General features: G+C 62.2%; 62 protein-coding genes and 1 pseudogene (1 of these 63 cut by a window edge). 22 read left to right on the top strand and 41 right to left on the bottom strand.

Features of this window, described 5'->3' with window-relative positions:
* The first annotated feature begins 224 nt into the window (after positions 1–224).
* Positions 225–518 carry a hypothetical protein gene (locus tag BRA42_RS05295; RefSeq protein ID WP_292409934.1) on the top strand — a complete coding sequence of 98 codons (294 nt, stop codon included), beginning with the start codon at positions 225–227 and terminating at the stop codon, positions 516–518.
* 206 nt (positions 519–724) lie between these two features.
* Here BRA42_RS05295 and radC read toward each other — a convergent pair whose 3' ends face one another.
* The gene (gene radC / locus BRA42_RS05290; RefSeq protein WP_342686000.1) at positions 725–1,393 is read right to left on the bottom strand and encodes a RadC family protein; all 669 of its coding nucleotides are present in this window, start codon (positions 1,391–1,393) and stop codon (positions 725–727) included.
* A gap of 184 nt (positions 1,394–1,577) precedes the next feature.
* Between radC and BRA42_RS05285 the strand changes: the two genes are divergently transcribed.
* Complete coding sequence (locus BRA42_RS05285) at positions 1,578–3,227, top strand: tetratricopeptide repeat protein (RefSeq protein ID WP_342686001.1); 1,650 nt, start codon at positions 1,578–1,580, stop codon at positions 3,225–3,227.
* 565 nt (positions 3,228–3,792) lie between these two features.
* On the opposite strand, the gene BRA42_RS05280 is transcribed toward BRA42_RS05285, so the two are convergent.
* A complete protein-coding gene (locus BRA42_RS05280; RefSeq protein WP_342770553.1) occupies positions 3,793–4,821 on the bottom strand; it encodes a hypothetical protein in 1,029 nt (342 codons plus the stop codon).
* Positions 4,822–5,074: 253 nt separating this feature from the next.
* Between BRA42_RS05280 and BRA42_RS05275 the strand changes: the two genes are divergently transcribed.
* On the top strand, positions 5,075–6,613 hold the full coding sequence (locus BRA42_RS05275) for an N-6 DNA methylase (RefSeq protein ID WP_422655883.1): 1,539 nt from the start codon (positions 5,075–5,077) through the stop codon (positions 6,611–6,613).
* A pseudogene (locus BRA42_RS05270) lies at positions 6,603–7,097 on the top strand (restriction endonuclease subunit S); the annotation flags it as partial. The gene BRA42_RS05275 and the pseudogene BRA42_RS05270, both read left to right, overlap by 11 nt.
* Positions 7,098–7,153: 56 nt before the next feature.
* On the opposite strand, the gene BRA42_RS05265 reads toward BRA42_RS05270, so the two are convergent.
* Entirely contained in the window at positions 7,154–7,783 is a 630-nt protein-coding gene (locus BRA42_RS05265) for a restriction endonuclease subunit S (RefSeq protein ID WP_342771296.1), read from the bottom strand.
* A 144-nt stretch (positions 7,784–7,927) separates the two neighbouring features.
* On the opposite strand from BRA42_RS05265, the gene BRA42_RS05260 reads away from it, so the two are divergent.
* The gene (locus BRA42_RS05260) at positions 7,928–11,020 is read left to right on the top strand and encodes a type I restriction endonuclease subunit R (protein ID WP_342770557.1); all 3,093 of its coding nucleotides are present in this window, start codon (positions 7,928–7,930) and stop codon (positions 11,018–11,020) included.
* Between the two features lie 121 nt (positions 11,021–11,141).
* Here BRA42_RS05260 and BRA42_RS05255 read toward each other — a convergent pair whose 3' ends face one another.
* From BRA42_RS05255 to BRA42_RS05240, 4 genes are read right to left on the bottom strand one after another with little or no spacing between them, the layout of a single operon-like run.
* Positions 11,142–12,272 (bottom strand): pyridoxal phosphate-dependent aminotransferase, encoded by a 1,131-nt coding sequence (locus BRA42_RS05255; protein WP_342772101.1) that lies wholly within the window; start codon positions 12,270–12,272, stop codon positions 11,142–11,144.
* Positions 12,269–12,676 carry a 6,7-dimethyl-8-ribityllumazine synthase gene (gene ribH, locus BRA42_RS05250; RefSeq protein WP_342686119.1) on the bottom strand — a complete coding sequence of 136 codons (408 nt, stop codon included), beginning with the start codon at positions 12,674–12,676 and terminating at the stop codon, positions 12,269–12,271. The genes BRA42_RS05255 and ribH overlap by 4 nt, the downstream gene beginning before the upstream one ends.
* Positions 12,677–12,735: 59 nt before the next feature.
* Positions 12,736–13,197: a riboflavin synthase gene (gene ribC / locus BRA42_RS05245; protein WP_342772100.1), complete on the bottom strand. Its 462-nt coding sequence runs from the start codon at positions 13,195–13,197 to the stop codon at positions 12,736–12,738.
* Positions 13,194–14,324, bottom strand: coding sequence for a pyridoxal-phosphate-dependent aminotransferase family protein (locus tag BRA42_RS05240; protein WP_292410810.1), 1,131 nt, complete (start codon positions 14,322–14,324; stop codon positions 13,194–13,196). The genes ribC and BRA42_RS05240 overlap by 4 nt, the downstream gene beginning before the upstream one ends.
* A 136-nt stretch (positions 14,325–14,460) precedes the next feature.
* Between BRA42_RS05240 and purE the strand changes: the two genes are divergently transcribed.
* Positions 14,461–14,853: a 5-(carboxyamino)imidazole ribonucleotide mutase gene (gene purE / locus BRA42_RS05235; RefSeq protein WP_292410809.1), complete on the top strand. Its 393-nt coding sequence runs from the start codon at positions 14,461–14,463 to the stop codon at positions 14,851–14,853.
* Positions 14,854–14,888: 35 nt separating this feature from the next.
* Positions 14,889–15,296, top strand: a complete 408-nt coding sequence (locus BRA42_RS05230; RefSeq protein ID WP_292410808.1) for an arsenate reductase ArsC — start codon at positions 14,889–14,891, stop codon at positions 15,294–15,296.
* Positions 15,297–15,314: 18 nt separating this feature from the next.
* On the opposite strand, the gene thiC is transcribed toward BRA42_RS05230, so the two are convergent.
* Positions 15,315–16,607: a phosphomethylpyrimidine synthase ThiC gene (gene thiC / locus BRA42_RS05225; protein WP_394339217.1), complete on the bottom strand. Its 1,293-nt coding sequence runs from the start codon at positions 16,605–16,607 to the stop codon at positions 15,315–15,317.
* A gap of 25 nt (positions 16,608–16,632) precedes the next feature.
* On the opposite strand from thiC, the gene BRA42_RS05220 reads away from it, so the two are divergent.
* The 4 genes from BRA42_RS05220 to BRA42_RS05205 all read left to right on the top strand — a co-directional run bounded on the left by BRA42_RS05220 (position 16,633) and on the right by BRA42_RS05205 (position 18,645).
* The gene (locus BRA42_RS05220; protein WP_292410806.1) at positions 16,633–17,235 is read left to right on the top strand and encodes an MBL fold metallo-hydrolase; all 603 of its coding nucleotides are present in this window, start codon (positions 16,633–16,635) and stop codon (positions 17,233–17,235) included.
* Entirely contained in the window at positions 17,228–17,677 is a 450-nt protein-coding gene (locus tag BRA42_RS05215; RefSeq protein ID WP_292410805.1) for a GIY-YIG nuclease family protein, read from the top strand. Before BRA42_RS05220 ends, BRA42_RS05215 begins: the two co-directional genes overlap by 8 nt.
* A 3-nt stretch (positions 17,678–17,680) precedes the next feature.
* Positions 17,681–18,232 carry a flavodoxin family protein gene (locus BRA42_RS05210; protein WP_292410804.1) on the top strand — a complete coding sequence of 184 codons (552 nt, stop codon included), beginning with the start codon at positions 17,681–17,683 and terminating at the stop codon, positions 18,230–18,232.
* Positions 18,233–18,330: 98 nt separating this feature from the next.
* Entirely contained in the window at positions 18,331–18,645 is a 315-nt protein-coding gene (locus tag BRA42_RS05205; RefSeq protein ID WP_292410803.1) for a YunC family protein, read from the top strand.
* An 18-nt stretch (positions 18,646–18,663) separates the two neighbouring features.
* On the opposite strand, the gene cofH is transcribed toward BRA42_RS05205, so the two are convergent.
* Positions 18,664–19,752 (bottom strand): 5-amino-6-(D-ribitylamino)uracil--L-tyrosine 4-hydroxyphenyl transferase CofH, encoded by a 1,089-nt coding sequence (gene cofH, locus BRA42_RS05200; RefSeq protein ID WP_292410813.1) that lies wholly within the window; start codon positions 19,750–19,752, stop codon positions 18,664–18,666.
* 31 nt (positions 19,753–19,783) lie between these two features.
* Positions 19,784–20,449 carry a S26 family signal peptidase gene (locus BRA42_RS05195; protein WP_342770559.1) on the bottom strand — a complete coding sequence of 222 codons (666 nt, stop codon included), beginning with the start codon at positions 20,447–20,449 and terminating at the stop codon, positions 19,784–19,786.
* A 116-nt stretch (positions 20,450–20,565) separates the two neighbouring features.
* Between BRA42_RS05195 and BRA42_RS05190 the strand changes: the two genes are divergently transcribed.
* From BRA42_RS05190 to BRA42_RS05175, 4 genes are all read left to right on the top strand, one after another.
* Positions 20,566–21,975: a DNA-directed DNA polymerase II small subunit gene (locus BRA42_RS05190; protein WP_292410812.1), complete on the top strand. Its 1,410-nt coding sequence runs from the start codon at positions 20,566–20,568 to the stop codon at positions 21,973–21,975.
* Between the two features lie 97 nt (positions 21,976–22,072).
* Positions 22,073–23,014 (top strand): magnesium transporter CorA family protein, encoded by a 942-nt coding sequence (locus tag BRA42_RS05185; RefSeq protein ID WP_342772099.1) that lies wholly within the window; start codon positions 22,073–22,075, stop codon positions 23,012–23,014.
* A 577-nt stretch (positions 23,015–23,591) separates the two neighbouring features.
* Positions 23,592–25,484, top strand: a complete 1,893-nt coding sequence (acs, locus tag BRA42_RS05180; protein ID WP_342771274.1) for an acetate--CoA ligase — start codon at positions 23,592–23,594, stop codon at positions 25,482–25,484.
* A 4-nt stretch (positions 25,485–25,488) separates the two neighbouring features.
* Positions 25,489–26,784, top strand: coding sequence for an L-lactate MFS transporter (locus BRA42_RS05175; protein ID WP_342770285.1), 1,296 nt, complete (start codon positions 25,489–25,491; stop codon positions 26,782–26,784).
* On the opposite strand, the gene BRA42_RS05170 is transcribed toward BRA42_RS05175, so the two are convergent.
* The 3 genes from BRA42_RS05170 to BRA42_RS05160 form a co-directional block, all read right to left on the bottom strand.
* Positions 26,768–27,235 (bottom strand): ribonuclease III domain-containing protein, encoded by a 468-nt coding sequence (locus BRA42_RS05170; protein WP_342770286.1) that lies wholly within the window; start codon positions 27,233–27,235, stop codon positions 26,768–26,770. The genes BRA42_RS05175 and BRA42_RS05170 overlap by 17 nt on opposite strands.
* 13 nt (positions 27,236–27,248) lie before the next feature.
* Positions 27,249–27,746, bottom strand: a complete 498-nt coding sequence (locus tag BRA42_RS05165; protein ID WP_342686102.1) for a peptidylprolyl isomerase — start codon at positions 27,744–27,746, stop codon at positions 27,249–27,251.
* Positions 27,747–27,810: 64 nt separating this feature from the next.
* Positions 27,811–28,488 carry a DUF5714 domain-containing protein gene (locus tag BRA42_RS05160; RefSeq protein ID WP_342686103.1) on the bottom strand — a complete coding sequence of 226 codons (678 nt, stop codon included), beginning with the start codon at positions 28,486–28,488 and terminating at the stop codon, positions 27,811–27,813.
* 215 nt (positions 28,489–28,703) lie between these two features.
* Here BRA42_RS05160 and BRA42_RS05155 point away from each other — a divergent pair, with 215 nt between their 5' ends.
* Complete coding sequence (locus tag BRA42_RS05155) at positions 28,704–29,396, top strand: nucleoside-triphosphatase (protein WP_342770287.1); 693 nt, start codon at positions 28,704–28,706, stop codon at positions 29,394–29,396.
* A 5-nt stretch (positions 29,397–29,401) separates the two neighbouring features.
* On the opposite strand, the gene BRA42_RS05150 is transcribed toward BRA42_RS05155, so the two are convergent.
* Together BRA42_RS05150 and BRA42_RS05145 are read right to left on the bottom strand one after the other, a co-directional pair.
* Positions 29,402–29,767, bottom strand: coding sequence for a putative zinc-binding protein (locus BRA42_RS05150; protein ID WP_292409561.1), 366 nt, complete (start codon positions 29,765–29,767; stop codon positions 29,402–29,404).
* Between the two features lie 4 nt (positions 29,768–29,771).
* The gene (locus BRA42_RS05145) at positions 29,772–30,164 is read right to left on the bottom strand and encodes a DUF2703 domain-containing protein (RefSeq protein ID WP_292409559.1); all 393 of its coding nucleotides are present in this window, start codon (positions 30,162–30,164) and stop codon (positions 29,772–29,774) included.
* Between the two features lie 239 nt (positions 30,165–30,403).
* On the opposite strand from BRA42_RS05145, the gene BRA42_RS05140 reads away from it, so the two are divergent.
* The 3 genes from BRA42_RS05140 to arsB all read left to right on the top strand — a co-directional run bounded on the left by BRA42_RS05140 (position 30,404) and on the right by arsB (position 34,749).
* Positions 30,404–30,697 carry an ArsR/SmtB family transcription factor gene (locus tag BRA42_RS05140; RefSeq protein WP_292409572.1) on the top strand — a complete coding sequence of 98 codons (294 nt, stop codon included), beginning with the start codon at positions 30,404–30,406 and terminating at the stop codon, positions 30,695–30,697.
* A 73-nt stretch (positions 30,698–30,770) separates the two neighbouring features.
* Positions 30,771–33,527, top strand: a complete 2,757-nt coding sequence (locus BRA42_RS05135) for a heavy metal translocating P-type ATPase (RefSeq protein ID WP_292409557.1) — start codon at positions 30,771–30,773, stop codon at positions 33,525–33,527.
* 136 nt (positions 33,528–33,663) lie between these two features.
* The gene (arsB, locus tag BRA42_RS05130; protein ID WP_292383427.1) at positions 33,664–34,749 is read left to right on the top strand and encodes an ACR3 family arsenite efflux transporter; all 1,086 of its coding nucleotides are present in this window, start codon (positions 33,664–33,666) and stop codon (positions 34,747–34,749) included.
* Between the two features lie 254 nt (positions 34,750–35,003).
* Here the strand turns inward: arsB and BRA42_RS05125 are convergent, their stop codons facing one another.
* The 4 genes from BRA42_RS05125 to BRA42_RS05110 form a co-directional block, all read right to left on the bottom strand.
* Positions 35,004–35,192 carry a hypothetical protein gene (locus BRA42_RS05125; RefSeq protein ID WP_292409555.1) on the bottom strand — a complete coding sequence of 63 codons (189 nt, stop codon included), beginning with the start codon at positions 35,190–35,192 and terminating at the stop codon, positions 35,004–35,006.
* A gap of 265 nt (positions 35,193–35,457) precedes the next feature.
* Complete coding sequence (locus BRA42_RS05120; RefSeq protein ID WP_292409553.1) at positions 35,458–36,174, bottom strand: aromatic aminobenezylarsenical efflux permease ArsG family transporter; 717 nt, start codon at positions 36,172–36,174, stop codon at positions 35,458–35,460.
* A complete protein-coding gene (locus BRA42_RS05115; protein ID WP_292383431.1) occupies positions 36,171–36,710 on the bottom strand; it encodes a nitrophenyl compound nitroreductase subunit ArsF family protein in 540 nt (179 codons plus the stop codon). Before BRA42_RS05115 ends, BRA42_RS05120 begins: the two co-directional genes overlap by 4 nt.
* Positions 36,711–36,880: 170 nt before the next feature.
* Positions 36,881–37,174, bottom strand: a complete 294-nt coding sequence (locus BRA42_RS05110; RefSeq protein WP_292409551.1) for a V-type ATP synthase subunit D — start codon at positions 37,172–37,174, stop codon at positions 36,881–36,883.
* A 636-nt stretch (positions 37,175–37,810) separates the two neighbouring features.
* Between BRA42_RS05110 and BRA42_RS05105 the strand changes: the two genes are divergently transcribed.
* Complete coding sequence (locus BRA42_RS05105; RefSeq protein ID WP_292383434.1) at positions 37,811–38,440, top strand: peptidase C39 family protein; 630 nt, start codon at positions 37,811–37,813, stop codon at positions 38,438–38,440.
* A gap of 91 nt (positions 38,441–38,531) precedes the next feature.
* Here BRA42_RS05105 and BRA42_RS05100 read toward each other — a convergent pair whose 3' ends face one another.
* From BRA42_RS05100 to BRA42_RS14500, 11 genes are all read right to left on the bottom strand, one after another.
* A complete protein-coding gene (locus BRA42_RS05100) occupies positions 38,532–38,879 on the bottom strand; it encodes a putative zinc-binding protein (protein WP_292383745.1) in 348 nt (115 codons plus the stop codon).
* 2 nt (positions 38,880–38,881) lie between these two features.
* Entirely contained in the window at positions 38,882–39,289 is a 408-nt protein-coding gene (locus BRA42_RS05095) for an arsenate reductase ArsC (RefSeq protein WP_292383436.1), read from the bottom strand.
* A gap of 4 nt (positions 39,290–39,293) precedes the next feature.
* On the bottom strand, positions 39,294–40,166 hold the full coding sequence (locus tag BRA42_RS05090) for a putative zinc-binding protein (RefSeq protein WP_292383438.1): 873 nt from the start codon (positions 40,164–40,166) through the stop codon (positions 39,294–39,296).
* 1 nt (position 40,167) lies between these two features.
* Entirely contained in the window at positions 40,168–40,410 is a 243-nt protein-coding gene (locus BRA42_RS05085; protein WP_292383440.1) for a thioredoxin family protein, read from the bottom strand.
* 32 nt (positions 40,411–40,442) lie between these two features.
* Positions 40,443–40,676, bottom strand: coding sequence for a thioredoxin family protein (locus BRA42_RS05080; RefSeq protein ID WP_292383441.1), 234 nt, complete (start codon positions 40,674–40,676; stop codon positions 40,443–40,445).
* Positions 40,673–40,942: a hypothetical protein gene (locus tag BRA42_RS05075; protein WP_292383443.1), complete on the bottom strand. Its 270-nt coding sequence runs from the start codon at positions 40,940–40,942 to the stop codon at positions 40,673–40,675. Before BRA42_RS05075 ends, BRA42_RS05080 begins: the two co-directional genes overlap by 4 nt.
* Positions 40,943–40,952: 10 nt before the next feature.
* Positions 40,953–42,032: a permease gene (locus tag BRA42_RS05070; RefSeq protein ID WP_292409549.1), complete on the bottom strand. Its 1,080-nt coding sequence runs from the start codon at positions 42,030–42,032 to the stop codon at positions 40,953–40,955.
* A gap of 87 nt (positions 42,033–42,119) precedes the next feature.
* Positions 42,120–42,272, bottom strand: coding sequence for a hypothetical protein (locus tag BRA42_RS05065; RefSeq protein ID WP_292409547.1), 153 nt, complete (start codon positions 42,270–42,272; stop codon positions 42,120–42,122).
* Between the two features lie 50 nt (positions 42,273–42,322).
* On the bottom strand, positions 42,323–42,640 hold the full coding sequence (locus tag BRA42_RS05060) for a ferredoxin-thioredoxin reductase catalytic domain-containing protein (protein ID WP_292409545.1): 318 nt from the start codon (positions 42,638–42,640) through the stop codon (positions 42,323–42,325).
* 13 nt (positions 42,641–42,653) lie between these two features.
* The gene (locus BRA42_RS05055) at positions 42,654–42,800 is read right to left on the bottom strand and encodes a hypothetical protein (RefSeq protein ID WP_292409544.1); all 147 of its coding nucleotides are present in this window, start codon (positions 42,798–42,800) and stop codon (positions 42,654–42,656) included.
* 222 nt (positions 42,801–43,022) lie between these two features.
* Positions 43,023–43,307, bottom strand: coding sequence for a carbamoyltransferase C-terminal domain-containing protein (locus tag BRA42_RS14500; RefSeq protein ID WP_366143504.1), 285 nt, complete (start codon positions 43,305–43,307; stop codon positions 43,023–43,025).
* A 441-nt stretch (positions 43,308–43,748) separates the two neighbouring features.
* Here BRA42_RS14500 and BRA42_RS05045 point away from each other — a divergent pair, with 441 nt between their 5' ends.
* Positions 43,749–44,144, top strand: coding sequence for an ArsR/SmtB family transcription factor (locus BRA42_RS05045; RefSeq protein WP_292383446.1), 396 nt, complete (start codon positions 43,749–43,751; stop codon positions 44,142–44,144).
* A 10-nt stretch (positions 44,145–44,154) separates the two neighbouring features.
* Here the strand turns inward: BRA42_RS05045 and pdxT are convergent, their stop codons facing one another.
* From pdxT to BRA42_RS05000, 9 genes are all read right to left on the bottom strand, one after another.
* Complete coding sequence (gene pdxT, locus BRA42_RS05040) at positions 44,155–44,733, bottom strand: pyridoxal 5'-phosphate synthase glutaminase subunit PdxT (RefSeq protein WP_342771281.1); 579 nt, start codon at positions 44,731–44,733, stop codon at positions 44,155–44,157.
* Positions 44,723–45,619 (bottom strand): pyridoxal 5'-phosphate synthase lyase subunit PdxS, encoded by an 897-nt coding sequence (gene pdxS / locus BRA42_RS05035; RefSeq protein ID WP_292409539.1) that lies wholly within the window; start codon positions 45,617–45,619, stop codon positions 44,723–44,725. Before pdxS ends, pdxT begins: the two co-directional genes overlap by 11 nt.
* 3 nt (positions 45,620–45,622) lie before the next feature.
* Entirely contained in the window at positions 45,623–46,543 is a 921-nt protein-coding gene (gene cbiB / locus BRA42_RS05030; RefSeq protein WP_292409537.1) for an adenosylcobinamide-phosphate synthase CbiB, read from the bottom strand.
* A complete protein-coding gene (locus BRA42_RS05025) occupies positions 46,522–47,046 on the bottom strand; it encodes a DUF7524 family protein (RefSeq protein ID WP_292409535.1) in 525 nt (174 codons plus the stop codon). Before BRA42_RS05025 ends, cbiB begins: the two co-directional genes overlap by 22 nt.
* A gap of 7 nt (positions 47,047–47,053) precedes the next feature.
* The gene (locus BRA42_RS05020; protein WP_292409533.1) at positions 47,054–47,239 is read right to left on the bottom strand and encodes a methytransferase partner Trm112; all 186 of its coding nucleotides are present in this window, start codon (positions 47,237–47,239) and stop codon (positions 47,054–47,056) included.
* On the bottom strand, positions 47,236–48,246 hold the full coding sequence (locus BRA42_RS05015; protein ID WP_292409531.1) for an adenylosuccinate synthetase: 1,011 nt from the start codon (positions 48,244–48,246) through the stop codon (positions 47,236–47,238). The genes BRA42_RS05020 and BRA42_RS05015 overlap by 4 nt, the downstream gene beginning before the upstream one ends.
* Positions 48,247–48,861: 615 nt before the next feature.
* Complete coding sequence (locus BRA42_RS05010) at positions 48,862–50,022, bottom strand: aminotransferase class I/II-fold pyridoxal phosphate-dependent enzyme (protein ID WP_292409528.1); 1,161 nt, start codon at positions 50,020–50,022, stop codon at positions 48,862–48,864.
* Between the two features lie 12 nt (positions 50,023–50,034).
* Positions 50,035–50,526, bottom strand: coding sequence for an Lrp/AsnC family transcriptional regulator (locus tag BRA42_RS05005; protein ID WP_292409527.1), 492 nt, complete (start codon positions 50,524–50,526; stop codon positions 50,035–50,037).
* Positions 50,527–50,530: 4 nt separating this feature from the next.
* Positions 50,531–51,814, bottom strand: coding sequence for an ORC1-type DNA replication protein (locus BRA42_RS05000; protein ID WP_292409526.1), 1,284 nt, complete (start codon positions 51,812–51,814; stop codon positions 50,531–50,533).
* A gap of 674 nt (positions 51,815–52,488) precedes the next feature.
* Here BRA42_RS05000 and BRA42_RS04995 point away from each other — a divergent pair.
* Complete coding sequence (locus tag BRA42_RS04995) at positions 52,489–52,980, top strand: MogA/MoaB family molybdenum cofactor biosynthesis protein (RefSeq protein ID WP_292409525.1); 492 nt, start codon at positions 52,489–52,491, stop codon at positions 52,978–52,980.
* Here BRA42_RS04995 and cgi121 read toward each other — a convergent pair.
* Both cgi121 and BRA42_RS04985 read right to left on the bottom strand, forming a co-directional pair.
* Positions 52,977–53,492: a KEOPS complex subunit Cgi121 gene (gene cgi121, locus BRA42_RS04990; protein ID WP_292409524.1), complete on the bottom strand. Its 516-nt coding sequence runs from the start codon at positions 53,490–53,492 to the stop codon at positions 52,977–52,979. The two genes, BRA42_RS04995 and cgi121, sit on opposite strands and share 4 nt — an antisense overlap.
* 7 nt (positions 53,493–53,499) lie before the next feature.
* A protein-coding gene (locus BRA42_RS04985) for an ATP-dependent DNA helicase (protein WP_292409523.1) crosses the window boundary here: on the bottom strand, positions 53,500–53,813 show its end. Its footprint extends 1,825 nt past the window's final position; the window shows 314 of its 2,139 coding nt (coding positions 1,826–2,139); the start codon falls outside the window, past its right edge; the stop codon is at positions 53,500–53,502.

The following is a 53,813-nucleotide window of genomic DNA, read 5'->3' as shown; positions in this document are numbered from 1 at the left end:
AGAGGAAGCGGAGGGCGAGGTCGTCGATCTCCACAGAATGGACCGGTAGACCGTGATTGACGGTGTTGCTGTCGTTCCGCGCGCCGACCATCGAACCGGGAAGATCCTTCTGATCGCGCGTCGCGTCGATTCAACGGGCGCCCGTTTCAGTTTCATGATACTCTGTAAGTATGGCTCACATATAATTGTAACCCATATACATCCCATATAGTTTACTTTGCTATTTGAGATTTAACATCGCATATGGTAGCGCCGGGAGTATGCACGATCAAAATCGAAGAAAAAAACAGGTTAATGTGCGCCTTTCCCAGCGTATACTGGATCAGGCTCAGGAATTAGTTGACAGCGGTCAGCACCCGCACATATCCGACGTTGTTGAGACCGCCGTAATACGTTACGTTGACGAGGAGTATTTCAAACGCACCCTCCGTACGGAACTATTCGAGATGATGGACACTCCTGAGTATAAAGGAAAGATGCGGGAGCTCATCAGAGAGATCGATAGGGAACAGAACTGACGCAAATCATGCATCCCCGGCCCATGACCGTTCACGAAGCATTTTCGGGGGATGCCGATATATCCAGATCCTATTCTTTTCAAAAATCTTCTATAAAACGGTAAACCGGGCAACCCGAAGTGAGAAATGACCGGAATAAGAGGACACCGCAATCCTCGTCCGTTTTGTGCGTCGCGTCCTCCCGGTGCAGCGGGCGTGTGAGGGCGTCAGATCTCCCCGAGTTCCTTCAGGCTCACGTAGCCCTTCTTTGTAACGATGATGTGGTCGAGCACCCGGATGCCGAGGATCGACCCGGCTTCGACGAGTTGCCGGGTGACGTCGAGGTCCTGCGTGGAGGGCGAGAGCGTGCCCGAGGGGTGGTTGTGGATCAGGATTACCGAGGCGGCGCGGTCGGTGATCGCCTCGGCAAAGACCTCCCGGGGGTGGACGAGGCTCTGGTTCAGGGTCCCGACGGTGACGGTCCGGCGTTTTATCACCTCGCCGGCGCCGCTGAGGGTTATGCAAAGAAAATACTCCTGTTTCCTGTCCCGCCATTCCGCGACCAGCGGGAGGACGTCCTCGGGGCAAGCAATCCGGCACCCCGAAACGCCGTCGTCCCCGAGGTACCGCCGCCCGAGCTCGAAACAGGCCATGATCTCGCAGGCTTTCGCCGGGCCGATCCCCTCGATCGTAAGGAGGTCACCATATGACGGGCTGCCTCCGGCCTTCTCCAGGTAGCGTTCGACGCCGCCGGCGATCTCCCGGACATCCCGGCCTTTTGTTCCTCCCCCGAGGAGGAGAGCGATCAGTTCGGTATCGGTGAGCGCCTGCGGCCCCCGCGTCGCCAGCTTCTCACGCGGGCGATCGCGGTCCGGGATATCGCGCATCCTCTTCATCGTCAACCGGCCCCTTCTGGTTCCTCATTTTGATCCCGGAGCATGTATACGTTGCCAATTTACTCCGCGCACGGAAAAATTTTGTCCCGGGAAAAGATTCAGGAGAACGTTTCTCCTTCACCGTAGAAGGTTTTCGGGTGTTTTATCGAATCCTTTTTACCTATGGACGGCAATCACTCACGAAATGGAACTCCCCTGGAAGAGCGCCGAGGCCTGGTGCAGGAAGGGACGGGCATACGCCGAGCAGGGGCAGTACGACCGGGCCGTCGAATGCTACGACCGGGCGGTTGCCCGGAATGCCGACGACACCGCTGCCTGGTACCACAAAGGGCTCGCCCTCACCGCCGCCGGGCGCGACCGGGAAGCCGCAGGGTGTTTCGACCAGGCCGTCAGGATCGACCCGGCCTCCGCCCGCTTCTGGCTCGCCCGGGGACAGGCGCTCTACAATCTCCGGGAGTACCGTGAGGCGGCCGGCTCCTGCGGTCGGGCGGTGGAACTCGCCCCCGACTCGGCGGATGCCTGGTTCGTCAGGGGAAACGCCCTCAGAAAGCTCGGGCGAACCACCGACGCTATCGACTGCTACGACCGGGTCATCGCCCTCGAGCCGGGCCGGATCGAGGTCTGGAACGCCCGGGGCACGGCGCTTGCCACCGGGCGCCGATACGACGCAGCCATCGACTGTTACGACCGGGTCATCGCGCTCGATCCCGGGAACACAAACGCCTGGTACAGCAAGGGGACGGTCCATCTCCTCCTCGGCCGGTGCGGCGATGCGCTCGAGTGCTACGACCGGACCGTCGCCATCGACCCGGACCACGCCGACACCTGGCATACCCGGGGATGCACGCTTGCGGCGCTGCAGCGATACGAAGAAGCGGTCGGGTCGTTCGACCGGGCCCTCGCCCTCCACCCCGACGACGACGATGCCTGGTACAACCGCGGCCTGGCGTTGCACCACCTGGGGCGCTATGACGAGGCGATCTCCTGCTACGACCGGGCGTTCCAGATCAATCCCGACCATCCCGGGATCTGGTATCATAAAGCCGCGGCGCTGAAGACGTTGAAGCGCTACAGCCTCTCGCTCGCCTGCTTCGACCGGGCGCTCAGGGAGAACGCCGTCGATGCGGAGATCTGGCACCAGAAGGGTCATCTTCTCTTCACCCAAAAGCGTTACGTGGAAGCGATAGAGTGCTTCGACCAGGCGCTCAGGCTCCGGGCCGACCACACGGACGCATGCTACTATCGGGGAGAGGGTTACTACGCCCTCGGGGATTACGAGACGGCGATCGCCTGCTACCAGGCCGTGGTCCGGGCGGCCCCCGAGAACGCCGTTGCCTGGAACAACTACGGAAACGCACTCTACCGGCTCGAACGCTATGAAAAGGCGCTCGTCTGCTACGAGCGGGCGCTCGAGATCGACCCGGAGAACCGCCGGGTCTGGAGCAACAAAGCAAACGTCCTCTCCGTTCTTTCTCACTACGATCAGGCTCTCGTCTGCTACGACCGGGAGCTCCTGGCCCACCCGGAGAATGCGGACGCCTGGTACAACAAAGGCCTTGCGCTCTTCATCCTCGGGCGCTACGGCGAGGCCGTCGCCTGCTGCACCCGGGCGCTCGAAGCCGACCCCACAAAGGTTCAGGCCTGGAGCACAAAGGGAAACGCCCTCGTGATCCTGGAACGCTTTGAAGAAGCGCTCGAATGCTACGACCAGGCGCTTGCCGCGAACCCCGACGATGCCGAGACGCTCAAAGGAAAGGCGACGGCGCTCGTCTGCCTCGACCGCCCCGCCGAGGCAGACAGATGCCGCGAGCGGCTGCTGCGGCTGCAGCGGTGAGCGGAGGGCACCGGGCCCGGGAACATCTCCGCACCGCTGCCGCTTCTGTCATCAGGCCCCGGTGAGGAGGACCAGATTACCCCTTCTCATTGTTCCCATCCCACCGTCAAAAAAATTGTTTGTTGACTAGTGGACACCTTATTTTGCTGCTCCTGGTGTGTGGGGTTGCTCTCTCACGCGAAAGATTGGGGAGCAGTCAATAGTGGCCCGATTCCGAGTAACCACTATACTAACCTGGGGGAGTGTCATTCCTGGGTCCCGGGGCGAATAGCCACCACGGTCCACTGCGAACATACCTCCAGAAAGACGTACGGATACCCTCCTGCGGGGAGGGGGAGTTCCCCCTCCCCTGTCCCACCCCCAAAGGCGATACCTCCCACGGTCCACTGTCTGGAACGAACCGGGGAACATCCTGATCCCGCGCCCACCTCCAATGAGGGGGGATGAGCATCGAACAGAGTCCGATCATCGGGATCGATGCAATAATCTCCGCGGCTTCGCGGCTCTACACCGAACAGTGCTCACGTGAGGCGATGGTGTGTGAAATATTAGATGCAACGGTCCACTAGTAGATAATCCACGTATCCCAGTAAGTCGAAATGGAGTAGTACCGGTGGAACGGCCATGTGGTCGGTTCGATGAACGTACCCTCCGCATAGAGATACGCCAGGTCGTACTGACCGCTGGCGGTAGATGCATCCACGCTTACCGTGCTCCCCGGACTCCAGCTCTGGAGGGTGTTCTTAACATCCGGCCCATTGAATGTATAACCCCACTCGGCCCGCTCGATAGCCGGGTCGCTCTCATCACTCATGGTAACGGAGTTCAGGAACGACCCGGAGAACTTCGGCATCGGCGTGAACGATATGGAGACGGTCGTCGGCCCGGTGGTTGTCCCGCTGGGGTTCCAGTCATGCAGGGCAGGGTTGCCTAAACTGCTCACCGACCAGTCGATGTACGAGAGACCCCGTTCATTGAGCCACTTGCTCCCCTGCTCGCGATACCTATGAAAACCGGGGTCCATAGACCAGATCTGCTTGATTGCAAAGTAATCCCTGACCGGGTCCATTTCGTTGGAATTCCGGTACGTCTCAAAGTTATGTTCGATGAGTCCGTAGGGTTCGGCCGCGTAGTAATACCGACCGGACCCCATCAGGGCCCAATCCCCGCCGGATACGTTCACAGCACTCTCCGGGGTACTGACGGCGGTATCGTTGTACCACCGGTTCGCCTTCTCAAGGAGTTGCGCGATGTCCGTGCCCTCCTGCGAGACAGCGATCATCTCATGAGGAATCCCGGTCTTATCGAACGAAAACCCATACGCAACGATCGTCGCGTTGACGGGTATCACCGGATCGCCAGATCCGATCGGTGCCCCGGTGAAGTCTGCGCTTTTTTGGTAACTCTCAATCAGTTTATCTCGCTCATCCATCAGCGTATCCAGGTCAAGGGGATACGAATCATTGTCCGTCCGGAATAGAGACAGATCCGTCTCCTGCTGCTCCTCACCCGGCACGGGTGCAACGGCGATACCGGCGACGAGCAGCACGATGAGCGCCCGCATCAGGTATCCGGAAATTCGTGTAATCTCCATTTTTTTCAGATCCCGGGGTTCAAGGGGTGCAAGAAAGTCCCCGGCTTGAGCCGTGGGGATGAATTGCATCCCCTGGTTAGTTTCACGTTCACCTCGCGCGGGATATTTTTTGTCATAAGAGTTACACAGAATACATCGTGACTTAAATGTTTGGCAACTCAAAATCCTCGTGAGGATTTCTAAAGGACTAAGTGTGAACACCGATATATTTGTTAAAACCTGCAAGGCTCTGGAGTGCGACACTTCTGACAGCATGGAAATAGAGCCGAATGAAAAGGAGTGCGACAAAATGGCGACAATAAATAACACTGCATCAATCGGCTTTGAGCAACAAATATGGGCGGCAGCAGACATCCTTCGCGGCAATGTGGATGCGGCGGAGTACAAACACGTCGTTCTTGGACTTATTTTTCTGAAATACATATCGGACAGGTTCGAGGAACGGTATCAAGAACTGCTTGCCGAGGATGACGATGTGGAGGACAAGGATGCCTACGCCGAAAAGAACGTGTTTTTCGTGCCACAGTCGGCGCGGTGGAGCGTCATTTCCGAAGCGGCGCACAAAGAGGAGATCGGCACGGTGATTGACGACGCAATGCGGGCGATCGAGAAAGAGAACAAGCGGCTGAAGGACATCCTGCCGAAAAACTACGCCCGTGACGAACTGGACAAGCGCCGCCTCGGTAACGTGGTTGACCTATTCACCAACATTCAGATGATTGAACACGGCACAGACAAGGACATCCTCGGTCGCACCTACGAATACTGCCTTGCCAGGTTTGCCGAGCAGGAAGGCAAGCGCGCCGGAGAGTTCTACACGCCGTCCTGCGTGGTGCGGACGCTCGTTGAGGTCTTGCAGCCGTTCAAGGGGCGCGTGTACGACCCCTGCTGTGGGTCCGGTGGTATGTTCGTGCAGTCCACGGACTTCGTAAAGAACCATTCAGGCAACATCGACAATCTCTCAGTCTACGGACAGGACGCAAACCCCACCACCCGTAAGATGGCTTTGATGAACCTTGCCATTCGGGGCATCGAGGCCAACCTCGGCGGATACAACGCCGACACGTTCCATAACGACCTGCACCCAACGCTGAAAGCTGACTTCATCCTCGCCAATCCGCCGTTCAACCTCTCCGACTGGAACGACGGCAGTTTGAATGATGACCAGCGGTGGCGGTACGGTCTTCCGCCCGCAGGTAACGCCAATTTTGCGTGGCTTCAGCACATGATTTACCACCTTGCACCGAATGGAAAAATCGGCATGGTACTTGCCAACGGTTCGCTGTCCTCCCAAAGCGGCGGCGAGGGTGAAATCCGCAAGAAAATAGTGAAGGACGACCTTGTAGAGGGCATTATCGCCATGCCCACACAGTTGTTCTACACCACGCAGATACCCGTTTCCCTCTGGTTCATCAGCCGAAACAAGAAGCAAAAGGGCAAGACGCTCTTCATCGACGCCCGCAAAATGGGTACGATGGTCAACCGCCGCCTACGCGAGATGACCGTCGAGGACATCGCCAAAATTGCCGCCACGTTTCAGGCGTTCGACGACGGGAAGCTTGAGGACATGAAAGGCTTCTGCGCCGCCGTTACCACGGAGGGGATCGCCAAGCAGGACTACATACTAACGCCGGGACGCTATGTCGGCATTGAGGAGCAGGAGGATGACGGCGAACCCTTCGAGGAGAAAATGGCACGGCTAACTGACGAACTTTCCGAGATGTTCAAGCGTTCCCACGAACTGGAGGGCGAAATCCGTAAAAGACTGAGGGCGATTGGGTATGAGCTATAAGATGAAACGAGTCGGCGATGTGATTGAGGAAATCGCGATGGGACCGTTCGGCTCAAATATAAAGGTCGATTGCTTTGTTCCATCCGGCATCCCTGTGTTGAACGGGAGCAATCTCACGGGCTTCACTCTTAGCGAGGACAGCTTTAATTACGTTACACCAGAAAAAGCCGCTTCGTTAAAGAAAGCTGTGGCTTCACGTGGCGATGTGGTTATAACGCATCGAGGCACACTGGGGCAAATAGCATACATTCCTGTAGATAGCAAATATGATAAGTACGTTATTTCGCAGAGCCAATTTCGGGTGAGATGCAAAAAGGACGAAATGCTACCTGAGTATATGGTCTACTTCTTTCATTCACGGGAGGGGCGGCATCAGCTACTCTCTAACAGCTCCCAGGTCGGAGTACCCGCTTTAGCCCGACCGTCTTCGACTTTTCAGGAGCTTGAAATGCCCGTGCCGCCGATAGAGGTACAGCAGGCGATAGCCGACACACTCTCCGCTCTCGACGTGCGGATTGCCGTTAACACAGCGATAAATCATCATTTAGCGGAGCCGAGGTTGGCAATGGATAGTTCTCCGGACATCAGGCGGGGTAGGAGGGTGTCACGCAGGGCGGCGAGGCGTATAGATTCATTTGCGTTGTTGAGGAGGGCTTCATAAATGGGCTTTATTTTGCCCTCAAACGAGCTTACTTCCTCAACCGAAGGGGCAGCGACAATCTCGCTCTCAAAATCTCTGGTGACTATTGCATCGAACACCGCGCCGCTTGCTTTGTGCTTTAGGTGTTCGACTGTTTCCAAGGCGAGGTGATAGACAAAATGCTGACCATACCCACTATTACCGACAAGAGCATAGCACGACTGATTCATCGCCATAGGCACACCCGCCATTGCGAGTTTGCCAACAGTACCTCTCGCTGTGACAAAGACGGTGTTCACGGGATAGAGTCGACTATTGCAGTGATTCAACCCTGCTTCGGTCAAAGACTTTTCGGTGGTCAACACATAAAGCCCCGAAGCGTCTTTTGGTGTGAAAAACGGTATCGCGCCGTCCCAATACTCAGTTGTCGTAGTTTTTGGAGTGCCACCACCCAAGACTTGCACGATTTCTGTGAATGGCTTGGCGGGCTCGAAGTCCACGAACCAGGACTTAAAGATCGCCTGCGCCATCTGCTCTAAATGATGATTTATCACTCCCCCTGCCTCTAAAAAACAAATTTTTATCGAAAGGCAGGAGGAAGTATGAAAGACAAGTTAATTAAGGAGATTTATCACCTTTGGGCGCGACGATAGAATGTAAGCGAAGGCTATCCTATGCCATATACTGAAGCCAACTACGAAAACGCTGTCATAGAGGTGTTCCGCGGCACCCTGGGCTACGACTATGTTTACGCGCCCGACCTGACGCGGGACTACACCGACCCGCTCTATACAGACGAGTTGCTGCCCGCCCTGCGGAAGGTCAATCCGAAACTTCCGGAAGCCGCGCTTGCCGAGGCGATATATAAACTGCAGAATTTCGAGGGCGGCACATTCCAGCAGAAGAATGTTCAGTTTATGGATTACCTCCAAAACGGCGTATCGATCAACTATTACGACAGGGGCGAGCAACGGGCTGCGCTCGTGTATCTCGTGGACTACGAGAACGTAGAACGGAACTCGTTCATTATCGCCAACCAGTGGACAATCACCGAGAACAGCGAAAAACGCCCGGACATTATCGTGTTCCTGAACGGTCTGCCTGTGGTCGTGTTTGAGTTGAAGTCGCCCTCCCGCGAGGAAACCGATGTGAGTGAGGCGTTTCTGCAACTGCGGAACTATATGCACGAGATACCGTCCCTGTTCATCTACAACGCCTTTCTCGTGATGAGCGATCTTGCCATGTCCAGGGCGGGAACTCTCACGGCGGGTGAAGACCGTTTTATGGAGTGGAAAACGAAAGACGGCAGTTACGAGAATACGCAGTACGCCCAATTCGACACTTTCATTGAGGGAATGTTCGACAAGGTGCGGTTGCTCGACATTATCAGGAACTTCATCTGCTTCTCTGGGGACGCAAAAATTCTCGGTGCGTATCACCAGTATTTCGCCGTGCGGAAAGCCGTAGCCTCCACAGTCAAAGCCACCGTCACGGATGGCAAGGGCGGCGTGTTCTGGCATACCCAGGGCAGCGGCAAATCGCTGTCGATGGTGTTCTATGCCCATCTACTCCAAGAGGCTCTGAACTCGCCAACCATCGTTGTCCTCACAGATCGCAACGACCTTGACGACCAGCTTTTCGGGCAGTTTGCCAAGTGCGCGTCCTTCCTACGCCAAACACCCCTACACGCCGAAAGCCGTGTTCACCTGAAAGAACTACTCGCAGGACGGCAAGCCAATGGCATCATCTTCACCACGATGCAGAAGTTCGAGGAATCCTTCGAAATCCTCTCCGACCGCCGAAATATCGTTGTGATGGCTGATGAAGCCCATCGCGGGCAGTATGGCTTGGAGGAAAAGGTGGATGCGAAAACAGGCCGTGTCATCCTCGGGACGGCTCGCATTATCCGCGACAGCCTGCCCAACGCGACCTACATAGGCTTTACGGGAACGCCTATTTCAAGCAAAGACCGCTCCACCATCGAGGTGTTCGGCAACTACATCGACATCTACGATATGACCCAAGCCGTGGAGGACGGCGCGACCCGCCCCGTCTACTACGAGAGCCGTGTCATCCACCTAAAACTGGACGAAGATATTCTACGGCGCATAGATGCTGAGTACGACATTATGGCACAAAACGCCGAGCCATATGCCATTGAGAAAAGCAAGAAGGAACTCGGACAGATGGAATCCATCCTCGGCGCGGAGCAGACCATAACCACCCTGTGCGAGGACATCATCAAGCACTACGAGGAGAACCGCCAGTACGAATTGACGGGCAAGGCGATGATAGTCTCCTATTCCCGCGCTATCGCCATGAAAATCTATCGTAAACTGTTGGAACTTCGCCCCGAATGGGCGGAGAAGGTCGGCGTGGTGATGACTGAGAGTAACAAAGACCCCGAAGGGTGGCGGGGCGTCATTGGCAACAAACGCCACCGCAACGAGATGGCAAATCGGTTCAAGGACAATGACGACCCGCTGAAAATCGCTATCGTTGTTGATATGTGGCTGACGGGTTTTGACGTGCCGTCACTGGCTACAATGTACGTTTACAAGCCGATGGTGGGACACAGCCTGATGCAGGCAATCGCTCGTGTCAACCGCGTTTACAAGGATAAAGAAGGCGGCTTGGTGGTCGATTACGTCGGCATCGCTTCCGCGCTGAAGCAGGCGATGAACGACTACACCAACCGCGACAAGAACAACTACGGCGATACCGACATTGCCAAGACTGCGCTGCCGAAGTTCATCGAGAAACTGGAAGTTTGCCGCGATCTATTCCACGGCTTCGACTACTCGGCGTTTATGGCGACCGAGAGCGACCTTGTCCGTGCCAGGACCATTACGGGCGGCGTGAACTTCCTTTCGAGCATTGAAAGAGCAAAGTCCAGTGTGGTCCGTGAAGGTTACAACCGGCGGGCTTCAATGGTCGCCGAGTCGTCGGCGGCTTACGCGGACACGCCGAGCAAAAAGGACGTATTTATCAAAGAGGCAATGCTACTCCGTCAGGCTTTGTCCCTCTGCCGCTCGCTGCTCAATGCCGAGCAGCGGTTTGAAGCCGCCTACTTTGAGGCGGTGCGGACACTCCTCACCCGTATCACAGGTGAGGGCAAGCCACTCTCCCTGAAAGAAATCAACGCCCGTATCAACGAACTGCTGAAAGCGAGCATTCAGAGCGAGGGCGTTATCAACCTGTTCTCCGACGTAAACACGGAATTTTCGCTCTTCGACCCGAAGTTCCTCGATGAAATCGCCAAGATGAAAGAGCGCAACCTTGCCGTCGAGATTTTGAAAAAGCTGCTTGCCGAGCAGGTGTCGCTTTACCGCCGGACGAACCTCGTCAAGAGCGAGAAATTCTCAGAAATGCTCTCCCGTGCAATGAAAGCGTACCTCAACGGTATGCTCTCCAACGAGGAAGTCATCGCCGAACTGATGAAGATGGCAAAGGATATGGCTTCTGCCCAAGCGGAGGGCGACGCGATGGGCTTGACCGACGAGGAGTTGGCGTTCTACGATGCCCTGACCCGACCCGAAGCTGTCAAGGACTTCTACCAGAACGAGGAACTCGTGGCGATGACCCACGAACTCACGGATATGCTCCGCAAAAACCGTACCATCGACTGGCAGAAGAAGGAGTCCGCCCGCGCCGGTATGCGCCGCATGGTCAAGAAACTGCTGAAGAAGTACAAGTACCCTCCGGAGGGTATGGAAGACGCTATCGCCACCGTCATCGGTCAGTGCGAGATGTGGACGGATAATTAGCTAAAAACCCTCATGGTGCCCGGGCAACATGCATAGAGAATTAAAATGGCCGGGTGGCCATGGGTGAGAGAGGAGAGGCCACCAACACCCTTCGCAGATTTTCATACAAAGATAAGGTCGTTTAGATTCGCGCGATCCGCCCGACGGCTTCCCTGAGGCTTTCCATCGAGGTCGCGTAGGAGAGGCGGAGCCAGCCGGGGGTGCCGAACGCAGTTCCCGGGGTGACCGCCACGTGGGCCTCACGGAGCCACGAGCGGGCGATCGCCATATCGTCGCCCTCGACCATCACGTAGGCGTAGAACGCCCCGTCCGCAGGAGCCGTGGCGTAGCCGAGGTCGCGGAGCGCCGGGACAAAGTAGTCGCGCCGACGCTCGAACTCGCGGCGCATCGATTCAACGCAGTCCTGGCTGCCCCGGAGCGCAGCGAGGGCGCCGAACATCGCAAACGTCGTCGGGTGCGATATGGTGTGCTGCTGCACCTTCTCCATCTGCCGGACGATCGGCCGGGGAGCGACCGCGTAGCCGACCCGCCACCCGGTCATCGCGTAGGCCTTCGAGAACCCGTTGACGGTGATCGTCCGTTCCGCCATCCCGGGAAGGGAGGCGAGAGAGACATGCTCCTTCCCGTAGACCAGCTTCTCGTAGATCTCGTCGGAGAGAGCGAAAAGGTCGTGGTCCCGGCAGATATCGGCGATCAGCCGGATTGAGTCCCCGTTCAGCACCGCACCGGAGGGGTTCGAGGGAGAGTTGACCACGATCATCTTCGTCCGGGTCCCGACGGCCTCAAGCAGCGTATCGTCGACCTGAAACGTCGCGGGAGAGAGAGCATGGTGCCGGGCGCGCGCACCGCTGAGCCGGGCGCAGGGCTCGTAGGAGACCCACGAGGGATCGAGGACGATCACCTCGTCTCCGGGGTTCAGCACGGCCTCCATCGCCTCGTAGATGGCGTCCTTCGCCCCGCAAGTGACGATCACCTCGCCCTGCCGTGCAGAAAACCCGTTTTCCCGGGTTATCTTCTCCGCTATCGCGCCCGTCAGCGCAGGAATCCCGGTGCTCGGGGCGTAGTGCGTCTCCCCACGGCGGAGGGCGTCGATGCAGGCCTCCTTGATGTGCTCCGGGGTATCGAAGTCCGGCTCCCCTATGGAGAGGCTGATGATGTCGATGCCCTCCTGTGCCATCCGCTTTGCCGCGTTCGAGATCTCGATCGTCGCGGAGGGGGCGATTGCCGCAATCTTCTCCGAGAGGCCTCTCATCCCAATCGCTGGACCATCTTCACGGCCGACTCCACAGCACGCTTGGCGTAGTCGATACGCTCGGTCGCTTCCATCCTTGTCATCCCCGGCCCGGAGATGCCTAAAGAGACGGGCTTATCGTACTCGAGAGAGAGGTCGATGATCTTACGCGCCGCGTGCTGGACGACGATCTCGTCGTGCTGGGTGGCGCCCTCGATAACGCAGCCGATCGTGACGACCGCGTCGACATTCCCCTCGTTGAGCAGTTTCTTGATGGCGAGCGGCATATCGTAGGCGCCGGGAACGTAGAACGTCTCGGTTACCTCCGCCCCGAGGAACCGGGCGTGTTCGCGGGCCTCGATCTCCATCATATAGGTGATGTCGCGGTTGAACTCCGCGACGACAAATCCAAGTTTTATCGTCATTTCAATCCTATCCTTATGGTACTACTCGCACCGGTTGTTGATAATCCTCACTTTTCGCACTAGAGACGTGCAGGCCCGACATCCTCGAACCCCTGCCGCTGGCCGGTCCCGGCGAGTTTTTCAAGCTCCTTCGGGTGGAGGGCGAGCCTGACGGCGTTCACCGCATGCTCCCTCGTCCGCTGCTCCATCAGCCAGGCGAGCTCCTTTGCGTCCTTCGCCTCGTCCTCGTGGACGAAGACCTCGATGACGTGTTTGTTGGTCATCAGCTGGCAGAGGATGAGGCCTTGCGAAGCCTCGTGAGCGCAGACCTTGTCCTTCTCGGCCCGCCCGGGCATCCCGAGCGCCATCACGAGGTCACACCCCCGCTCCTCGATCAACTTCTTGCACGCCACCGGGAGGTCCTTGATGCCGGGGACGACGTAACGCTCCAGCCCCACGCTCGCATGCTTCCGGATCTCATCCGCGGCGATCCCGCCCATATCGACCCGGGCAAACGTGGTGTCGGCGATCCCGATCTTCATTCGAGGAGCACCCCGGCGGCCACCTCGACGCCGTCGCCCGCCTCAAACCCGGCCTTCCTGAGAGCGAACTGGACGGCCGCAAGGGTGCTGAGGATTTCCTGCGCTCCCACACCGCCCATGGTGCCGATCCGGAAGATCTTGCCCTTGAGGTGGTCCTGGCCGCCGGCGATCTCGATCCCGAACTTCTTGACGGTTCCCCGCAGGTCTTTGTCGGTGACGCCGCCCGGAATCCGCATGGCGGTCGCGGTGTTCGAGTAGGCGTGGTACGCGTCGAGCTTCGGGAAGAGGTCGACGCCCCACCCCTTCGCCGCGGCGCGGACGGCGGCTGCCATCCGGTGGTGGCGGGCGATCCGGGCACCGACGCCTTCCTCCTCGATCATCCTGCAGGCCTCGTGCAGCGCGAGGAAGAGCGGGACCGCCGGGGTGTAAGGGGTCTCCATCGGGGCGCTCTTGCCGCTCTTGCGGTATGCGGCCATATCGAGGTAGAAGGGGCGCTTCTCGGATATCCGGTCCCAGGCGCGTTCGCTGACCGCAACGGCCGCGAGACCCGCCGGGGCGGCGAGGCACTTCTGCGAGCCGACGACGGCGACATCAACGCCCCACTCGTCCATCCGGACGTCGTCGCCGCCGATGGAGGTGACCCCGTCCATGATGAAAAGCGCGTCGTGCTTCCGGGCAAGTTTTCCGACCTCGGGCGCGGGGTTCTTGATACCGGCGCTCGTCTCGTTGTGGACCATGGTGACGACCTCGGCCCCGGCCTCGAGTTCCCGCGCAAGGCCGTCAAGGTCGAGCGGGGTCCCCCACTCCGATTCGAGGGCGGTAACGCTGCCGTAGCGTGCTCCGATCTTGGCAAACCGGTCGCCGAACTTGCCGTTGACAAGCGAGACGATCTTTCTGTCCCGTGCGAAGTTCGCGACGCCGGCCTCCATGCCGGCGGTCCCCGACCCGCTGATGATATAAAGTTCGTTCGCGGTGCCAAAGAGGGTCTTTAAGGTCCGAACGGTGTCCGCGTACGCGGCCCCGAACTCGGGACCGCGGTGGTTGATGGCCTGTCGTGTCATTGCGGCGCGGACCCGCTGCGGGATCGGTACCGGCCCGGGGATCATAAGGAGCGGTTCGTTTTCCATGATAGATCAGTCCCTATCGTCTAGTCGAATCTGGACGCAAGTTCCTCAAGGAACTTGGATGTGGATTCATATCAACCTCTCCCACGATGCGGTATCGACAGAGAGATGAGGAGGCAGAAGCATACCAGAAGGAGTTATGGTTGATGTCGCAGTGATCTGCGGTTCGGCCTCGGACGGCCCCATCGCGGAGAAGGCGTTTGCGATTCTGAAGGAGCAGGGCGTATCCTACGACTACCGGGTGATCTCGGCGCACCGCGACCCCGATAAACTGGACGAATACGTGAAGGGGAGCAATGCCCGGGTCTTCATCGCAATCGCCGGGCTCTCGGCGGCCCTCCCGGGAGTGATCGCCTCGAAGACGCGGCGGCCGGTGATCGGCGTCCCGGTGAGCGGAAAACTGATGGGACTCGACGCTCTCCTCTCGATCGCCCAGATGCCGAAAGGCGTCCCGGTGGCCTGCGTCGGAGTGGACAACGGCGAGAACGCCGCCCTGCTCGCGGTCCGGATCCTCGGCGTCTCCGGCGCCTGACATACCCTTTTTACCCCGGCCGATAAGAAGAGAGTATGAAGCAGAGAGTGCTCTTCATCGGCACGAATAACGCCGACCGGACCCAGATGGCCGAAGGCTACCTTCGCGCCCGCTACGGCGACCGCTACGAGGCCTGTTCCGCCGGGATCGCCCCCACGGCGCTCAACCCGACGACCGTGCAGGTGATGAACGAGATCGGGATCGATATCGCCGGGCAGCGGGCGAAAGACCTCGGCCTCTTCGACGGAAAAGAGATGGACTACGTGGTCGCGCTCTGCTCCGGGGGGGTCTGCCCGATGTTTCCCTGGACACGAGAGACGATCCACGCCGACTTCCCGGACCCGGCCAGGGCCACCGGGACCCCGGACAAGGTCTTTACGGCCTACCGGCGGAGCCGGGACGCAATATGCGCCTGGATCGACGGGAAGTTCGGCGGGAAGTGAATAGCGGGCGAAAACCCCTCAGGGCTCCGGCCGGTCCTTCGGCGGCGCCTTGAGGATATCCCGCACCATCTTTATGGCGCAGAGGTCGCCGCACATCGAGCAGGTCTCGATCTCCCCGTCCCGCTCGTGGATGCGCCGGGCCTCCTCCGGGACGAGCGCCGTCTCGAACTGCTTCTCCCAGTCGAGCGCCCGCCGCGCCTCCGCCATCCGGATCTCGCGGTTCTTCGTCTTTGCGGCGGCGCGGGAGAGGCTCCCGACGTGCGCGGCGATCCTCGCCACCCTCGTCCCCTCCACGATGTCGTGGAGGTCCGGGAGCGCCAGGTGCTCGCTCGGCGAGACCATGCAGAGGAAGTCGGCGCCGTTCATTCCGGCAATCACGCCGCCTATCGCCGCCACCACGTGGTCGTAGCCCGGCGCCACGTCGGTCACGAGCGGACCGAGCAGGTAGAGCGGGGCGCCGTCGGTCAGCTCCTTGAGCGTCCGGACGTTGTAGCCGATCTGGTCGGCCGGGATATGCCCCGGCCCCTCGATCATCCGCTGCACCCCGGCGGCAAGCGCCCGCTTCGCCAGGTGCCCGAGCGTCAGGTACTCCGTCGTCTTCGCGAGGCGCCCGGCGTCCACGAGCGCACCCGGGCGCATCCCGTCGCCGAGGCTTGCAACCACGTCGTACTCGGCGAGGATCTCGAGCAGGTAGTCATACTCGGCATAAAGAGGATTCTCCTCGCCGGTCGCGGCCATCATCGCCACGTGAAACGCCCCGCCCCGGCTGACAACGCCCATCGTCCGGGGGTCTGCCTGGAGCGATGCGAGGGCTTCACGGTTCACGCCGCAGTGCAGGGTCAGGAAGTCCACGCCCTGTCGGCAGTGCTCCCGGATCACCGAAAAGAGCAGATCGGCGTCCACGTCGGCCGCGTTCCCCGCCCGCCGCACCGCTTCGTAAACCGGGACCGTCCCGACGGGTGCGTCGAGAGCGAGAACCCGGCGCCGGATTCGGGCAAGATCACCGCCGGTCGAGAGGTCCATCAATGCGTCCGCCCCCTCGCGGAGGGCCGCCTTCGCCTTCTCGACCTCGAGGTCCTCGTCGCACCGGGTTCCCGACGTCCCGACGTTCACGTTGACCCGCACCCTGCACCCCTCCCCGATGGCGCAGAGCCGGTGCGCCCGCACGGGGTTTGCCGGGATGACGATCCGTCCGCGGGCGACGGCCCGTGCGGCACGGTACGGCACGAGGTCCTCTTCCCGGGCGATTGCCTCCACCTCCGGGGGAACCCCGCTCAGGCATGCGGAGATCAGAGTATGCATAAAAACCATTTGTCCGGAAGCCATATTAGTCTGCATGCCAGTCCGGTGGATCGCAAGCGGCACGGCCTATGCCAACTCGTTCGTTTACGGGAAGATCCTTGTGGATGCGGGCGTTCTCCCGACGGCGGTGGAACCGTACGCCGGAGAGATCGAGACGATTGTCATCACCCACGCCCATTACGACCATATCGCCCATGTCAGGGAGATATCCCGGCTCTGCGGCGATGCCGTCGTCTGCATCCATGAAGCGGACGCGCCCGGCCTCTCCGACGACGCCCGGAGCCTCGCCGGGCACTTCGGCGCCCGGGCACCCGGGATCGTCCCCGACGTCACTCTCTCCGACGGCGACCGCGTCGGGAGCCTCCGCGTGATCCACACCCCCGGGCACACGCCGGGCGGGATCTGCCTCTACGACGCGGCGGCGAAGGTGCTCTTCTCGGGGGACACCGTCTTCACCGGCGGTTCCTTCGGACGCTACGATTTTCCCGGCGGAGACCGCACGGCGCTCGCGGCATCCCTCGATCGTCTGAGCAAGATTGCGGTCGAGGGGCTCTATCCTGGACACGGCGAACCCGTCGCCTGCGACGGTTGGAGGCATATTGCGGCCGCCCGGGAGGCGCTCCGGCACCATGGATAAGGGGGTCTACGCCCTCATCCTCGAAAACCCGCGTTGTGAAGTCCGCATCGGCGCCCCGGGGACAAGGGAGTTTTCGGAAGGACGGCACATTTACGTCGGCTCGGCGCAGGGGAGCGGCGGGCTTGCCCGGGTGAACAGGCACGTAAACCTCGCCTTCCTCCGCGACCGCCAGCCCCGGTGGCACATCGACCGCCTCCTCCTCGACCCGCGCTTCACCCTTGCCGCCGCCGTCACCGCCGTCACCGACCGGGACTGCGAGTGCGACCTCGCCCGCGCCGTCGGCGGGTCTTTCGTCCCCGGGTTCGGGTGCAGCGACTGCACCTGCCCTTCCCACCTCTTCTACCGCCCGGGTGACCCGGTCCGGGAGGTCCTCGCAGCGTTCCGGGGTCTTGGCCTCGACGCCCGGATCACAAGAATCAAGAACGAGGGGAGCGAGCACTAGGTCATGAAGGTCCTAGGCATCTCCGGAAGCATGCGCAAGAACGGCAACACCGCACTCCTCGTCACCACCATCCTCGACCGGGTGCGGAAGGCGGGCATCGAGACCGAATACCTGACGCTCGCCGATATGGATATCCGGCCCTGCACCGGCTGCGAGGCCTGCCGGGAGGCGAAGTGGTGCGTAACGGAGGACGACGATTGGGGTTCTGTAGCGCAGAAGATGATCGACTGCGAGGTGCTGGTCCTCGGCGCCCCGACATATTACTACGACATCAACGGCCAGACGAAGAACCTGATCGACCGGACCTACTCCCTCTATCACGACAGACGGCTCGCGGGAAGGAGAGCGGTAGCCGTCGCCGTCTGCGCCGACCGGGGGGGCGAACGTTCCCTCGAGACGCTGGAAGGGTTCCTGAACGCCCACGAGTTCTCATACCTCGGCTACGTCTGCGCCAGGGGGTATATGCCGGGCGACGTCCTCTCCGACGAACACGCGATGAAGAGCGCCGCGGGCGTTGCGGATACAATCGTCAGATACCTCCGGCCGGAGGACTGAAAGGGCACATCCTCGAAGAAAGTGCCGCTACCGTCGGATGCCGGGTTCGTCCGCCGGAGGGCATACACTTATTAATCACCGGGGACATTCCCGCAGCCATGGCTCAGCAGATCCTGTGTCACCAACGCACAAGGCTCAGTTACAAGGACGCATTCGGCTACGTCATCCCGGTCGGGAGCACCAGCCTGATGGCCTGGGTGACCGATGAGGGAATGATCGGGACCGACGGGTTCGACATCGAAGCGCTGGCAAACAACGAGATCCCTGCAGCGATCGTCGGGGTCTCGGAGGATTCGACCCTCGATACCCTCGACGACCTGATGGACGCCGAGGTGAAGGCGGCAAACCTCCCGGCGGTGCAGCGCCGCATCGAGATAGGGATGCCGGGAAGGGAGGCCCTGAACCGGATGTGAGACGGCCGAAGGCCGGCTTCACACCAACTCGTAGGTCGTCGTCCGCTGCCGGAGCGTCCGCCCGAGGTCGTTTGCGATCCGCTGCATCTCGGCCGGGTCCAGGTAGTCGGAACCCTCCCCGCCGGCGTCGAGCGAGACGTCGTCGCAGAACATCGTCCCTCCAAAATCGTCCGCACCCGAGAGGAGCGACAGCCCCGTCATCTTCGTCCCCACCTTTCCCCAGGAGACCTGGATGTGGTCGAAGTTATCGAGGAAGAGCCGGGCGACCGCGGTCATCAGGATGTCTTCCCGGCCGGTCGCCCCGGGGTGGGCAAGCCCCGCCCGGTAGAGAGGGGTTTTCTCGTGGAGGAACGAGAGGGGGACGAACTCGGTGAACCCGTGGGTTTCGTCCTGGATCTCCCGGAGGATCGCAAGGTGCCGGGCCCGGTCCGCCTCGCTCTCGCAGGAGCCGTACATGATCGTCGCCGTCGATCGGATGCCGAGGCGGTGCGCCTCCCGGATGACCCGGACCCAGGTCGCCGTATCGCATTTATTCGGACAGATCACCTGTCGGACGCGGTCCACCAGGATCTCGGCCGCCGTCCCCTGCAGGGTCCCGAGGCCCGCCTCGCGGAGCCGCTCAATAACCTCAACGGTCGAGACCCCGCTTTGCTCCGCCGCCCAGGCGATCTCGTCCGGGCTTGCGGTATGGATGTCCACGGAGGGGGCGACTTCCTGCACACAGGAGATGAGGTCGACGTAGGAGTCGAGCGTGTAGTCCGGATGCACCCCCGAGAGGAGACAGATCTCGGTGACGTTTCGGCTCATCGCCGTCCGGGCCTTCTCCCGCACGGTCGCGAGGTCGTCGCGGAACGCCCCCGGGTCGCCGGCCCGCCGTCCGAACCCGCAGAGTCCGCAGAGATTCTTGCAGACGTTCGTGACGTGGATGTTCTGGTTCCGGACGTAGGTGGTGATGCCCCCGACCTTCCGCTCCCGGAGGGCGTCCGCCGCGGCGGCGATATCCCAGACGTCCCGGCCGCGCGTCTCGAAGAGACGCACCGCCTCTTCCTCCGTGAGCCGGTGGCCGGCGAGCACGTCGTCGAGCAATTCGTGCAATGAGTGCGGCATCGTTAACAACTCTCTTGTGCAGTCCCTGGATTTATTTCTCTTCATTTCGTCGTGCAAGGACGAAGTCGTGGATGAGGATAACGATGATGACGATGACGGCGAACTCCGCAAGGTGCAGGGGCAGGTAGCCGATGAGCGGCACCGAGAAGAGGGCCTTCCCGACGATCCACTCTTTCCTGACCGGCTCGACCACCCCGACGCCCGCTATCCGGAGGTTCCCCTGGTCGATGGAGGGGTTGTTGTCCCCCCTGGTGATGTAGCCGCCGTGCGGGTCCTCGTAGTACTGCCCGAGGCCCGACTCCACCACGGCCGCGGTATCGACGTAGGTCATCGCCCGGTGAATGATCGGGTGGACGGAATCGGCGCCGTTCGGCCGGTAGACGATCACGTTCCCGTAGTCCCCGAAGGACGAGTAGCCGGTCAGCTCTCCCTCGGCCCAGGTCGTCAAGGAGCCGAACCGGTCTTCGTCGACGACGAGCACCAGGTCACCGACGTTCATGTTCGGGACCATGCTCTCCGACTCAATCGTGACCACCGCCGGCCAGGTGCCGGCGAAGAGGTAGAGAAGAAGGGCGATCCCGCCCACGACCGCGACGACCCAGAGAAGGTCCCGGGCGAGAGAGACGACCGGGTGGTCGCTCTCCCGGAACGCGGTGAGAGCCGATGCTGCACGCTGCAGCCAGGTGCTATCCGACATTGTTCTAAAGAGAATGCTATCCCTTCATATACATAAGTTCCCCGGATCATCCGGATCGGGGGTGAAACGCGAAAAAGATAAACCCATATTGCCCGGGGGAGAATATCATGGAGTCCATGCTCGCCAACGCCGAGATCGTACGCCGGTTCCTTGCGCTAAACCACCAGGTCCATCCCGACGTCGTGAGTTACATCCGGGAGCAGAACGATCCCTCGCTCATCGACCGGATAGCGGCGGCGGTCCCGGGCGGCACCCTGGTCGTCTCGCCCGAGCATATCCCGGGTCTCCGGAAGGTCCGGGACGGGACCCGGTTCCTCGTCGACCCGGAGCTTGAAGTGATCGCGGGGAGCGCCGGGACGACAGGGAGCGTCAGCGGGCACGAGGACGCCGTCCACTACTTCCGGGACCGCTACAACAGCCTCTCCTCAATGATGCGGGGCAGGATGGCCACGATGCCGATCGAGGCGCTGGTCAAATCCCCCCACCGCTACCGGGACGAGGAGTGCAGCATCATCGGGATGGTGGCCGACGTCCGGACGACCCCCAAGGGGCACCGGCTCGTCGAGGTGGAGGACCCTACCGGGACCATCCGGGTGCTCTTCAATAAGGGGAAGGGCGACGCTTTCGCGGAAGCCGAGCGGATCCTCCTTGACGAGGTGATCGGAGTCAAGGGAAAACTCTCGAACGACGGGGGGCTCCTCTTCGCCGAGCAGCTTTTCCGCCCCGACATCCCCATCAACAACGCCCCGTTCAAGAGCGACCGGCCCGGAAAGGCGGTCCTCATCTCCGACGTCCACGTCGGGAGCAACACCTTCCTCGACGGGGCGTGGAACCGGTTCGCCGACTGGCTCCAGGACTCCGACGCCGGCTACCTCCTGATCGCGGGCGATCTCGTCGACGGCATCGGCATCTATCCCGGACAGGAGAACGAACTGACGATCAAGAATATCTACGAGCAGTACGACATCTTCGGCGAAATGCTCCGGGACCTGCCCTCCCGGATCAAGATCGTTGCCGCCCCGGGGAACCACGACGTCGTCAGGATGGCCGAACCGCAGCCGGCAATCCCCCCGGAGTTCACCGGGACGTTCCCGGCGAACTGCACCCTCGTCGAGAACCCCTGCCTGCTGAATCTCCAGGGCGTCCGGGTCCTGATGTATCACGGCCGGGCAATCGACGACATGATCGGGCTCATCCCGGGGGCAAGTTACGAACGGCCGGGCGAGATCATGGAGGAGATGCTGAAACGCCGGTTGCTTGCCGCTCCCTACGGAATGCGGACCCCCATCGCCGCGATGAAGACCGACCGGCTCGTCATCGATCCCCTCCCCGAGATCCTCCTCACGGGGCACGTCCACATCTGCGGCATCACCCACTACCGGGGCGTCCTCGGGGTGAACACCGGCACCTGGCAGTCCCAGACGTCGTTCCAGAAGCAGATGAACATCAACCCCACGCCCGCGCGGGCGTTTGTCGTCGACCTCCAGACGCTTCAGCTGGAGATCGAGAATTTCAACGGAAGTTGACGGCCCCGGTGCCGGACAGCGGTATCCGGCCGTCCATACCTTCATCCCGCTATGCAGACAATCAGATAGAAGAGGAACTCCCGGATGAGGTGACGACATGCTCCGCATCTATCGCACGGTCGAAGCGGCCCCGGTGCCAAAGACGGAAGAGACCGGGCGGCTCGAACCCGGGTCCTGGGTCTCCGTGATCAACCCCTCAGCGGAGGAGATCGGGGAGATCGCGACGAAACTCTCGATACCGGGGGATTATCTCCGGGCGGCGCTCGACGAGGAGGAGCGCCCGCGGACCGAGAGCGAAGACGGCGTCACCCTGATCGTCATCGATATTCCGATGCCCTATCCGGAGCAGACGATCCTCTACACGACGATGCCCCTCGGGATCATCGTCGCGCCCGAGACCATCGTCACCGTCTGCCTCCGCGAGAACGCGATCATTGAGGATTTCACAACCGGCCGGGTAAAGCACTTTTATACCTTTAAGAAGACCCGGTTCGTGCTGCAGATCCTCTTTCGGAACGCATCCTACTTCCTCCAGTACCTGCGCCAGATCGAGCGGATATCCGACCAGATCGGGGCCGAACTGAACCAGTCGATGCGGAACCGGGAACTGATCCAGCTGATGAACCTGAAAAAGAGCCTGGTCTACTTCTCGACGTCGCTTAAGAGTAACCAGATCGTCCTCGACAAAACCCTGACGTTCCAGCCGCTCCGGATGTACGAGGACGACGCCGACCTCCTTGAAGACGTCATCATCGAGAACAAGCAGGCGATCGAGATGGCCAACACCTACTCGACGATCCTCACGGAGACGATGGACGCCTTTGCATCGATCATATCGAACAACTTCAACAACATCTTGAAACTCCTCACGTCGATAACCATCATCCTCGCGATCCCCACGATGATAGCAAGTTTTCTCGGGATGAACGTCCCGGTCCCCCTCCAGGATAACCCCTACGGGTTTCTCATCATCCTCGTCCTCTCCCTGATCGTCTCCTCGCTCATTGCGGTGGCCATCAATCGGAAAGGGTGGCTGTAGGCAGACGTACGGGCGTCCGCCCGGTTCGCCCTTCCCCGGGCATGTTTCCGTGAAGTGGACCGTGGGGAACCGCGGAGGATACCCATACCGGAAACCCCCGCGAAGACCATCGGTCTTCTCAAACTCCCGCCCTTCGAGGCCAGTCGTTCCCCGCCTCAAAACCGCAATCTTCCAGAATCAGTACCTCGCTTATGTCAGCGCCCGGCATCGATACGGCCTCCCGCAACGCCGTAACGAGAGTCGGCAGCACCCGGAAGTCGGTAGTTCGACCGCCGGGGGCTTCCCCGGAACGTTACTTTAGCGAAGTACCGGGGTTGCAGAACAGCGCCCCGGAACGCCACATTTATTCTCCGTTTCCGGTTTTGAGAGATCTCCGGTCCCGGCAATCACGCGACCACAATGTTTATCCCACATTATACATTATTAATCATGTAGAATAGGAGGCGACCACTGAGAGAACAACAGAACCGCGGATCGGTGACCGGGAGGTCGCCGGACCGGAAAGATCAGCCGCTTTGAGCAGTACCGGGGCCCTTGTCGGGACCCGGCATGATCAACCACGTGAACGAGAGGGACTATGGAAGAGACGTTTGCCGTGAAACTGGAGAAGAAACGCTACCTCCCCGACCCCCGATGCAGGGCGGCCGCCCGGGTGCCGGACTACCCCCGGGCCTACCGGGAGTTCATGCGCGACCCGGAGGGCTTCTGGGACCGGGTCGCCCGCGAACTCGTCTGGTTCAAGCCGTGGGACCAGGTCAGGGAGTGGAACTACCCCTACGCGAAATGGTTCGTCAACGGGCAGCTGAACATCACCGCGAGCTGCCTGGACCGCCACGCCGCCGGCGACCGGAAGGATAAGCCGGCAATCATCTGGCGCGGCGAAGGGGGAGAGGAAGAACGGGTCTTCACCTACGACGGTCTCCGCCGCGAGGTGATGCGGTTTGCAAACGGTCTAAAACTCCTCGGCGTCGGGAAGGGCGACCGGGTCTGCATCTACATGCCGCTCGTCCCCGAGCAGGTCGTCGCGATGCTCGCCTGCGCCCGGATCGGAGCCGTCCACTCGGTCGTCTTCGGGGGGTTCGGACCCGACGCGCTCGCAACGCGGATCAACGACGCGGCAGCGAAGGTCCTCATCACCGCGGACGTCGCATACCGGCGGGGAAAGACCGTCCCGCTCCGGGAGATAGCGACGGAGGCGCTCACCCGGACTCCGTCCGTCGAGCGGGTCGTCGTCCTCCGGCGCGAGCACCCGAAGGTCGACCTCGACCCCGACCGAGAGGTCGATTACGCCGACCTCATGGCCGCCGCCGCACCGTCCTCTCCGGCGGAGGCGATGGACGCGGAGGACCCGCTCTTCATCCTCTACACGAGCGGCTCGACCGGGGCGCCGAAGGGCATCGTGCATACCTGCGGCGGCTACGCGGTCGGAGCCTACTACACGACGAAGTGCGTCTTCGACATCAAAGAGAGCGACGTCTACTGGTGCACCGCCGACCCCGGCTGGATCACCGGCCACAGTTACGTCGTCTACGGCCCGCTCGCCGTCGGGACAACCGTCGTCATCGTCGAAGGGGCGCCCGACCACCCGGACCCGGGCGCCTGCTGGCGGCAGGTCCGGGACCTCGGGGTGACGGTCTTCTACACCGCCCCGACCGCGATCCGGATGTTCATGCGCTACGGCGACCGGTGGCCGGCGAAGTACGACCTCTCAACGCTGCGGGTCCTCGGCTCCGTCGGCGAGCCGCTCAATCCCGAGGCGTTCGAGTGGTATTATCACCGGATCGGCGGCGGACGGTGCCCCATCGTGGACACCTGGTGGCAGACCGAGACCGGGATGCACATGGCGACCACGATGATCGGTGAGGCGATGAAGCCCGGGTTTGTCGGAAAGGCCGTTCCCGGCGCCGTCGTGGACGTGGTCGACCGGACGGGGAGACCGGTCCCGCCGGGCACCGGTGGGTTCCTGGTCGTCAGGGAGCCCTGGCCCGCCATGCTCCGGGGGGTCCACGGCAACGACGAGCGCTACCGTGCCTACTGGAACACCATCCCCGGATGCTACACCGCAGGCGACCTCGCGGTGAAGGACGAAGACGGCTACATCATGGTCCTCGGCCGGGCCGACGACCTGATCGTCGTCGCCGGGCACAACATCGGCACCGCGGAAGTCGAGAGCGCGCTCGTCTCCCACGATGCGGTGGCGGAAGCCGCCGTCATCGGGAAACCCGACCCCCTGAAGGGGAACGCCATCAAGGCCTTCGTCACCCTCCGCGCGGGAGTAATCCCGGACGACGGCCTCTCCGGCGAACTCGCCCGCCATGTCAAAAAGAGCCTCGGGCCCGTCGCGGTGCCGGCCGAGATCGAGTACGTGGACCGGCTCCCCAAAACCCGGAGCGGCAAGATCATGCGCCGGGTCTTAAGAGCCCGGGAGCTCGGGATGGACCCGGGGGACATATCCACCCTGGAGGAATGACCCTATGCCTGATGCGCCAGAGATCTTCGGCATGCCTGCGGAGAAGGGGAGGTGGGGGCTCGTGGCCCTCGGCCTCCTCATCAACCTCTGCCTCGGGAGCATCTACTCCTGGAGCGTCTTTGTCTCTCCGCTCGCCGCCTACTTCACCGCAACGCTCGGCCGGGAGGTGACGGCGGGGGAGGTGCTCCTCCCGTTCTCGGTCTTCCTTGCCTTCTTCGCCGTAGCGATGCCGCTTACCGGGAAATACATCGAACGCTACGGCCCGCGAAGGGTGACGATCGTCGGCGGGCTCCTCACCGGCCTCGGGTGGCTGCTCGCCTCGACGGCGACGTCGGTCGAAGCGCTTTACGTCGTCTACGGGGTGATCGGGGGGCTCGGGGTCGGCATCGCCTACGGGGTGCCGGTCGCCGTGGCGACCCGGTGGTTCCCGGACCGGCGGGGGCTTGCGGTCGGGCTTACCCTGCTCGGGTTCGGGTTCTCGGCGTTCGTCACCGCAAACGCCGCGGGAGCCCTGATCGCCGCCTACGGAGTGATGGCGACGTTCCGGGTATTCGGGGCCGCGCTCATCGCCGTGCTGGTCCTCGCCGCCCTCCCGCTCCGGTTCCCGCCGGGAGGATGGCGACCGAAGGGCTGGTCGCCTCCCCCGCCCGGAGTCGGCACGGCGCCGATCTCTGAGTGCGACCGGAGGGCGATGCTCCGGACGGGGGCCTTCTACGGGCTTTTCGCCTGCTACTTCATCGGGTGCCTCGCGGGCCTCGCCGCGATCTCGATTGCAAAGCCGGTCGGGACCGAGGTGGCGGGGGTCGAGGCGGGGCTCGCAACGGTTCTCGTCGGGTTCTTCGCCGTCTTCAACGGCATAGGAAGGCCGGCGTTCGGCAGCCTCGCCGACAGGATAACCCCGCAAAAGGCGGCGATGCTGACGTTTGTCCTGATTGCGGCCGCGTCGGTCCTGATGTGGCTCGTGCCGGGGGTCCCCGCCTACGTCCTTGCGTTCGCCGTCCTCTGGGGCTGCCTCGGGGGCTGGCTCGCCATCGCGCCGACGGCGACGGCGTCCTACTTCGGGACGTGCGACTACCCGCGCTGCTACGGAGTCGTCTTCCTTGCCTACGGTGCCGGCGCCATCGCCGGGCCGCAGGTTGCGGGGTTTGTTCGGACGGCGACCGGGACCTACCTCGGGGTCTTTCCGCTGGTCGCGGCCCTCGCGGCCGTGGGGTTCGTCGCCGCCTGGCTCCTGATGCGCCCGCCGGCCGCCGCCCCGGTGAGGGAGGAGAACGGACGAGGGATTACGCCTTCTCGATGAGCCCGAGGTGCCGGAGCACTCCGGCGGCCGCACGCATCCCGCCGTCCAGGTAGACGGCGCCGACGAGCGCCTCCAGGCACTCGGCGAGGACCCGGCCGGAGGTCCAGACTCTCTGGGCGGCCTCTCCCTTTCCCCAGCGGACGTAGTCGGCGAGACGGAGGTCTTCCGCGAGCCCGCGGAGCCGGGTCATGTTCACCAGGTTCATCTTCCGGTTGGTGATCGCGCCTTTATCGTGCACCCCGCCCATGACGACCGCCTCCACGACGGCCACGTTGATGACCGCGTCCCCGAGGGTGGCGAGGGCGTCCATGTGGCCGTCCGGGGGGAGGCCCGCCTCCAGGGTGTACGCGAGGCGGGTGAGCGCCCGCTCAAGAAGTGCGTGGTCATTGAAGGTGTAGCCGATCCGCTCCTCAATCTCTGCCGGATCGTGGCCGGCGTCACTGTGGCGCATAAAAAAGAGGGGGTTACTCCACGACTTCGGCCTTCTCGATCCGGACGGGCGTCTTTGGCTTGTCGGAAGAGCTCGTCTTCACCTTCGCAATCTTGTCGATGATGTCCATCCCCTCAACCACCTCGCCAAAGACCGGGTGGGCGCTCGGCGTCTTGGGGTTGTCCCAGTCGAGGAAGTCGTTGTTCACCAGGTTGATGAAGAACTGGCTGCCGCCGCTGTTCGGGCGGCCGGTGTTCGCCATGGCGATCGTCCCGCGGGCGTTCGAATGGCCCTTCACGAACTCGTCGGTGATGGTGTAGCCCGGGCCGCCTGTCCCGGTGCCGGTCGGGTCGCCGCCCTGGATCATGAACCCGGCGATCACCCGGTGGAAGATCGTGCCGTCATAGAATCCGGATCTCGCCAGTTTTGCAAAGTTCCCCGCAGTCACGGGCATGTCGTCGTAAAGGCGAATCGTAATATCTCCCATGGTCGTGTGGAGCACGACCTGCGTTCCATTCGTCTGGTCAGTCATAAGAAAATCTCCGTAAGGTATTGTCCGCCGTTGCTACTTATATGATATGCGGGGGTATGCCCCCTCACGCACCGGTCTCCTCACCGGGGTAGAACGGACATTCATACCCCGTGCAGTCCTGGTTTATGGTGGCGTACTCGCACGCGATATGTTCCGTCACCGGGAGATGGATATCGCACTTCTCGGCGAGGAACTTCACCGCCTCGCCGATCGCGAGCCACGAGTCCCGCTTGCAGCAGCGCGGCCCGCCGCTTACGGCAATCGCCGTCAGGCTCCGCGCCGTCATCTGGTTCGAGAGCGACCACTCCTCCTTCTTCAGCGGGCCGGAGTGCGTGATCAGGCTCATGAAGATCCCGGTGCCGATCGCCGCGCCGCAGGTCCCGTGGGTGCCGCAGAAGGCTGGCTGGACGGCTTCGGCCCGCTTCCTCGCCTGCCGGAGCGCCGGGTCCTTCTTCTCCGGGCTCCCCCGGTGGTTGTAGTATGCCGCGATCAGGACGGCCGGCACGAGAAAGTGGTGCTCCGGGCCGTGGAGGCTGATCTGGGGACGCTGCATGATCCTGCAGGCGATTGCGAGCGGGTCCTCGAGCGTCGTCGTCCTGCAGACCTGCTCGATCAGGTCGAGGTTCGAGAGCGCGCGGTCGGCCCCGGAGAGGGTGTCCTCCCCCTGCGGTGCCTTCTCCGGTCCTTTTTCACGCGGGACGAGGTTCTTTCTGCAGGCCGTGCAGGCCTTCTCCTGGTCCATGGATACTCCTGGCGCCGGATCTCGCATAAGAGTTTCGGGGCCGGTTCCCATCCGCCAGTAAACCACAATGTTTTAACAATAACAGCAAGTAAAAGTGTTTTATACCGAAAGCCACAATGTATACCCATGTACTCCGGAGCAAACGTCAACCCGGACCCCGGCCGGGAGATTCCCTTACCCCCCTGTTCAGCCCTCATAACCGGGGGTCTCCCCGGATGAGCGACCGGACACCGGTCTTCATCATCACCGGCGAGCAGGGCCAGTGCAAGACGACGTTCCTGCACCTGGTTCTCGGGTTCACCGTCGGGCTGAACGTGCGGGTCCGGGGCGTGATCGCTCCCGGCCATATGCGGGACGGGCGGAGGTCCGGGTTCACCCTCGTCGACCTCGCCACCGGCAGACATGAAGAACTCTCTTCCATCGATCCCGATCCCCGGTGCGAGGCCCACGGCCGATTCTACTTCCGGCCTGAAGGGCTTCTCTTCGGCCGCCGGGCGCTCGCACCGCCGGATCCCCGGGAGACCGACCTGGTGGTCATCGACGAGGTGGGGAGGTTCGAGCTCCAGGGTGCGGTCTGGGCGGAGCAGATCGACCGATTGCTCGCGCACCCACACCCACCGATGGTCTGGACGGTCCGGCGCCGGCTCCTCGATACGGTCGTCGGACGCTGGAACATTATAAATCCCGTCGTGGTGGACGTCGGGGCCGCGAGCGTCATGGCAACGGCGGATGCTGTGATGGATGCCGTCTGGGAGTGGCGGGAGGCGCAGACGGCCTCCGGGGCTCCAGATTTCCCGCTCCCCGGGGGCCGCATCGCCGGCGATCCCCCGCTGCTTGCGGATGCAGCCGCCGGAGCCTCGCCAAACGCCCCGGTAATTCTCCGGCGATGCTATGGCCCGGAGGAGTGATGCGCTCAGGGCTGCTGCCCGTCCCGGATCGCCCCAATCACCACCCCCACGAGCCGCTCGATCTCGTCGAACCGCGGCTCCGCCATGCCGTTCTTCACGATCCCGCACCCGGTCGCGACGACGTGCAGGTCCGGCTCGACCCCGATCTCCCGGAGTTTTTTGAGCGCACAGGTGTCTTCGCAGCCGTCCAGCGCGAGGACACGCCCCGCGGAGCGTGTCGCCTCCTCGAGCGAGGCCGGCGGGCGGTTTGCCGGGAGCAACGCCTCCACGGATTCCGGGTACCGCTGCCAGACCACCATGCCTGCCCGGGCGGTCAACTTCCCGGTGTTCGAGAGGCCTGAACACGTGACGAGGGTGACGGGCTCCGCCACGGACTCACTCCAGCTCAAGGGCTTTTGCGGCCGCCCGCCCGATCAGTTCCGGCGGGATTGCCTCGTACTCCTCGCCGTTGTAGCAGAGCGTCCGGCACTCCGCGTCTCCCCCGCAGGAGTCGCAGGATGCACAGGAGCAGGATGCGGCAGTCACCTCGACCCCCGCGAGAAGTTCCTCGATCGGCACCCCGTTGAAGAGGAGAGCCTCCGAACCGGCGGGGGCATCATCGGGGAGGACGGTCTCATCCACCCGGACGCTGATCCCCTCCATCTCGAGGAGCATCCGGATCTCCGCGAGAACGGCCGAGAGCGTCATTCCGGTCTCCTCAAACTCTTCGGCGGTCTTCTCGATCTCGTTCCCGATGTGCTTCCATTCGATGACGAGTTCCTTCTTCATGGTATCATCTTGGGAATCGACGGGACATCTTTCTGTCGCCTCTCCGCCATGCCACCGGTCCCGGAGCCGGGGGGCAGCGTTCAGCATCGCAGGTGATCGTCTCTGCAGACGTCTTCACCGCGGACATTCTCCTCATTCCCGGCGGCCCAGACCCGTCTCCGGTCGGGCCCGACTCAGGAGACGCCAGATCCCGACCAGCGCGATCATATTCATATATTTGAATATACCAATTTGTGGATATGCAGGGGAGGATAAAACTGCTGAAAGCTCTCGCCGACGAGACGCGGATAAAGATCGTCCAATGCCTGATGGACGGCGAGCGATGTGCGTGTACACTCGTGCCGGCCGTCGGAAAGGCACAGCCGACGGTTTCGCAGCATCTCAGGGTCCTGGAGGAGGCCGGGGTTCTCGAGTCGCGGAGGGACGGTGTGAACATCTGGTACAGGATCAGGTCGGGCCAGGCGGTCCAGATCCTGGAGATCCTCGATATTCAGAAGATTGAAGTACCGATTTCCTGTGGGGGATCACCATGACGAACAATGGTGTGAGAGTATTCGAAGGAGCGGTCTCCTGTTCGGGATCTCCACGCCAGGAGATGGAAGCGAGATGAGCACCGCATCATCAACATCCGATACCGATACGGTTACCCTGCAGATTCAGGGGATGGACTGCACCTGCAACGCCGACCTGCTCGCCCGGAAACTGGACGCCCTTGCCGGCGTCCGGGGCCACGAGATTACGCCGGTCACCGGCCAGGCCCGGATCACCTACGATCCCGCGATCGTCAGTGTCCAGGAGATCATCCGCACCGTCGCTGAGACGGGGATGACCGCCTCGCAGGTGCGGAGCGAGGGGCGGAAGAGCACCTGGTGGCGTGAGCCGCAACAGCTCGCCCTCTACGGGAGCTTCCTCACCGCGGTGATCGCCTTCGCCGCGGGATACCTCGGGACGTCGCTCACCATCGTGAACGGGCTCTACCTGCTCGCCGTGCTCATCGGCGTCTACTACCCGGCACGAAAGGCGCTGATCGCGCTCAAGAACCTGACGCCGACGATCCACCTGCTCATGCTGATCGGCTCTGTCGGCGCGATGGCGCTCGGACTCTGGGGGGAGGCCGCGGTCCTGATCATCGTCTACTCGCTCGGCGACGTCCTCGAGTCCTACGCCGTGGATAAAGCCCGGGGTGCGATCCGGTCGCTCATGGCGCTCGTGCCGAAAGAAGCGCTGGTCCGGCGCAACGGCCGCGAGACCATCTGTGCGGTCGAGACGATCAGCGTCGGCGAAGTCGTGATCGTCCGACCGGGCGAGCGGGTGCCGGTCGACGGCACGGTCGTCGCGGGGTCGTCGTATGTCGACCAGGCAGCGGTCACGGGAGAACCGGTTCCCGTGCACCGCGGCCCCGGCGAGGACGTTTTCGCCGGGACGATCAACCAGAACGGGTCACTCGAGGTCCGGGTCACAAAACCGGCGTCCGAAACGATGCTCTCCCGGATCATCCTCTCGGTCGAGGAGGCGCAGGCGAAACGGACATCATACCAGCGATTTTCGGACTCCTTCGGGAAGTGGTACACGCCGGTCATGTTCGTCCTCGGGGTGCTGGTCGCCACCGTGCCGCCGCTCTTCTTCGGTGCCGAGTGGTACCCGTTCATCTACCGCGGGCTCGTCGTCTTCGTGGTCTCGTGCTCCTGCGGCCTTGCGCTCTCCGTGCCCGTCGCGGTGGTGGGCGCAATGGCGAACGCTGCAAAGCAGGGAACCGTCTTCAAGGGCGGCGCCTACCTTGAGACCATCGAGACGGTGAAGGCGATCGCGTTCGACAAGACCGGGACCCTGACCATCGGACGGCCCGCGGTCACGGATGTCGTGACCTTTGACGATCTCACCGGGGATGAACTGCTCGACCTTGCCGCCTGCATCGAGTCGCGGTCAGGCCACCCCCTCGCGGCCGCGATCGTCCGGAAGGCTCGCGAGAGCGGGACGTTCTCGGGTCGGCCGGCCGTTCAGTTCGAGGAGACGGCCGGGCGCGGGGTCGCGGCGACGGTGGACGGCCAGGCATGCCGCATCGGCAGCCCCCGCGCCATGCTCGAAGAGGGTATCGAGATCGGTCACGCGGAGGAGACGATCGCCCGGATCGAGGGTGAAGGCCGGACCGTGGTCCTGGTCAGCCGCGACGGGACGCTCGCCGGCCTGGTCGCGATCGCCGATGAGGTGCGGCCCGGCGCTGTCGAGGCCTTGCAGCGGTTAAAACACGCCGGTGTCCGGACCGTGATGTTGACCGGGGACAACGAGCGGAGCGCCCGGGCCATCGCACAGCGTGTCGGTGTGGATGAATACCGGGCGCAGCTCCTGCCGACGGATAAGGTCGACGTGGTGCGGCAGTTGAGAGAGCGGTACGGTGCAGTGGCCATGGTCGGCGACGGCATCAACGACGCACCGGCCATGGCCGCCGCGGACGTCGGCATCGCGATGGGCGCGGCAGGCACGGACATCGCGATCGAGGCCGGCGACGTGGTGCTGATGTCCGACGACCTCGGGAAACTGGCGTATGTGCGTGAACTCTCGCACCGAACGGTCACCGTGATCCGGCAGAACATCGCCGTCTCGCTGATCAACGTCGCGTTCATGGTCGTGGCGGCCCTGCTCGGCTACCTCGGGCTGGTCACGGGCCTGCTCCTGAACGAGGGGAGCGCGGTCTTCGTGATCTTGAACGCCCTGCGTCTGTTGACGTGGCGGAGCGGTGCCGAACCTGAGAGCCCCGCTGTTGCCCAAATAGGGGCTCCCGCCATTCCGACTGCAGCGCAGGCGACGGCGACTGTTGGCTGCTGTTCCTGTGCCGCTCCTGCGGGCGATGTGCTACCCGTTCCTTCAACGGCCGGAGCCGGTTGCTGTTCGTGCGGAGAGCCGCAGATCTCCGTCGCCGCCGGGGCGACAGGTTCGTGCTGTTCCGGCGCGGAGGACGTTGGTGCGGCATCGACGGCGACAGCCTCCCCGGGGGCCGGATGTTCCTGCGGTGATACGTCGCTCGACTGGGATTTGCCGACCTCAATCCTCGTCGAGACAGAAGGTTGCTGTTGTTGCGGAGAGCCTGCCGACGAGGTGCTGCCTCCAGCCCCCATCCCCGGCAACGGTTCCGGATCGTCCGGTCCTGCGACCGCGACGTTCCGGCTCGAAGGGCTCGGTTGCGCCTGTGAGGGGCAGATGGTCGAGAGACGGGTGAAGGCCCTGAAGGGGGTGACCACTTTCACCCTGAATGGGATCACGAACCAGCTGAAGGTCGCCTACGACCCGGCCGCTGTCTCGGTCGACGATATCGTGATGGCGGTGAAGAAGGCGGGCGTGACCGCGGTCCCTGGGGACCGGCGCTGATTGCAGTTACACGGACCAAATCGAGGCGACTTGATGCAACAAAAGACGATGATTATGCTGGTCGATGGTCGATCCCCGGGGCTGGACGTCGCCAGCCCGGGGGCTGGCACACCCCCGGACACCACGGAGAACAACCATGGCTGAAACTATGAAACGGCTCTCGTTCCTTGATCGCTACCTGACTCTCTGGATCTTCCTTGCGATGGCGATCGGGATCGGGATCGGCTACTTCTTCCCCTCGGTCCCGCAGGCGATCACCGGCTTTGCGGTCGGCACGACCTCGATCCCGATTGCGATCGGCCTGATCGTGATGATGTACCCGCCGCTCGCGAAGGTCCGGTATGAGGAACTCGGCAGCGTCTTCCGCGACCGGAAGGTGCTGGGCTTATCGCTCTTCCAGAACTGGGTCGTCGGCCCGGTCCTGATGTTCGCCCTCGCGGTCCTCTTCCTCGCCGACCGGCCGGAGTTGATGTACGGCCTGATTTTGATCGGGATCGCGCGCTGTATTGCGATGGTGATCGTCTGGAACGACCTCGCTGGCGGGAGCTGCGACTACTGTGCCGCGGTGGTGGGCTTAAACTCCGTCTTCCAGGTCTTCTTCTACTCGATCTACGCGTACATCTTCATCACGGTTCTGCCGCCGCTCCTCGGGATCGGGACCGGCACCGCGATCAGCATCACGATCGCCGAGATCGCGACCTCGGTCTTCATCTACCTCGGCATCCCGTTCATCGCCGGGTTTCTGACCCGCTTTATCCTGCTTCGGGTACGATCGAAGGAGTGGTATGAGACCCGGTTCATCCCGCGGATCTCGCCCCTGACCCTCGTCGCCCTGCTCTTCACGATCATCGTGATGTTCTCGACCCAGGGGGCGAACATCATCCAGGTCCCGTTCGACGTCGTCCGGGTCGCGATCCCGCTCCTGATCTACTTCCTCGTGATGTTCTTCGTCGCGTTCTGGATGAGCCACCGGCTCAACGTCGACTACCCGCGTTCGGCGACCCTGGCCTTCACAGCAGCGTCGAACAACTTCGAACTCGCCATCGCCGTCGCTGTTGCGGTCTTCGGCATCGGCTCGCAGGTCGCATTCGCCACCGTGATCGGCCCGCTCATCGAGGTGCCGATCCTGATAGGGCTCGTCAACGTCGCGCTCTGGCTCAAAAAACGGTGGTACGCGAATGAGCCGGCCGCACAGTGCGCCATCGATCAGGGGGTCGTATGAACCCTGTCCTGCCTGCACCTGCGTGGAATTGAGGGGGAGGTCTTGACAGCCCGCGAAGAGGTTCGAGAGAGGGTTCGGCGATCAACGTCCGCCTGCTACCAGGAGGCGCCAACGGGGTCCCGGGGACAGGTCCTCTGCGACCCCGGCGCCTCCCCCCAATAACCGGGAGCCCTGATGGGCAGCGGATCTCCCGAGCGGCACGGGTATGATGCCGAAGAGGATGTGAGGGGATCTTGTTCAACGAGCGCTCTCATCTAGGCATTAATTCGGACCCGTTTCAGGTCGTACCACCCTTTTCCCAGCAGTGTAAGTCCGATGATGATGAAAATAGCGGAATGGATGCCGTAAACCCAGGTCTCAAACCCGGAGTCGCCATAAAACAGATTCAACCAGAAGAACGGGCACGCCAGTCCGAAGAACGCGAACCCTGCACCGACTTTCATCCGGCTTTTTATCCGTCGCTCGTTGGAAGACATGGGGCCTTTTCCGTGTAGAGTAATCTGTCCATGCACTACTTAATTGAAGTTCATGGTCCGTTTCTCATTCCGATAACATTGAATCCCTGTAGCACGCAGCAGGGACCTGCAGGACGGTTCAGACCGGTCACGGACAGGAGCCTGGTCCCCACGCATACGCGCCGCGTGGGGGAGGGAAACGGCGCGGGCCCGGAGAACGATGGTAGACCCTGCACGACGGTGGTATTCAACCTCACCCAATCAGCATTGCCGCGAGGAGGTAGACCCCGATCCCGATGAAGAGCACCCCGACGATGCGCCGCGTCCAGTACTCGAACCTCTCCGCCGCCTTCATCGCGCTCCCCACCTTCGCGATCCCGGTCACCATGATCAGCGAGAACGCGATCACCGGCAGAGCGGTCGCGACGGCAAAGACCGCCGGTACCCCGAGCGGGTCAGAGGTCCGGAGCGCCAGCGGGACGAGCATCGCAAAGAAGAGCACCGCCGAGAAGGGGCAGAAGGTCAATGCGAAGAGCACGCCGAGGATGAAACTTCCCGCGAGCCCCCGGTCGGCGACCCGCTCCTTGAATGCGGCAAACCGCCTGCTGCCGCCCCGAAAGGAGGGGAGCGGGACGAGATCGAGCATCACGACCCCGATCGCGATCAGCAGCGGGCCGACGAGCACCTCGCCCCAGGTCTGGAGGAAGAGCGAGATCCCCTGAACGGAGAGCCCGAGGGTCACAATCGCTGCGGCGATGCCGACGTAGACGACCATCCTCCCCGCGCTGTAGAGCGCCCCGGCGAGGAGGGTCTGCCCCGGGTTACCGATCCGGCGGGAAAGGTAACCGATCGCGGCGACGTTCGTCGCGAGCGGACAGGGCGAGAGGGCCATCATCAACCCGATGAAGAACGCGGCGACGAGGGGAACACTGCTCGTCCCCATCGTCTCCATGAACCCCATCAGGCTCATTGCGAGAAGTCCCCGGCGAGACGCATCCCGATCAGCGTCTTGAGATACTGCATGAATCCGGGCTTGTCGTTGAGTTTGTACCAGACCCGGGTATCCTCCTCTTTGGAGAACCCACCCTGGTCGTCGTAGGTGCCGATCCAGAGCGACGAGCCGGTCGCCCCGTAACGCTCGACGATCTCCTTCTTTTCCGGGTCGGCGACATCGACGTGATCGAAGACGAGCTTCCCTGAGCCGAGTTCACCGGGGAAGTGTGTCTTCACGGTCTCTTCGGCGTAGTCGCCGAGCACCACGCAGGAGTAGCACTGGTTCGGCGCGGTGAAGTGGATGACTTCGACTTTCGTGACGGTGCCGTTGAGCGGCGAGATGGTGGCTGCATCCGCTCCGCCTGGTGCTGCCGTACACCCTGCGAAGAGGGCGGTGAAGGCGAGGAGCACCGCCAGCGCAACTAATGGCAGGACCTTTCGTCCGGTTATGCTGCAGGCAGGCCCCCGGGGCACGCGCGGGGCATCAGGACTGCATGGTTGTTTTGTTTTCATCAAGGACACTCCTGTCGCTGGATTGGCTGTTACAATTTGGTTTGAAATGATTCTGTGTTCTTGTGCAGGTTGATATATATGCTTTATCCAGGGGTGCTCCATCACCGCATCCCCCTGCCGGAAATATCGGCTCTCCTCCACTGCGTGTCGGGGGCGATCCGCGGCAGCGGTCACTCCGGCTCACCCCGCTTCTTTGCCCGGGTGATCTTCCTGCGGTGGAGATCCTCCCGCTCCTGCTCCTCGATATACCGCAGGGTCTCGACGATGCGGGGTATCAGCACCCTGTCCATCGCGTTCACCTTCCGGCGTGTCCGTGTGATACTCCTCTCAAGCGCCCGGAGAGTCTCCTCCTCTTCCCCGAGAAGGAGCGCCAGGTACAGCACCCGAGAGAAGCAGGCTGCAGCAAGGACGATATGGGGCGACGCACGGTCGACGATCTCTATCCATGGTGTTCCGACCGCCACCTCGGACCTGACCACGGGCGTCCCGGCCGCTTCGAGAGTCCGGCTCCAGTCTTCGAGAACCTCGCTGGCGTATTCGATGGCCGCCCAGGAACGGCTTCCGCCTCCCGCTTCTCGACGGTATGGAAGAAGGCAATCTCGCCGGCCCCGGTGCCGACCAGCTCGCGGACGGTGCAGAACATCCGTTTGGTGGTGTCGGAGGGGGCGACTGGGAAGAGTACGGTTGAGAGCATCGAACTCGCCACGCTATAGTTGTCGCCGTAATATAACCGCTTCGAGGGTCATGGCACCCGGTGCGGGATCGCTGCCCGGTCCATCCGCCTGCCGCCCGGACAGTCGAGTTACGGGGCGAAAACGGCTGGTCGTCTCTCTAATGGCCAGCAAAGCGGCAGACACGCTCTCTCCGGCGTAATCGTCCATGGTCATCAGTGAAGTCCTCACTGTCACTGGTATCAAACCTTTTCAAAAAAAAATTGAATCAGTGCGGAAGGCTCATCCGTAACGAAGAACAGGCTGTTTGAAGTGGTATTGAGGAGACCACGCCGGACGGAGCGTCCCGGTGCACTTCAGGAATCGATGAAGCAGGAAACTAAATGATATCTGAGGATACTCATCCAATCCACAGAGAGGAGGCAGGGCATGCGAGCCGAGCGAGGAGCGTCAATCGACCTGGATATCCCATTTTACCGCCAGCATTACGACTTCACGTGCGGTCCGGCCGCACTGATGATGGCTCTGAAATACCTGGATGACAGCGTGCGCACTGGAACGGATCTCGAGATCGATATCTGGCGGGAAGCAAACCTCGTTGCCGTCCGCGGGACAAGCAGGTACGGCCTGGCATTTTCTGCGGCCGTCCGTGGATTTTCTGCCGGAGTTGCCAGCAACACGGGGAGAATCGATTTCGTTGAAAAGGTCGTTCCACCTCTGAGCGATCCGAAAATGCAACTGCTTAGAGAGCAATTTTTCGAAAGAAGAATCCGATGCAGAAGGCTGGGGGTCCGGGAACGACGGCAAGCAATCACCGGCAGAACCATCCGCACCTCGCTCTCCCTGAACCGTGTTCCGTTGATCGTGATAAACTCCCTGGTATGCAGCAACGAAGACCTGCCCCATTGGGTTGTGGTGACCGGAATCGATGACGCGTTCCTTTACTACAACAATCCCCTTGATGCCGTTCACCGAAAAAGAAAGACCAGGATATCCACTCTCAAGGAGTTTATCGGATACCATGGCGACCAATCCATGGTGGAGGTCTGGAGGGAGTGACCCCTGCCGTTCTGCGGTTCGTGCGTACCGGACCACTGAATCTACCGGGAGTGTGTCACATGTGATCAGGTATGGCCGGGCAACCCGCGGTTCATCCCCTGATCGCTTCAAGCACGGCAGCTGAAAGGCGCTCGATCTCGTCGAATCGCGGTTCGGCCATCCCATTCTTCTCGATACCGCAGTCAGTTGCGACAATATGCAGGTGCGGCTCGATTCCGAGCGCCTGCACCTTCTTCTTCCCGCAACAGTCGCCGCACCCATCCAGCACCAGGACGCGATCCGCGTGCCGGACCGCATTCTCCAAGGACGCCGTCGGCCGGGTGGCCGCAAGGCACGCCTCGACCATCCCGCCGTAGCGGCGCATGAGCGCCGCACCGGCCTGGGCGGTCAGTTTTCCGGTGTTCGAGATCCCGGAACAGGTGATGACGGTGACCGCCATCGTCACGCTTCTCCGAACGTCGTATCGATCCAGGCGGTGATCTCGTCCCGGATCCGCCGGACACCGGCCATGATCTCCTCATCGGTGCCGGTGAGGTTCGAGGGGTCCGGGAACTCCCGGTGGATCTCCTCCTTCGCCCAGGGGAAGAAGGGGCAGAGCCCTCCTTCACAGACGGCGACGAGGAGATCCATCTCCTGCTCGTCGAACACACCAAGATCCTTTGAGCGGTGGCCGGAGATGTCGATCCCGATCTCGGCCATCGCCCGGACCGCGTAGGGGTTCAGGGTTCCCGGCGCGGTGCCGGCCGAGAAGGCCTCATAGCGGTCGCCGTAGCGGGCGTTCAGGTAGCCTTCCGCCATCTGCGAGCGGGCAGCATTGTGGGTGCAGACGAAGAGGACTTTCTTCTTCATGGTATCACTCCAGCCCGAGCGCTTTGAGTGCCGCCCGGGCGATCAGCTCCGGCGGGATCGACTCGTAACGCTCGCCGTTATACTCGATTGCCCGGCACTCCGCGTTATCCTGCCCGGTGATGCAGGCGCAGGAGGCGCAGGGCGTAGTTGTGACCTCCATACCCTCGATGAGTTTCTCGAGCGGCACGCCGTTGAAGAGGATGCTGTTCGACTCTGCGATCGCTTCATTCTCGAGGGCGGTCTCGACAACCCGGACCGCGATGCCCTCCTCCTCTAAGATGGGGCGTATCTGCTCGACTACGTCTATCACCGTCCGTCCAGTCTCACCGCACCGCTCGCAGGTGTTCTCAATGTCTCTTCCGATATGCCGCCATTCGACGACGAGAGTCTCCGCCGGCCCCTCGCAACCGCAATCGGTACCGCAACCGCAGCCGCATCCACCGGAGACCTCAGACTTCTGCTCCTGCTTCTCTCTTCCCCGCCCCTCCCAGGCGGCGGAGACAACCTTCTCCACGTCTTCTTCGGAGAGATCGAGGCTTCCGCCCTTCTCGATCCCGAGGTCCGTGACCACGATCTCCTGGTCGGGTGTAATCCCGGCCCGCTCGGCGATCTGGCAGGCGCACCCGACCGGGCAGCCGTCGATGACGATCACCTCGTCCGCCGTCTCGACCTTCTTCTTGATCGAGGGTGTCCCGACGGCAAGTGAGGCCGTGCAGGCGATATTTCCGTATCCTTCCTCCGTCAACTGGACGGCAGCCTCGTTCGAGAGCTGGCCGGCCTTCGATGCGCCGGCGCAGGCGAAGATGATCCGCTTCGTTCCGCCTTCCGGCTCCGCACCACCCCCACAGGCACACCGGGGCACTGTCTGTTCTGCCATCTCACTTCTCTCCGAGCAGTATCTGTTTGATATCCTCAACGCAGGGGACGTGGCCGACGACTTTGGCCTCGCCGTCAACGTAGAGCGCCGGCGTCAGCATCACGCCCCGCTCGATCATCGCATCGAGGCTCTCGATCTTGCGGATCTCCGCATCGATCTTGAGTTCCCTGACCGCGATCTCGACATTTTTGATCATCCGCCCGCACTTGGCGCAGCCGGTCCCGAATACTTCAACCAGCACCATCTCTCAGACTCCTTTGCAGGGGAAGAGGGATCTCACCCCTGCAGGATCTCCTTGATCTCCTTGACGTCCGCCACCCGGCCCGAGACCTTCAGTTCCCCGTCGACGGCAAGAGCCGGCGTCAGCATCACGCCGCGGTCCATGATCTCGGTGATATCGTCGACCTTGACGACTTCGGCCTCGATGCCGAGTTCCTTGATTGCCGTCTCCACGTTCTTTGCGAGCCGCTTGCATTTGGCGCAGCCGGTTCCGAGCACTTCCACCTTCATCGTTTCTTCACCTCGTTCTGGTACTCACGAAGGAGCGCCGCCCGGTAGAGCGGTTCCGCTTCCTTCGGGATGTAGTTGTAGATCTTTACCTGTTTCATCAGTTCACCGCCGATAGCAATCTCGCCAGAGAGGTTAAGGGCGACCGTATCGGCCAGGATACCGTCGAGCATCGCAAGCCCAACGACGACCCCGCCGACATCGATCCGGCGGATCCGGCGCATGGCCTCGGCGGCGCAGCAGGGTTTCTCTCTCTTCTTTGTCTCCATAGGTTCTCCCCTATATGAGTAGCATCCCGTTCCCGAAGAGGAACCCGGCAATGGTCGCGAAGACGACCACCAGCGCCACGTAGGCCGCTGTCTTCTTCGCCCCCATGATCCGGTGGATGACGAGGACGGAGGGGAGGCTGATCGTCGGCCCGGATAGCAGGAGGGCGAGCGCCGGACCGCTGGCCATCAGCCCCGACGAGTAGCCAAAGGTCGTGCCGATGATCGGGACCTCAAGCAGCGTCGGCATGTAAAGGATCGACCCTGCGATCGCCGCAAGGAAGTTCGCGCCGAGCGAGTTGTTCCCGAAGTAGGGCTGGAAGGTCTCCGGCGGGAGGAAGAAGGCGATGATCCCGACAAGGAATGTCCCGGCGATCAGGATCGGAAAGATCTTCTTCGTGAGATCCCAGGTCTCCATCCCCCAGTCGGTCACCTCGTCCCGGTCGTAATAGTAAATGAGCAGGACGGCGATCGCGAGCGTGAGAATGTAGACGATGCCGAGCCGGAGCGCCCAGTCAAGCGGCGAAGCGCCGAAGACCAGCACCCCGACCAGGAGGGCGAAGAACGCCGGCGTGACCCAGCGCGGTTTCTCTTCCTCGCATGCCCCGGCGACACTCGGCGCCATCGCCTTCTTCTTGAGCGTCTCGACGTCCGTCGACCGGAAGATCAGCGCCATGAGAAGCCCGATGACGATCGCGAGCACGACCGCCGAGATCGCCCGTGCTATCCCGAGGTCGAAGCCGAGCACCCATGCGGTGTAGATGATCGCGAGGATGTTGATGGCGGGACCTGCAAAGAGGAACGTCGTTGCCGGGCCGATGCCGCTCCCTTTCTTGAGGATTCCGGCAAAGATCGGGAGAATGGTGCAGCTGCAGACCGCGAGGATCGTCCCCGAGACCGATGCTATCCCGTAGGAGATGTGCTTGGGCGTGTCCGGGCTGAAATACTTCAGTATTGCATCCTTCTTGACGAAGGCCGCGATGGCTCCGGCGATGAAGAACGCCGGCACCAGACAGGTAAGGACATGCGCCGAGAGGTAGTCGAGCACGGAGGCAAGCCCCGATGCAAGGGCGCCGATGAGTATGTCAATCATAGTTAGTTCCTTTACATTGCTCCAATGTCTGTATCGGTGTGTAATTCAGGCGATCCCGGCCGTGGTGACGGTGCCCGTTTCAGCTCCTCACCGCCCCCATGTCCCTTCGGACGGCTCCGGCTCCGCCTGCAGCATATAGTGACGGCTGTATTCGGTTATGGCTAGCAAATTCCTCATCGTCATCAGGAGGGCCACGCCGATCATGAAGGCGACCGCGACGATGAGGATAGCCAGCAGCACCCGGGGGAGTTCCACTCCGATCGGGACTGTCAGCAGGGGGTCGGCCGTCTTTATCCCCCCTGCTCCACCGCACTCTTCCGGAAGAAGAGGTTGCAATGGCAGTGACCCTCAACCGCGATCTCCTCCTTGTGGTAGACACAGGGGCAGGCAATCTTCGCATCTTCTTCCGGCACGCCTTTCCGGATGCGGCAGGGACAGAAGCGCTCGCCATGCCTGAGCTGGTTCCGGGCAAGCCCCCGGAGGACAGCGTTTCGCACCCGTTCGTCCGGGTTGAGCACCAGGTCGTGTTCGCGGGCGTACTTCTCCGCCCAGGTACGGATCTCTTCGACCAGTTCGTCCTCGGTCAGGGTCGTCGGTTCGTCGGCCATTCTCCGCTTCCGGTCACTCTTTCTTCTCGTCCGTCTTCTTCGACACGACCTTCACGCCGCCGCAACTGCAACTGCAGCCGCAGTCGTTTTCCGGCGCAAGGAGTCTCTTGATCCGTCCGGCGAGGCTTTCCTTTGGGTTCTTGCTGGTGTCGTCTGTCATGGTGCTACGCCCCACTCTGTTTCAATACTATTTGAAATAGTGTGAGCGCCACCACCCTATAATGGTTCTGGTTTCAAAACGAGTTGAAGGAGTTGTCACCAGGCATGACGACATCCGGTAGCCACCGGGGGTGGCAGGGCATTTCCCGTTGAGCTTGCGAGCCTGCCCCCTGTGCAGCCGCTCTTTGTCTGCTTCACCAGAGCGGTGCTCGGGCCGGCAGACTCAAAACCTTCCTGCCACCTCCCGGTCCTGGAGAAGGCAGGGCTGATCGTCGGCGGGCTGCAGGGGAACCGGATCCTCTACGCTCTCCCGATCCAGGGAGACCGGCGAGCTGCAGGAGGTTGCGGATGCCCGAACCGCCAAGACATCGGGAAGCATGCCAGGTTGCTTGCCGACGATATAATTCCCCAACACCAGGTAATCCAGACCGGTGGAGAAGAAGCAGCGGATAGCATCCTGCGGCGATTCCACGATCGGCTCGCCCATCACGTTGAAACTCGTGTTCAGTAATACCGGGACGCCGGTGAGTATCTCGAACTCCTTCAGCAGGCTTTTTGAGGGGGTCGAACCCCCATGGGGGGTCCCGGCGGCTCATCGGGCCGGCATTGTCGACCGATGAAAAGAGACAGCACCGTGGAAACCCGGGAGGTCCTCCGGCCGATGACAGCCGATCGTCGGAAGAGAAGATCCGATGCGTTCGTAGCCTTCGCTTGACCCCGGCGAGCGCCAACGGGTGCGCATCGCTGATGATGACCCGCTCCGGCCTTCTCCCCCACGGTCAGGATGCTCCGTACGACCCTGCTGCCGCCGATGGAACCGATGCTCATAGTGCCCATGCTTTTTTCTCCTCTGCTGTTGAACGGTTAGTTCGTACGCCGTGTGAGAGCAGCGAAAGGTTATAGATGTTTTCATTTCAGATTCTTTTGAAATATCGAGTGTGATGTCCCGATGGCAGAAGACAAAAAATACCAGGATGCATCCCTGCCCCTCCCTCCTGACGTCGAGGAGTCGCTCTGCCGGTGCGGGGGCATCGCAGGGCTGACGGGGCAGTTGCCGGGAGACGATCTCCTGAAAAGAGAGAGTGCTCTTTTTCGCGCACTCGCCGACCCCCTCCGCCTCAAGATCCTCGCCATGCTCGCGGTGCAGCCGCTCTGTGTCTGTGTCATCAAGGCGGTGCTCGGGATAGCGGACTCGAAGCTCTCCTACCACCTCTCCGTCCTGAAGAAGATGGGACTGATCGCCGGCGAGGCGCAGGGAAACTGGATCATCTACCGGCTGACCGCCGATGGCACCGCCTGGACAAGACAGGTGATAGGCGACGCCGGGAGTCGAAAAAACAGGTGAATCCCGGATCCTATATGCCGAGACCCTCTAAGAAGGTCCGGTGCAGGCGGAGATCTCCGCCAAGCTCCGGGTGGAAGGCGAACGCCATGTGCCGGCCGTGCCGGACGACGACGATCCCCTCCGGTATGCGGGCGAGCACCTCGACGCCGCTCCCGATCTCCGTCGCCGCCGGGGCCCGGATGAAGACCGCGCGGAAAGGGTCGGCGAGGCCCGCGATGTTGAGAGACGTTTCACGGGAGTCGACCTGCCGCCCGAAGGCGTTCCTCGCTACATGCATCGGGATGAGACCCAGGGTCCGCACCCGGGGATCGTCAACCCGGTCCGCCGCGAGGACCATCCCGGCGCAGGTAGCGAATATCCCGCCCTCGAACCCCACGAGCGGCTCATAGAGCCCATTTTTTTCAATCAGCCGGGAGATCGTGGTGGACTCCCCGCCCGGGATCGCGAGGGCGTCGAGGTCCGCAAGGTCCTCCGCATGCCGGACCGGACCGACCGTCGAACCCGGCCGGTCTATAAGCGCCTCGCGAAACGCCGCGATATGCTCCGCGACATCGCCCTGGAGCGCGAGAACGCCGACCTTAACGCCCACGGGTCTGCAACACCTCCCCTTCCCGGAGCATATGGACGTCGAGGCCCTTCATTGCCTCCCCGAGGCCCTTGCTCACCTCGGCGATGACCTTCGGTTCATCGTAGTGGTTCACCGCCTCCACGATCGCCCGGGCGGTCGCCTCGGGGTTTCCCGACTTGAAGATGCCAGACCCGACAAAGACCCCGTCGGCACCGAGCTGCATCATCAGCGCCGCATCGGCAGGCGTCGCGATCCCGCCGGCGGAGAAGTTCACCACGGGAAGGCGGCCGCGGTTCGCGCACTCGACGACGAGTTCCGCCGGCGCCTCGATCTCGCGGGCACGGTCGACGAGCTCCTGCCTGTTCATCCCCTGCAGGAGCCGGATCTCGCCCATGATCGCCCGCATGTGGCGGACCGCCTCCACCACGTTGCCGGTCCCGGCCTCGCCCTTCGTCCGGATCATCGCCGCCCCCTCGTTGATCCGCCGGAGCGCCTCCCCGAGGTCCCGGGCGCCGCAGACGAACGGGACCGAAAACCGGGTCTTATCGATATGGAACTGCTCGTCGGCCGGGGTCAGCACCTCGCTCTCGTCGATCATATCCACGCCGAGCGCTTCCAGGACCTGCGCCTCGACGAAGTGGCCGATCCGGGCCTTTCCCATCACCGGGATGGAGACCGCATCGATGATCTCGACGATCCTCTGCGGGTCGGCCATGCGGGCCACGCCCCCGGCCGCCCTGATATCGGCAGGGACTCGCTCAAGCGCCATGACGGCGACGGCGCCCGCCTCCTCGGCGAGCCGCGCCTGCTCTGCGTTGACCACGTCCATGATGACGCCGCCCTTCTGCATCGACGCAAAGCCGCGCTTGATAAGCTCGGTCCCAAACCTCAGTTCCTCGAGTTTCATTACCTATCTATAGCACATGTACCCCAATAAAAATAGTGCGGCGATCTCCAGGATCGCAAAGATGACCGTCGCCGCCCGGACCGCACGGACGATTCCGGCGCCCGCCTCCGCAAGGGTCCGCTCCGGGTCCCCTATCGTATAGACGCCGGGCTTCTCGAGCCGTATCCCGACGCCGCCGGCGATGACGGCCATCGGGATCCCGCCGTTGAACCCGGGGCGCTTCTTCCTGTCCCGGCAGAGCACCGCCCATGCCGGGGCGAACCGGCCCTTCGCCGCAAAGTAGGCGAGGAGGACGAGGCCCGTGAGCCGGGCCGGGATGAAGTTTGCGACATCGTCGACGCGGGCCGGAAACCACCCGATCCGGAGCCGCTCGTCCCGGTAACCGAGCATCGCGTCCAGGGTGTTGACCGCACGGAAACCGGCGGCTCCTGCAAGGCCGAAGATCCCGAAGTAGAAGAGCGGGGAGATGATGCTGTCGACGAGGTTCTCGGTCATCGACTCATAGGCAGCCGAGAGGACGTGCTCGCGGTCAAGGCGAGCCGTATCCCGGCTCACCATCATACCGACCGTCGAGCGGCCCGCATCGATGCCGCCGTCCCGAAGCGCCCGCGCCACAGCGACGGTATGCTCCTCGAGCGCCCGCCAGGCCAGGCAGACCTTGAGGAGGAAAGGCGCGATGAGGAGATAGAGATACCACGGGGCCGCAAACTCTACGAGAGCGAACGGCGCGGCAAAGAGCGCCACGGTCGCGAGGGTCCCCGCGACCCCGACCACCCGCTGGATGCGGAGCGGGTAGCGGTCCGGGACCCCCCACCACCCGATGAACCGGCCGAGGACCGCCACCGGATGATACCGGGAGTGCGGGTCGCCGAGCAGCCGGTCCACCAGCAGCGCCGCGGCGACTACGACCGCTGCCGCAGCCATGCGAGGATGACCCCGAGGAGCAGCGCCGCAAACGCCGCGGCGTTCAGGAGGTCGACCCGGTAGACCGCCCACAGCCCGTAGAGGGCCAGGGCAACGGCGCCGATGACGAGGACCGGGGCAAAAGGCCGCCACTCACGCGAGATCGCCGGGGCAACCGCTGTCGGAGCCATCTCGACCGGCTCGGGCTCCGGTGCTGCCCGCTCCCTGACTGCGACCCGAAACTCCGCTCTCCTGGTGCCGTACCCGGTGATGACCTCGACGGAAAAGACACCCGGACAGGCATTTTCCCGGATGGGGATGCGGAACTCCACGTCCTCGTCGACGTAGAGGTTCTCATGGTAAAAATCGGTGAAGGCCGAGGAGTCCCCCGAGGCGAGGGTGATGTGGAGCGGCGAGCCGTGGTTGACGATCCAGAGGACGAGGTCGCTTCCCGGGGTCGCCTCGACCTCGCCCGGGACCTCGATGGCGTTGATCCCCCGGCGGTTGAGATGAATCTCCGACACGGTGGGATCAGTCCTCGCAGGCGGTCTGCGGGAGGAGGTTCGGGATGCCTTCGCTGATGGGGTAGTCGACGCGACACGCCGCGCACCGGAGACTGCCCTCCAGCACCTCCTCACCGCTCTCCTCGGTCACCGAGAGGACGAGATCCCCCTTGCAGACCGGACAGCAGAGGATCTGCATGAGGCTCTTTCTCATAGTTCCCCCCGGAGATCGATGATCTGGGACATCTCGGGGCCGGTCGAGATCAGGGTGACGGGCTTGCCGATATCCTCCTCGGCCTGCGCGATGAAGTCTTTCGCCTTCCCGGTCAGCCGGTCGTAGTCCGTCGCGCCGAAACAGGCCGGGTCGATCCGATCGATGCCGGTGATCGCCGCCTGGGTGCACCCGTTGATCATCGCCGAGTAGTGCGCCATCTTCCCGTCCCAGGTGCCGATGCGGCGCTGCCGGTGGGTGACGGTGCCGAACTCCTCGATACCGAGTTCATGCGACCGCTCCACCGACATCTCGGTGGAGAAGGGGCCTTCGCCGACCCGGGTCGGGTAGGCCTTGAAGACGACGATGACATCGTCGATCCGGGTCGGGCCGACGCCGTTGTCGGCGGCGATCTGCGAGGCGGAAGTATCTTTGCTCGTCACGTAGGGGTAGGTCCCGAAGTAGAGCGAGATCCCGAAGCCCTGGGTCCCCTCGAGGAGGACCGTCTCACCCTTATCCAGGGCGCAATTGACGTCCTCGGCCACATCGGTGATGAAATCAGCCAGTTCCGGGACGTCTTTTGCCTGCCGGGACGTGCGGAGGACACGGTCGGCGTTCGCCGGACCGCACCCGGTCCCGGTGCTCCCGATCTTCTCCCGGAGGTGCTGGCTCCCCTTATCCCGGGCGATATGATCCTCTTCGATGATACCGCACCGCCCGTCGACAAAGGTCCTGTCCCGGGCACCGAGCAGGTCGACCTCACGCAGAAAGACCCGGGGATCGACGAGCACGCCGCTCCCGATCATGAGGGTCGCTTCCGGGTAGACGAACCCCGAGGGAACCATCCGGACCCCGTACGCCTTCTCTCCGATACGAACGGTGTGTCCTGCGTTCGGACCGACGCCGCCCCGGGAGATGATGGATGGTCTGTCCTGGTGAGCGACATGGGCCACTATCTTTCCCTTTCCTTCGTCACCAAAGAACCCGCCGACGATAATAGTACAACTCATTGTTCTATCATGTAGGATGGAGCGATACTTGGTGATAAACATTACAATGTGATACCGGAAAAGCGGTCGCCCCGTTAAAAAGGAGCCGGGACCGGCCCGCCCGGATATTTCCGCACAGCCGGCACTCCGCGCCGGGAACACGAGTATCGGCCAGAATAGGCCGCATTTTCCCGATCCGTCGGGAAGGGGAGGAGCGCAAGGCCCGGGATAAAATTATATCCGCCTTCGCGAGCGGGAACGATCGTTTCCGGCTGAGCACCATTCTTTCTGAACCCCTTTATTTCCACTGGAAACCTCATCATATGGATATCCGGGGCTGCCGCGTGGAGTTTTTCCCGGAACGACAGGCCGATCTGTCACTGGATTTACCCTATTGGAGTGCGGACGCGAACCTGATGATCCGCCCGGCGTTCCAGTGACGCGATGCGTACCCCGGGGCGGGTGCAACGCGAGCACCCCCGGCCGGTATCGCTGAATTAATCCACATCTCCAGTGGAAATAAAGGGGTTATCCGACCGTCATTCATCTGTCGGACACCAAACTACCGGTTGCCCGGTCAAGGACTTCGTTTAAAAGGGGTTTGATTTTTTCCCGGGGAAATATATGGGGTTATTTTTATTCTATCGATTCCAGGAAGGCGCCTATCCGGGCGAGCGCTTCTTTGAGATCGTCCCGCGAGACCGCGTAGGCGCACCGCACGTGCCCGACGCCGGACGGCCCGAGGACGCTCCCGGGGACGACCGCAACACGCTGTTCGCGAAGGAGGGACTCTGCAAACTCGGTATCGGAGAGACCGGTGCTCTTCACCGAGGGGAAGGCGTAGAACGCACCCTTCGGGATGTGGCAGGTAAGACCGAGTTTGTTCAACCCGTCGACGAAGAGGTTCCGCCGGAGCCGGTACTCCCGGACCATGGCGTCCTTCTCGGCTTCCCCGATCCTGAGCGCCTCGTAGGCGGCGACCTGCCCCATCACCGGGGCGCAGAGCGCGACGTACTGATGGATCTTCAAGGCCGCCGCGGTGATCGCCGGGGGGGCGCAGAGGTAGCCGATCCGCCACCCGGTCATGGCGAAGGCCTTCGAGAACCCATTCAGGGTGATCGTCCGGTCGCGAAGTTCGGGGATCCGCGCCGGCGAGAAATGGTCGCCGTCGTAGGTGAGCTCGGCGTAGACCTCGTCGCTGATGAGGAGGAGGTCGTGGTCGACCAGGAGATCGGCGATGCCGCGCCAGTCCGCTTCCTGCATCACGCCGCCGGTGGGGTTGTTCGGGAAGTTTGCGATGAGCGCCTTCGTCCGCGGGGTGATGCTTTCTGCAAGCGCATCGGCCGTCAGCCGGAACTCGTCTTCAGCACGGCAGGGGACGGTGACCGGGACCCCGCCGGCGAGGGAGACGCAGGGGGTATAGGAGACGTAGCAGGGCTCGGCGACCAGGACCTCGTCTCCCGGGTCCGTGACGGCCCGGATGGCAATGTCGGCCGCTTCCGAGACGCCGCAGGTGACGATGATCTCCTCCTCCGGACTGTAATGGGTGCCGAACCGGGAGCCAAGATAACGGCTGATGGCGCCCCGGAGCTGGGGCGTCCCCTTGTTCGAGGTGTATGCAGTCGATCCCTGCTCAATGGAGTAGATGGATGCCTCGCAGACGCACCAGGGGGTCACGAAGTCCGGTTCGCCGACGCCCAGGGATATGACGCCCTCCATCGTCTGGACGATGTCGAAGAACCGCCTGATGCCCGACGGGGGTATGGCACGGGCCCGTGCCGAGACGAAATCCCTCAACGCACCTCACCTCTAGAACGAGTAGGGGAGGCGCTCGACCTCGCCGCGCTCGGCGAAGGTGGTGCCGTTCTCCTTGTAGGTCTTCATGATGATATGCGTCGCCGTCTCCCGGATCCGGTCCATGGGAGCGATCTGCTCGGCTACGAACCGGGCGATCTCGTTCATGCTCGGCCCGGTGACCAGGAGCTGGAGGTCGTAGGCCCCGGTCATCAGCCGGAGAGACCGGACCTGCGGGAACCGGGCGATCCGCTCCGCGATCCGGTCGTAACCGAAGTCGCGCTCGGGAGAGACCTTCAGTTCGATCACCGCCGCGACGTTGCCGTCGCCGGCCCGCTCCCAGTCGACGACCGCCCCGTAACGGCGGATGACGCCGGCCGCTTCCAGACGACCGATCCGGTCTTTTACATCCTCTTCACTCACTTCGGCCAGCACCGCAAGTTCGCTTAACGGGGCGCGGCAGTTCTCCTCCAGAAGATGGAGGAGGGTACGGTCCTTCTCGTCCATAGTATCACCTGAACATTGCTTTTAAGCGATTGGTATCGAGTTCTTTGAGTCTCGGGTCGTCGAGCCTCGGGTCGCGGGTGACAACCTCTTCGATCTTGCTCGCCGTTGCATCGAACCACATCTCCTTCGTCCGACCGTAACGGCCCCGTGAGACGACCCGGGTGTTGATGACGCCGAGCATGTTGAGCTCGGAGATGAGGTCCGTGATCCGGCGGTGCGTCAGGACGTCGAGGTCGATGATCCGGGCGATCTCGCGGTAGACCACCGTGACCTCGCCGCTCGTAAAGATCCGTTTGCCCATCTGCTCAAGGATCAGCATCGCGTAGAGGACCGCCTTGCTCTGGGTCGGAAGAGTAGAGATGCACTCCACCATGCTGTCGGTCTCGATCTTCTCCTGAGCCATCCGGACGTGCTTCTCGCCCACGACCGTGGCGTTCTCGCGGTCGGCAAGTTCTCCCGAGACACGAAGGAGATCGAGCGCACGACGGGCGTCTCCGTGCTCCTGCGCCGCGAGCGCCGCACAGAGCGGGATGACCGCCTCCTCGAGCGCCTCCTCGATGAACGCCAGTTCGGCCCTCTGCTGGAGAATGTCGCAGAGCTGCGGGGCGTTGTAGGGGGGAAAGACGATCTCCTCCTCGGAGAGCGAGGAGAGGACCCGGGGGTCCAGGAAGTCGGTGAAACGGAGGTCGTTTGATATCCCGATGATGCTGACTTTTGCAAACTTCAGGTCGGAGTTGATCCGGGTGAGGTTGTAGAGGGTATCGTCGCCGCTCTTTTTCACGAGTTTGTCGATCTCGTCGAGGATGATGACCATGACCCCGCCGTTGTTTTCAAGCTGGTTCTTCAACTCCATATAGACCTGATCGGTCGGCCACCCGGTCATCGGGATGTGATTTCTGGTGCTGTCGCTCGGGTGCTGGTCGACGTCGTCGAGGCAGTTTGCGATCTGGGCAAGGACCCGGTACTGGGTATCGATTACCTCGCAGTTGAGGTGAACGATCTTGCACTTCGTCCCGGCAAGCGCACTGGCGTTTTCGAGTTCCGTTCCCACGTACCGGGCCGATGCAGTCTTCCCGGTCCCGGTCTTGCCGTAAATGAGGATGTTCGACGGGGTCTCGTTCGTGAGGGCAGGAGCAAGAATTGAAGCAAGTTCGTCGATCTGCGGCTTCCGGTGAGGGAGGATCTGGGGACGATAACTGTGGCGCAGTACTTCCCTGTTCTTAAATATACGCCTATTGGTCAGGTATTTTTTAAATAATCCCATTGGGTTGGTCTTATCGTCCGACATGATGTCACCGGAGGGGGTTACCAGGACAGGAGATTCTCGTGTCGAGGACCCTTAATGTGATCGCTCTCAGGACAGATAACCCCTTCGTTTCCAGTGGAACGCAAAAACGATCGATCATCGGTGAAAGAGGAAGGGAATGCACGGCCGATTGCCGATAGAATGAGATTGAATAAGTCGAAACAACGGTGATTCGAGAAGGATGTATCTTACGGACGGATCGGCTGCGGTGGCGGACTCCCGGAGGGGTGATCGGCGATCACCCCGACCCCTTCATTTCGACTGGAACGTGATGATGATACAGGAGACCTGTATCATTCAATCAAAAGTGATGATGAGCTATGTGTACCTCTGCAACTCAAGATATAAAGTTTTATCGTAACATGACAGGATAAACCGGATCGTCTCCAATTAATACAGGACCGCGGACTCCGGTTGAATTCTTCTCACCAGGTGGGTGCCTATCGAGGTTTCATTTTCCCCGCGAATTTCATCATGTTCTGTTGTGTCGTTTTCTCCTGTAACACTGCTCTCCTGTAAGTTTCGTCTCCTCCCCTCCTCTCCCTTCGTCATCCCCTTTCATAGTTCCAGTCGAAACAAAGGGGTCGGGGATTGAGCCACGCTTTTCAAGGATACAAAGAAGTAAAATACGCGGTAAAGGGTACTGGATGGTTCCTATGGAGAGCAATCATCTTAAACCAATCACCGTGACCGGTGCCGTCATCACCGTCTCCTCGACCCGGAAACCGGAGACCGACACCAGCGGGAAGACGCTTATTGACCTCTTCTCCGCCGACGGCATCGAGGTGACCCATTACGCCGTCATCCCCGACGACCTTGCGCGGATCCGCGCCGAGGTCCGTCTCGCACTTTCGCGTGCAACCTGCGTCGTCATCACCGGGGGCACCGGACTCACCCCCGACGATGTGACCATCGAGGCAGTCGCGCCGCTGCTTGAAAAGACCATCGACGGGTTCGGGGAACTCTTCCGGCTGAAGAGTTACGAGGAGATCGGGACCGCCGCGATCCTCTCGCGGGCGATCGCCGGCGTTATCGGCGGCCGTGCGGTCTTCTGCATCCCGGGTTCGACGAAGGCCGTGACGCTTGCCGCACGGGCGATCATCATCCCTGAGATCCGGCACATCCTCACCCACGCCTCGGCGCGCTAGCGATAAACGTCGAGAAGCGCCACCCGCTCGAGGACCAGGTCGCGGAACCGCGCCTCGCCGACGACGGCGATCTCTTCTGCCGTGATCGAGAAGAGGATCGCGAGGCGCGCCCGCTTCGCGGGGTCGAGCTCTTCCCAATCCCCGTCGACGAACGTCACGAGACCGGCAAGGCGGTCCCGGACGCCCGGCGCCGGGGGACAGACCGCGATGTAGGAACGGTTCTCTCCCGGGTGAATCCCGAAGGTCGCGGCCACCTGGCATTGCCGGGTCCCCGCGGCGTAGAGGAGCGCTTCCATCTCGATCGAGTTCGCTATCGCCTCACCGCCGGTCCACGACCGGCAGGCGTGCCGGAGTGCCGTCGTTACATGGTCGCGTCCGGCGATGTGGTCGGCATCAAAGAGGATGATATGGGTCCCGCACGCATCGGCCGCTTCCCGGACCTCGCGCAGGAAACCGACGCTGTCGTCGACGGTAAAAACCGCCTGGTAGATATCGCACGCTGGTTCTGCCATCCTTTATTCACCCGAACCGGAAGAGAGTCGACTGCTCGTCGCCGATCTCCCCGACCTCGTCCCGCGCCCCTTCGAGCTGCTCGAATATCCGGGCGGCGATGCCCTGCCCGAGGATCTTTCCGACCTTCTCCGGCCCGGCTTCGCGGAGCGCCTCGATCGACCCAAGGCCGTTGTTGAAGAGCCGGCGCGCCCGGGCGCGCCCGATCCCGCGAAGCCTGATGAGGGGCAGGAGTTCCTTCTTGATGCCGTGTTTCGTGCGGAGCTCCATCTCCTCAATCGGCCGGACAAGGTGCGGGGCAAAGAGCGCAGCGAGGTGCCGGC

The organism is Methanoculleus sp. UBA374, from assembly GCA_002508705.1.
Classification (GTDB): Archaea; Halobacteriota; Methanomicrobia; order Methanomicrobiales; family Methanoculleaceae; genus Methanoculleus; species Methanoculleus palmolei.
Note: the sequence above shows the minus strand (reverse complement) of the source record. Positions and strands in the feature narration are given on the sequence as shown.

What these genes read in the sequence shown, in the direction of transcription:
- radC (WP_342686000.1), bottom strand. Translation starts at nt 1,393, where the DNA reads ATGAAGAGGATGCGCGATATCCCGGACCGCGATCGCCCGCGTGAGAAG.
- BRA42_RS05285 (WP_342686001.1), top strand. Translation starts at nt 1,578, where the DNA reads ATGGAACTCCCCTGGAAGAGCGCCGAGGCCTGGTGCAGGAAGGGACGG.
- BRA42_RS05280 (WP_342770553.1), bottom strand. Translation starts at nt 4,821, where the DNA reads ATGGAGATTACACGAATTTCCGGATACCTGATGCGGGCGCTCATCGTG.
- BRA42_RS05275 (WP_422655883.1), top strand. Translation starts at nt 5,075, where the DNA reads ATGGAAATAGAGCCGAATGAAAAGGAGTGCGACAAAATGGCGACAATA.
- BRA42_RS05265 (WP_342771296.1), bottom strand. Translation starts at nt 7,783, where the DNA reads ATGGCGCAGGCGATCTTTAAGTCCTGGTTCGTGGACTTCGAGCCCGCC.
- BRA42_RS05260 (WP_342770557.1), top strand. Translation starts at nt 7,928, where the DNA reads ATGCCATATACTGAAGCCAACTACGAAAACGCTGTCATAGAGGTGTTC.
- BRA42_RS05255 (WP_342772101.1), bottom strand. Translation starts at nt 12,272, where the DNA reads ATGAGAGGCCTCTCGGAGAAGATTGCGGCAATCGCCCCCTCCGCGACG.
- ribH (WP_342686119.1), bottom strand. Translation starts at nt 12,676, where the DNA reads ATGACGATAAAACTTGGATTTGTCGTCGCGGAGTTCAACCGCGACATC.
- ribC (WP_342772100.1), bottom strand. Translation starts at nt 13,197, where the DNA reads ATGAAGATCGGGATCGCCGACACCACGTTTGCCCGGGTCGATATGGGC.
- BRA42_RS05240 (WP_292410810.1), bottom strand. Translation starts at nt 14,324, where the DNA reads ATGGAAAACGAACCGCTCCTTATGATCCCCGGGCCGGTACCGATCCCG.
- purE (WP_292410809.1), top strand. Translation starts at nt 14,461, where the DNA reads ATGGTTGATGTCGCAGTGATCTGCGGTTCGGCCTCGGACGGCCCCATC.
- BRA42_RS05230 (WP_292410808.1), top strand. Translation starts at nt 14,889, where the DNA reads ATGAAGCAGAGAGTGCTCTTCATCGGCACGAATAACGCCGACCGGACC.
- thiC (WP_394339217.1), bottom strand. Translation starts at nt 16,607, where the DNA reads ATGGTTTTTATGCATACTCTGATCTCCGCATGCCTGAGCGGGGTTCCC.
- BRA42_RS05220 (WP_292410806.1), top strand. Translation starts at nt 16,633, where the DNA reads ATGCCAGTCCGGTGGATCGCAAGCGGCACGGCCTATGCCAACTCGTTC.
- BRA42_RS05215 (WP_292410805.1), top strand. Translation starts at nt 17,228, where the DNA reads ATGGATAAGGGGGTCTACGCCCTCATCCTCGAAAACCCGCGTTGTGAA.
- BRA42_RS05210 (WP_292410804.1), top strand. Translation starts at nt 17,681, where the DNA reads ATGAAGGTCCTAGGCATCTCCGGAAGCATGCGCAAGAACGGCAACACC.
- BRA42_RS05205 (WP_292410803.1), top strand. Translation starts at nt 18,331, where the DNA reads ATGGCTCAGCAGATCCTGTGTCACCAACGCACAAGGCTCAGTTACAAG.
- cofH (WP_292410813.1), bottom strand. Translation starts at nt 19,752, where the DNA reads ATGCCGCACTCATTGCACGAATTGCTCGACGACGTGCTCGCCGGCCAC.
- BRA42_RS05195 (WP_342770559.1), bottom strand. Translation starts at nt 20,449, where the DNA reads ATGTCGGATAGCACCTGGCTGCAGCGTGCAGCATCGGCTCTCACCGCG.
- BRA42_RS05190 (WP_292410812.1), top strand. Translation starts at nt 20,566, where the DNA reads ATGCTCGCCAACGCCGAGATCGTACGCCGGTTCCTTGCGCTAAACCAC.
- BRA42_RS05185 (WP_342772099.1), top strand. Translation starts at nt 22,073, where the DNA reads ATGCTCCGCATCTATCGCACGGTCGAAGCGGCCCCGGTGCCAAAGACG.
- acs (WP_342771274.1), top strand. Translation starts at nt 23,592, where the DNA reads ATGGAAGAGACGTTTGCCGTGAAACTGGAGAAGAAACGCTACCTCCCC.
- BRA42_RS05175 (WP_342770285.1), top strand. Translation starts at nt 25,489, where the DNA reads ATGCCTGATGCGCCAGAGATCTTCGGCATGCCTGCGGAGAAGGGGAGG.
- BRA42_RS05170 (WP_342770286.1), bottom strand. Translation starts at nt 27,235, where the DNA reads ATGCGCCACAGTGACGCCGGCCACGATCCGGCAGAGATTGAGGAGCGG.
- BRA42_RS05165 (WP_342686102.1), bottom strand. Translation starts at nt 27,746, where the DNA reads ATGACTGACCAGACGAATGGAACGCAGGTCGTGCTCCACACGACCATG.
- BRA42_RS05160 (WP_342686103.1), bottom strand. Translation starts at nt 28,488, where the DNA reads ATGGACCAGGAGAAGGCCTGCACGGCCTGCAGAAAGAACCTCGTCCCG.
- BRA42_RS05155 (WP_342770287.1), top strand. Translation starts at nt 28,704, where the DNA reads ATGAGCGACCGGACACCGGTCTTCATCATCACCGGCGAGCAGGGCCAG.
- BRA42_RS05145 (WP_292409559.1), bottom strand. Translation starts at nt 30,164, where the DNA reads ATGAAGAAGGAACTCGTCATCGAATGGAAGCACATCGGGAACGAGATC.
- BRA42_RS05140 (WP_292409572.1), top strand. Translation starts at nt 30,404, where the DNA reads ATGCAGGGGAGGATAAAACTGCTGAAAGCTCTCGCCGACGAGACGCGG.
- BRA42_RS05135 (WP_292409557.1), top strand. Translation starts at nt 30,771, where the DNA reads ATGAGCACCGCATCATCAACATCCGATACCGATACGGTTACCCTGCAG.
- arsB (WP_292383427.1), top strand. Translation starts at nt 33,664, where the DNA reads ATGGCTGAAACTATGAAACGGCTCTCGTTCCTTGATCGCTACCTGACT.
- BRA42_RS05125 (WP_292409555.1), bottom strand. Translation starts at nt 35,192, where the DNA reads ATGAAAGTCGGTGCAGGGTTCGCGTTCTTCGGACTGGCGTGCCCGTTC.
- BRA42_RS05120 (WP_292409553.1), bottom strand. Translation starts at nt 36,174, where the DNA reads ATGAGCCTGATGGGGTTCATGGAGACGATGGGGACGAGCAGTGTTCCC.
- BRA42_RS05115 (WP_292383431.1), bottom strand. Translation starts at nt 36,710, where the DNA reads ATGAAAACAAAACAACCATGCAGTCCTGATGCCCCGCGCGTGCCCCGG.
- BRA42_RS05105 (WP_292383434.1), top strand. Translation starts at nt 37,811, where the DNA reads ATGCGAGCCGAGCGAGGAGCGTCAATCGACCTGGATATCCCATTTTAC.
- BRA42_RS05100 (WP_292383745.1), bottom strand. Translation starts at nt 38,879, where the DNA reads ATGGCGGTCACCGTCATCACCTGTTCCGGGATCTCGAACACCGGAAAA.
- BRA42_RS05095 (WP_292383436.1), bottom strand. Translation starts at nt 39,289, where the DNA reads ATGAAGAAGAAAGTCCTCTTCGTCTGCACCCACAATGCTGCCCGCTCG.
- BRA42_RS05090 (WP_292383438.1), bottom strand. Translation starts at nt 40,166, where the DNA reads ATGGCAGAACAGACAGTGCCCCGGTGTGCCTGTGGGGGTGGTGCGGAG.
- BRA42_RS05085 (WP_292383440.1), bottom strand. Translation starts at nt 40,410, where the DNA reads ATGGTGCTGGTTGAAGTATTCGGGACCGGCTGCGCCAAGTGCGGGCGG.
- BRA42_RS05080 (WP_292383441.1), bottom strand. Translation starts at nt 40,676, where the DNA reads ATGAAGGTGGAAGTGCTCGGAACCGGCTGCGCCAAATGCAAGCGGCTC.
- BRA42_RS05075 (WP_292383443.1), bottom strand. Translation starts at nt 40,942, where the DNA reads ATGGAGACAAAGAAGAGAGAGAAACCCTGCTGCGCCGCCGAGGCCATG.
- BRA42_RS05070 (WP_292409549.1), bottom strand. Translation starts at nt 42,032, where the DNA reads ATGATTGACATACTCATCGGCGCCCTTGCATCGGGGCTTGCCTCCGTG.
- BRA42_RS05060 (WP_292409545.1), bottom strand. Translation starts at nt 42,640, where the DNA reads ATGGCCGACGAACCGACGACCCTGACCGAGGACGAACTGGTCGAAGAG.
- BRA42_RS05055 (WP_292409544.1), bottom strand. Translation starts at nt 42,800, where the DNA reads ATGACAGACGACACCAGCAAGAACCCAAAGGAAAGCCTCGCCGGACGG.
- BRA42_RS05045 (WP_292383446.1), top strand. Translation starts at nt 43,749, where the DNA reads ATGGCAGAAGACAAAAAATACCAGGATGCATCCCTGCCCCTCCCTCCT.
- pdxS (WP_292409539.1), bottom strand. Translation starts at nt 45,619, where the DNA reads ATGAAACTCGAGGAACTGAGGTTTGGGACCGAGCTTATCAAGCGCGGC.
- cbiB (WP_292409537.1), bottom strand. Translation starts at nt 46,543, where the DNA reads ATGGCTGCGGCAGCGGTCGTAGTCGCCGCGGCGCTGCTGGTGGACCGG.
- BRA42_RS05020 (WP_292409533.1), bottom strand. Translation starts at nt 47,239, where the DNA reads ATGAGAAAGAGCCTCATGCAGATCCTCTGCTGTCCGGTCTGCAAGGGG.
- BRA42_RS05015 (WP_292409531.1), bottom strand. Translation starts at nt 48,246, where the DNA reads ATGAGTTGTACTATTATCGTCGGCGGGTTCTTTGGTGACGAAGGAAAG.
- BRA42_RS05005 (WP_292409527.1), bottom strand. Translation starts at nt 50,526, where the DNA reads ATGGACGAGAAGGACCGTACCCTCCTCCATCTTCTGGAGGAGAACTGC.
- BRA42_RS05000 (WP_292409526.1), bottom strand. Translation starts at nt 51,814, where the DNA reads ATGTCGGACGATAAGACCAACCCAATGGGATTATTTAAAAAATACCTG.
- BRA42_RS04995 (WP_292409525.1), top strand. Translation starts at nt 52,489, where the DNA reads ATGGAGAGCAATCATCTTAAACCAATCACCGTGACCGGTGCCGTCATC.
- cgi121 (WP_292409524.1), bottom strand. Translation starts at nt 53,492, where the DNA reads ATGGCAGAACCAGCGTGCGATATCTACCAGGCGGTTTTTACCGTCGAC.